The organism is Pseudomonas sp. HY13-MNA-CIBAN-0226, from assembly GCF_040310305.1.
GTDB classification, from domain to species: Bacteria; Pseudomonadota; Gammaproteobacteria; order Pseudomonadales; family Pseudomonadaceae; genus Aquipseudomonas; species Aquipseudomonas gregormendelii.
Genome location: NZ_JBEOPS010000004.1, coordinates 226159 through 281297, shown reverse-complemented (window position 1 = coordinate 281297; position 55139 = coordinate 226159). Strand labels below are relative to the sequence as shown.

General features: G+C 61.4%; 43 protein-coding genes, 1 pseudogene and 2 riboswitches (1 of these 46 running past the window's edge). Of the genes and pseudogenes, 15 read left to right on the top strand and 29 right to left on the bottom strand.

Annotated elements, in window-relative coordinates:
* Nucleotides 1-128 precede the first annotated feature (128 nt).
* Entirely contained in the window at nt 129-650 is a 522-nt protein-coding gene (locus AAEZ05_RS06660; protein WP_350646842.1) for a DUF4142 domain-containing protein, read from the bottom strand.
* Nucleotides 651-856: 206 nt separating this feature from the next.
* Between AAEZ05_RS06660 and AAEZ05_RS06655 the strand changes: the two genes are divergently transcribed.
* Nucleotides 857-1096 (top strand): DUF465 domain-containing protein, encoded by a 240-nt coding sequence (locus tag AAEZ05_RS06655; RefSeq protein WP_045057592.1) that lies wholly within the window; start codon nt 857-859, stop codon nt 1094-1096.
* 49 nt (nt 1097-1145) lie between these two features.
* Here the strand turns inward: AAEZ05_RS06655 and AAEZ05_RS06650 are convergent, their stop codons facing one another.
* From AAEZ05_RS06650 to AAEZ05_RS06625, 6 genes are all read right to left on the bottom strand, one after another.
* Nucleotides 1146-2234: an SMP-30/gluconolactonase/LRE family protein gene (locus AAEZ05_RS06650; protein WP_045057591.1), complete on the bottom strand. Its 1089-nt coding sequence runs from the start codon at nt 2232-2234 to the stop codon at nt 1146-1148.
* Nucleotides 2231-3376 (bottom strand): sterol desaturase/SRPBCC family protein, encoded by a 1146-nt coding sequence (locus AAEZ05_RS06645; RefSeq protein ID WP_350646841.1) that lies wholly within the window; start codon nt 3374-3376, stop codon nt 2231-2233. Before AAEZ05_RS06645 ends, AAEZ05_RS06650 begins: the two co-directional genes overlap by 4 nt.
* A gap of 105 nt (nt 3377-3481) precedes the next feature.
* Nucleotides 3482-4345: a LysR family transcriptional regulator gene (locus tag AAEZ05_RS06640; protein ID WP_350646840.1), complete on the bottom strand. Its 864-nt coding sequence runs from the start codon at nt 4343-4345 to the stop codon at nt 3482-3484.
* 100 nt (nt 4346-4445) lie between these two features.
* Complete coding sequence (locus AAEZ05_RS06635) at nt 4446-6293, bottom strand: amidohydrolase (RefSeq protein ID WP_205892873.1); 1848 nt, start codon at nt 6291-6293, stop codon at nt 4446-4448.
* 303 nt (nt 6294-6596) lie between these two features.
* A complete protein-coding gene (locus AAEZ05_RS06630) occupies nt 6597-6911 on the bottom strand; it encodes an SCP2 sterol-binding domain-containing protein (protein WP_008154977.1) in 315 nt (104 codons plus the stop codon).
* A gap of 64 nt (nt 6912-6975) precedes the next feature.
* On the bottom strand, nt 6976-7686 hold the full coding sequence (locus tag AAEZ05_RS06625) for a histidine phosphatase family protein (protein ID WP_045057588.1): 711 nt from the start codon (nt 7684-7686) through the stop codon (nt 6976-6978).
* Nucleotides 7687-7893: 207 nt separating this feature from the next.
* Between AAEZ05_RS06625 and sohB the strand changes: the two genes are divergently transcribed.
* A complete protein-coding gene (gene sohB / locus AAEZ05_RS06620; RefSeq protein WP_045057587.1) occupies nt 7894-8916 on the top strand; it encodes a protease SohB in 1023 nt (340 codons plus the stop codon).
* 96 nt (nt 8917-9012) lie between these two features.
* On the opposite strand, the gene AAEZ05_RS06615 is transcribed toward sohB, so the two are convergent.
* Together AAEZ05_RS06615 and AAEZ05_RS06610 are read right to left on the bottom strand one after the other, a co-directional pair.
* Nucleotides 9013-9507: a DUF934 domain-containing protein gene (locus tag AAEZ05_RS06615; protein ID WP_045057586.1), complete on the bottom strand. Its 495-nt coding sequence runs from the start codon at nt 9505-9507 to the stop codon at nt 9013-9015.
* Nucleotides 9491-11149 (bottom strand): nitrite/sulfite reductase, encoded by a 1659-nt coding sequence (locus AAEZ05_RS06610; RefSeq protein ID WP_122840645.1) that lies wholly within the window; start codon nt 11147-11149, stop codon nt 9491-9493. Before AAEZ05_RS06610 ends, AAEZ05_RS06615 begins: the two co-directional genes overlap by 17 nt.
* Nucleotides 11150-11669: 520 nt before the next feature.
* Here AAEZ05_RS06610 and AAEZ05_RS06605 point away from each other — a divergent pair.
* Nucleotides 11670-12743, top strand: coding sequence for an ABC transporter substrate-binding protein (locus AAEZ05_RS06605; protein ID WP_350646839.1), 1074 nt, complete (start codon nt 11670-11672; stop codon nt 12741-12743).
* Between the two features lie 8 nt (nt 12744-12751).
* Here AAEZ05_RS06605 and AAEZ05_RS06600 read toward each other — a convergent pair whose 3' ends face one another.
* Both AAEZ05_RS06600 and metH read right to left on the bottom strand, forming a co-directional pair.
* Nucleotides 12752-12970 carry a DUF2970 domain-containing protein gene (locus tag AAEZ05_RS06600; RefSeq protein WP_045057583.1) on the bottom strand — a complete coding sequence of 73 codons (219 nt, stop codon included), beginning with the start codon at nt 12968-12970 and terminating at the stop codon, nt 12752-12754.
* A 192-nt stretch (nt 12971-13162) separates the two neighbouring features.
* On the bottom strand, nt 13163-16873 hold the full coding sequence (gene metH / locus AAEZ05_RS06595) for a methionine synthase (RefSeq protein WP_350646838.1): 3711 nt from the start codon (nt 16871-16873) through the stop codon (nt 13163-13165).
* A gap of 155 nt (nt 16874-17028) precedes the next feature.
* Between metH and AAEZ05_RS06590 the strand changes: the two genes are divergently transcribed.
* From AAEZ05_RS06590 to nfuA, 3 genes are all read left to right on the top strand, one after another.
* Nucleotides 17029-19314 carry a fatty acid cis/trans isomerase gene (locus tag AAEZ05_RS06590; protein WP_350646837.1) on the top strand — a complete coding sequence of 762 codons (2286 nt, stop codon included), beginning with the start codon at nt 17029-17031 and terminating at the stop codon, nt 19312-19314.
* A gap of 123 nt (nt 19315-19437) precedes the next feature.
* Nucleotides 19438-20472 carry an acyltransferase family protein gene (locus AAEZ05_RS06585; RefSeq protein WP_350646836.1) on the top strand — a complete coding sequence of 345 codons (1035 nt, stop codon included), beginning with the start codon at nt 19438-19440 and terminating at the stop codon, nt 20470-20472.
* Nucleotides 20473-20529: 57 nt separating this feature from the next.
* On the top strand, nt 20530-21114 hold the full coding sequence (gene nfuA / locus AAEZ05_RS06580) for a Fe-S biogenesis protein NfuA (protein WP_045057579.1): 585 nt from the start codon (nt 20530-20532) through the stop codon (nt 21112-21114).
* Nucleotides 21115-21190: 76 nt separating this feature from the next.
* Here nfuA and cobM read toward each other — a convergent pair whose 3' ends face one another.
* The 4 genes from cobM to AAEZ05_RS06560 form a co-directional block, all read right to left on the bottom strand.
* On the bottom strand, nt 21191-21943 hold the full coding sequence (gene cobM / locus AAEZ05_RS06575) for a precorrin-4 C(11)-methyltransferase (protein ID WP_350646835.1): 753 nt from the start codon (nt 21941-21943) through the stop codon (nt 21191-21193).
* An 80-nt stretch (nt 21944-22023) separates the two neighbouring features.
* On the bottom strand, nt 22024-22437 hold the full coding sequence (locus AAEZ05_RS06570; RefSeq protein ID WP_045057577.1) for a cobalamin biosynthesis protein: 414 nt from the start codon (nt 22435-22437) through the stop codon (nt 22024-22026).
* Nucleotides 22434-23141 (bottom strand): CbtA family protein, encoded by a 708-nt coding sequence (locus AAEZ05_RS06565; RefSeq protein ID WP_045057576.1) that lies wholly within the window; start codon nt 23139-23141, stop codon nt 22434-22436. The genes AAEZ05_RS06570 and AAEZ05_RS06565 overlap by 4 nt, the downstream gene beginning before the upstream one ends.
* An 11-nt stretch (nt 23142-23152) precedes the next feature.
* Nucleotides 23153-23344, bottom strand: a complete 192-nt coding sequence (locus AAEZ05_RS06560) for a CbtB domain-containing protein (protein ID WP_045057575.1) — start codon at nt 23342-23344, stop codon at nt 23153-23155.
* Between the two features lie 119 nt (nt 23345-23463).
* Nucleotides 23464-23692, bottom strand: a riboswitch (cobalamin riboswitch).
* 192 nt (nt 23693-23884) lie between these two features.
* A riboswitch (cobalamin riboswitch) is annotated at nt 23885-24098 on the top strand.
* 100 nt (nt 24099-24198) lie between these two features.
* Between AAEZ05_RS06560 and cobW the strand changes: the two genes are divergently transcribed.
* The 4 genes from cobW to AAEZ05_RS06540 all read left to right on the top strand — a co-directional run bounded on the left by cobW (nt 24199) and on the right by AAEZ05_RS06540 (nt 30810).
* On the top strand, nt 24199-25260 hold the full coding sequence (cobW, locus tag AAEZ05_RS06555; RefSeq protein ID WP_045057574.1) for a cobalamin biosynthesis protein CobW: 1062 nt from the start codon (nt 24199-24201) through the stop codon (nt 25258-25260).
* Nucleotides 25261-25263: 3 nt separating this feature from the next.
* The gene (gene cobN, locus AAEZ05_RS06550; protein WP_350646834.1) at nt 25264-29073 is read left to right on the top strand and encodes a cobaltochelatase subunit CobN; all 3810 of its coding nucleotides are present in this window, start codon (nt 25264-25266) and stop codon (nt 29071-29073) included.
* 73 nt (nt 29074-29146) lie between these two features.
* Nucleotides 29147-30145: a magnesium chelatase ATPase subunit I gene (locus tag AAEZ05_RS06545; protein WP_045057572.1), complete on the top strand. Its 999-nt coding sequence runs from the start codon at nt 29147-29149 to the stop codon at nt 30143-30145.
* On the top strand, nt 30070-30810 hold the full coding sequence (locus tag AAEZ05_RS06540) for a vWA domain-containing protein (protein ID WP_205892845.1): 741 nt from the start codon (nt 30070-30072) through the stop codon (nt 30808-30810). The genes AAEZ05_RS06545 and AAEZ05_RS06540 overlap by 76 nt, the downstream gene beginning before the upstream one ends.
* A gap of 126 nt (nt 30811-30936) precedes the next feature.
* Here the strand turns inward: AAEZ05_RS06540 and poxB are convergent, their stop codons facing one another.
* Both poxB and AAEZ05_RS06530 read right to left on the bottom strand, forming a co-directional pair.
* Nucleotides 30937-32661 (bottom strand): ubiquinone-dependent pyruvate dehydrogenase, encoded by a 1725-nt coding sequence (gene poxB / locus AAEZ05_RS06535; RefSeq protein ID WP_045057571.1) that lies wholly within the window; start codon nt 32659-32661, stop codon nt 30937-30939.
* Between the two features lie 85 nt (nt 32662-32746).
* Nucleotides 32747-34294, bottom strand: a complete 1548-nt coding sequence (locus AAEZ05_RS06530) for an MFS transporter (RefSeq protein ID WP_045057570.1) — start codon at nt 34292-34294, stop codon at nt 32747-32749.
* A 103-nt stretch (nt 34295-34397) separates the two neighbouring features.
* Here AAEZ05_RS06530 and AAEZ05_RS06525 point away from each other — a divergent pair, with 103 nt between their 5' ends.
* The 4 genes from AAEZ05_RS06525 to AAEZ05_RS06505 all read left to right on the top strand — a co-directional run bounded on the left by AAEZ05_RS06525 (nt 34398) and on the right by AAEZ05_RS06505 (nt 39014).
* On the top strand, nt 34398-35294 hold the full coding sequence (locus AAEZ05_RS06525; protein WP_045057569.1) for a LysR family transcriptional regulator: 897 nt from the start codon (nt 34398-34400) through the stop codon (nt 35292-35294).
* A gap of 324 nt (nt 35295-35618) precedes the next feature.
* Nucleotides 35619-37178, top strand: a complete 1560-nt coding sequence (locus AAEZ05_RS06515) for a TerC family protein (protein ID WP_045057568.1) — start codon at nt 35619-35621, stop codon at nt 37176-37178.
* A 169-nt stretch (nt 37179-37347) separates the two neighbouring features.
* Nucleotides 37348-37737, top strand: a complete 390-nt coding sequence (locus AAEZ05_RS06510) for a RidA family protein (RefSeq protein ID WP_045057567.1) — start codon at nt 37348-37350, stop codon at nt 37735-37737.
* Nucleotides 37738-37796: 59 nt separating this feature from the next.
* The gene (locus tag AAEZ05_RS06505) at nt 37797-39014 is read left to right on the top strand and encodes an amino acid deaminase (RefSeq protein ID WP_045057566.1); all 1218 of its coding nucleotides are present in this window, start codon (nt 37797-37799) and stop codon (nt 39012-39014) included.
* A gap of 59 nt (nt 39015-39073) precedes the next feature.
* Here the strand turns inward: AAEZ05_RS06505 and AAEZ05_RS06500 are convergent, their stop codons facing one another.
* Together AAEZ05_RS06500 and AAEZ05_RS06495 are read right to left on the bottom strand one after the other, a co-directional pair.
* Nucleotides 39074-39349 (bottom strand): peptidylprolyl isomerase, encoded by a 276-nt coding sequence (locus AAEZ05_RS06500; protein ID WP_007898282.1) that lies wholly within the window; start codon nt 39347-39349, stop codon nt 39074-39076.
* A gap of 66 nt (nt 39350-39415) precedes the next feature.
* Nucleotides 39416-41953 (bottom strand): PAS domain-containing hybrid sensor histidine kinase/response regulator, encoded by a 2538-nt coding sequence (locus tag AAEZ05_RS06495; RefSeq protein WP_045057565.1) that lies wholly within the window; start codon nt 41951-41953, stop codon nt 39416-39418.
* Nucleotides 41954-42072: 119 nt separating this feature from the next.
* On the opposite strand from AAEZ05_RS06495, the gene AAEZ05_RS06490 reads away from it, so the two are divergent.
* A complete protein-coding gene (locus AAEZ05_RS06490) occupies nt 42073-43182 on the top strand; it encodes a PilT/PilU family type 4a pilus ATPase (RefSeq protein WP_045057628.1) in 1110 nt (369 codons plus the stop codon).
* 63 nt (nt 43183-43245) lie between these two features.
* On the opposite strand, the pseudogene AAEZ05_RS06485 reads toward AAEZ05_RS06490, so the two are convergent.
* The 10 genes and pseudogenes from AAEZ05_RS06485 to AAEZ05_RS06440 form a co-directional block, all read right to left on the bottom strand.
* Nucleotides 43246-43323: pseudogene (locus AAEZ05_RS06485) on the bottom strand (outer membrane lipoprotein carrier protein LolA); the annotation flags it as partial.
* A 29-nt stretch (nt 43324-43352) separates the two neighbouring features.
* A complete protein-coding gene (locus AAEZ05_RS06480) occupies nt 43353-45308 on the bottom strand; it encodes an acetoacetate--CoA ligase (RefSeq protein ID WP_205892840.1) in 1956 nt (651 codons plus the stop codon).
* A gap of 100 nt (nt 45309-45408) precedes the next feature.
* On the bottom strand, nt 45409-46182 hold the full coding sequence (locus AAEZ05_RS06475) for a 3-hydroxybutyrate dehydrogenase (RefSeq protein WP_045057563.1): 774 nt from the start codon (nt 46180-46182) through the stop codon (nt 45409-45411).
* A gap of 7 nt (nt 46183-46189) precedes the next feature.
* Nucleotides 46190-47581: a GntP family permease gene (locus AAEZ05_RS06470; protein WP_350646833.1), complete on the bottom strand. Its 1392-nt coding sequence runs from the start codon at nt 47579-47581 to the stop codon at nt 46190-46192.
* Between the two features lie 291 nt (nt 47582-47872).
* Nucleotides 47873-49291: a sigma-54 interaction domain-containing protein gene (locus AAEZ05_RS06465; protein ID WP_045057561.1), complete on the bottom strand. Its 1419-nt coding sequence runs from the start codon at nt 49289-49291 to the stop codon at nt 47873-47875.
* Nucleotides 49288-50871, bottom strand: coding sequence for an ABC transporter ATP-binding protein (locus AAEZ05_RS06460; RefSeq protein WP_350646832.1), 1584 nt, complete (start codon nt 50869-50871; stop codon nt 49288-49290). Before AAEZ05_RS06460 ends, AAEZ05_RS06465 begins: the two co-directional genes overlap by 4 nt.
* Before the next feature lie 16 nt (nt 50872-50887).
* Nucleotides 50888-51910, bottom strand: coding sequence for an ABC transporter permease (locus AAEZ05_RS06455; RefSeq protein ID WP_205892838.1), 1023 nt, complete (start codon nt 51908-51910; stop codon nt 50888-50890).
* The gene (locus AAEZ05_RS06450; protein ID WP_350646831.1) at nt 51910-52971 is read right to left on the bottom strand and encodes a microcin C ABC transporter permease YejB; all 1062 of its coding nucleotides are present in this window, start codon (nt 52969-52971) and stop codon (nt 51910-51912) included. The genes AAEZ05_RS06455 and AAEZ05_RS06450 overlap by 1 nt, the downstream gene beginning before the upstream one ends.
* The gene (locus AAEZ05_RS06445) at nt 52971-54839 is read right to left on the bottom strand and encodes an extracellular solute-binding protein (protein ID WP_350646830.1); all 1869 of its coding nucleotides are present in this window, start codon (nt 54837-54839) and stop codon (nt 52971-52973) included. Before AAEZ05_RS06445 ends, AAEZ05_RS06450 begins: the two co-directional genes overlap by 1 nt.
* Before the next feature lie 136 nt (nt 54840-54975).
* Nucleotides 54976-55139, bottom strand: the 3' portion of a protein-coding gene (locus AAEZ05_RS06440) for a peptidylprolyl isomerase (RefSeq protein WP_045058291.1). 118 nt of this gene lie beyond the right edge of the window; 164 of the gene's 282 nt are visible here — the last part of the coding sequence; its start codon lies off the right edge, out of view; the stop codon is at nt 54976-54978.

The following is a 55139-nucleotide window of genomic DNA, read 5'->3' as shown; positions in this document are numbered from 1 at the left end:
GCTACGTTTTTCGCCCGTATTCATTGCACCTTCCTGATAAGAAGCCAGAAGGTGTAAACCTTATTCAGGACGAGACAGCCACATGAAAAAGGCCGCATCGATTGATGCGGCCTTTTTGTTGGAGCGCCTTACTTGTCTGGATGCGCAGCTTGCAGTTTTTTCGCCTCTGCCAAGTGTTTTTCCAGCGCTGGCAGCATTTTTTGCGCGAACGCCTTGAGCTCGGTGGCGCCTTTTAATTTGTCGTCGGTCACGGTATTGGCTTCTTTCTTGAACAACTCGATGGTTTCCTCGTGTGCCTTGACCTGATTGTTGGCGTAGGCGGCGTCGAAGGACTCATCACGCACTTCCAGGATCTTTTCCTTGGCCTGCTTCACCAAGGTCGTGGTGTCCGGCACTTCGATGTCGTTCTTGCGCGCCAGCGCTGCAAGTTCATCGTTGGCTTTGGAATGATCAGTGATCATCATGTTGGCAAACGCCTTGATATCGGCCGATGAGCTCTTTTCCAGGGCCAGTCGGCTGGTCTCGATTTCGGCGATCCCGCCAGCGGCGGCATTGTCGACGAAGTCGTTGGAAGTGGCGGCAAACGCTGTGCCCATACCGGTGCTCAAGGCTACGGCCAGGGCGAGGTTACGTAAGGTGAATCCGTCCATTGATCATTCTCCACACAGTTTTTATGAGCGATCCGTTGATCGTTAGTAAATGGAGGGGGATGAATGGCCAAAGGTTTGATCGCGTTTGCGCCAGGACGACGAACGGACACTCCCGGTATCGACAGAACCTGCCAACCAAGGCCATTCTGGCAATTGGTGAACGCAATTGATCGCGTTCACCGCCGATCAACAAACGGAGGTGTTCCATGCCGGTGACCCACGATCTGTATCAGGACCTGAAACTGTCAAAGGAAGAGATCCAGCAAAAACGCACCAAGGATCCATTACTGGATTCACTGATCAACAAGTATTCGCAGGCCGATGCGGAGGTGGTGAAGGCAGAGACCGCCCAGTCGGATGCGCCCAGTGATGATGCGCTGAAGAAGCTCAAGGAGAAGCGCTTGCAGGTCAAGGACAAGATCGTCCAGCAACTCCAGGCCAGGTAACTAACCTGACAGCAGGGGCCTGCACCTGGCCGGCTCCTGCATAGTCCGATTATTGGAGCGCCTTCGCCAGGGGCAACCGCACCATGTGATTAGCCTTCAGCGACCCAAAATACAACCACTCGCCATACTCGCGCACGGTGGTGATGGGCGAATAATTGTCGCGACTCCCGTCTTGTAGATTGGCAATCACCTGTCCTTGCAAATCCATGCCCAGCGCAAACCCACGCTTTTCCACCGGCTTGGGCAGCACGCTCATGGCCCGGGCGATCATTTTGCGCACGAAGGGGTGCGGCGCCGAGGCATCCAGCAGGGCGTTGCGCGGGGCGTAGAGCGCCACCCAGAAACGGTTCTCGCCGTTGAACGACAGGTTGTCTGGCATACCTGGCAGGTTGTCGATAAACACATCATGAGTGCCGGCTTTCGGACCGCTCAACCAATAGCGGCTGATGCGATAGGCGCCGGTTTCGTTGACCAGCACAAAGCTGTCGTCCGGGCCCAGTGTGACGCCGTTGGCGAACTCCAGCTTGTCCAGCAGCACGGCTGTCTTGCCGGTCTGGAAGTCGTAGCGTAGCAAGCGCCCGTCACCGCCATGCTCGATGATGGCATCACCATCGCTGCCATAGCCGAACCGGCTGGAAGCGTCACTGAAATAGGCGTAGTGCCCGGACTTGTCGATGGCCACGTCGTCGGTAAAACCCAAGGGCACTCCCTTGGCCTCTGTGACCAATGGAATCAGGCGGCCCTGGGCATCCAGGGATAACAAGCCCTTGACCCCGTCGGCAATCACCAGCAAGCCGTTTGGATGTCGCGCCAGGCCCAACGGTCGGCCTCCGGTGTCGGCCAGGACCTGGGTGGTCTTGCCGTCGAGGCTGGTACGGATCAACCGACCGTCGTGCAGCCCGGTGATCAGCGCATTGTCTTCGAGCAGCAATGCCTCCGGGCCTTCGAGGTTGCCGGCGCCCACTTGCTCGACGTCGTTGAGGCGCTGATTGTCTACGTAGACGCCACTGGTGAGCGAAGGCGCCGGTGGCGGGTTCCAGGCCACCGGTCGGACCTTGGTGGGCATCAACAACAGGAACGCCGCAATAGCCACCAGCACCAGCAATACGACATGACGAAACCTTATGGATCGACTCACGCAGTGGCTCCTGTGGGGGCCAGGTGCTGTTGCGCCATTGCGCGCAAGGCCAGCATGGATTGCGTAGACTCGCGGTCAATGCGGTGCTTGAGCAGAAGGTGATTGGCCAGGCGCATCGCCAGGCTCTCGAACTGATAGTCCAGGGTGCGGATAAACCGTGTGCCATTGCCCTGGGCCGCGCACTCATAGGTCAGCACCAGCGACAGGCCGTTATCGCCCTGGGCGCGGGCAATCCAGCGCCGTCCCGGCAAGTATTCCTCGACCACCCAGCTCAGGTGACCTTCACGGCCTCCGGCGCGAATGTCTTCTTCGAAGCGTGACCCTGCATGCAGCGGGCCGGCCTGTCCGTCGACTGTCAGGGACGACGGGTGCCACTCCGGCCAGCGGGTTGCGGCGCTGGCGTAGGCGAGCACCTCAATCGGGTTTGCGGCGATGTCGACTTGATGCTGCATGCGGGTCATGGGCCTACTCGTCGGGGGGGTGGTGAGGTGTTCCGGTTCCCAGTAGAGGGTGCCGAACAGGTAATCCATCAAGGGCAAGACAATGTTGAAATTGCGTTCCTGCATCAGTTCGCGGCGGTGATGCAATTCGTGCAGGCGACGCATCTGGCGGATCCACGGCAGCCGGGTCAGACGGTTGCTCGGCGGCAAGTGTTCGCAGGCATGGAACACTTCATAGGTGAGGTAACCAAGCACCAGGCAGCCACCGAACAAACCGGCAACGTTGGTATTGATCAGCGACAGCAGCCACCACAGGGGCAAGGTAATCACCAGGGTGTGCAGCACGATCAACCACGCCGGAAACAGGATCACCCGCCAATCCCGGGCGCTGTCATAGCTCATGTGCCCGGGGGTGAAGAAACTGTGGTGATCGCCGGCGTGTCGGGCGTAGAACATTCGCGCAAAGCTTTTTTTGTGGTGCCCGAGGTGACGGTGCACCAGGTAGACGCCGGCGTTGAACAGCAGCAGGGTCAGCGGCACGGCCAGCCATTCCCCTGGCTGGACCTGTTGCACAGTACTCCAGAATGCGCCACAGGCCAGCAGTCCGAATACCAGTACAAAAACGCCGTGCAGCCAGGGGTTGTAGCGCGGGTGCACGGCAGCGCGGTAGCGGCTGCGGAATAGATCGGTGGTCTGCCTCACTGCATTCACCCCGGATGATGGTCACCCCAGCAGATTAGCCGATTCCAGGCGTCTGCCCGGATTGATCTCGACGGCACAAATGCCATGCTCCGGTGCAGCGCGTGCTCAGATCAGCGGGTCCCAGCGCTGTGACCAGTCACCATCGCGCTTGATGACTTCGCGTAGCAGATCGAATGCCTGCTGCAGCGTCGCCGAATCGCGGTCGCGGGAGTAGACCAGATAGGTCGGGTAGTTGAACTCCGGGGCCTTGGGCACTATTTCCATGACGCCACTTTCCAGGTAGCTCTGGACCACTCGAGTGCGGAAATAGCCGCTGCCACCGTGTTCGAGAATGTATTGCAGGCCAAGCGGGCCAAGGTTGAAGCTCAAGGCGGCCCGGGCATTTTCTGGCAGCGCCGCATCGTGCTGGCGGCGGAAGTCCGGACCCCAATCGATATAGACGTAAGGGGCGGGTTTGGCCACCAGGCGAACCAGAATCAGCTTTTCTTCCAGTACCTGCTCAACTTGCAGGCGCGGCCAGTACTCGGGGTGATACACCAGGGCTGCGTCCAGTAGCCCGAGCTCCAGCTGGCGCAACAAATGTTCGCCATCGCGGACTTCCATGCGCAGCGCATGGCCGGGAATCTTCTCCCGCAGTTCGCCGGCCCAGCCGAGCATCAGCGGGTTACACAGGCTGACTTCGCCACCAATGTGCAGGACATTGTGATAACCCTCGGGCAGCGGCAAATCCCGGCGCGCCGCTTCCCAGGTTTGCACCAGCTGGTTGGCGTACACCACAAAGGCCTCGCCGTTGGGCGTCAGGCGGGCGCCGGCGCGATTGCGCACAAACAGCGTACTGCCGAGCTGGCTTTCGAGTTTTTGTACCCGTGCAGTGATGGCGGTCTGGGTAACATGCAGCTTCTGCGCTGCGGCGGCGAGGCTGCCGTGACGAACAATTTCGAGGAAGGTGCGGGCGAGATCGATGTCCATGGGGCGGCCGGTGCGGGAGGTGCAGGCATTGTAGCAACTGTGTTCTCAAGCCAGGCGCCCCCAGTGCACGTCACACATGCACGGGGACCTGGAACGTCGCTTAGAATGCAAAACACGAACACCCGAACGCTCCCCAGAAGCCCTGGAAATCACTGACCGGAGCCGAGGACAGCCGCGCCCGCTCATGGCTGTGGGCGTGCACCGCGCAGGCGCCCACACATTGATGAACCTGTGCGGTTAGCGGCGCCAGGGGTTTCCAGTGGCCGGGCACTGTGACCACCGGGGACCATTCAGGCACCACTGGCACTGGCGGGGGGCCGAGTTTGCCGAACTCGGCAGTGCCGTAGACGATTTTGCCATCGACAATCGTCAACACCGATTCGATCCATTTGACCGCCTCGTCTTCGATGTGGAAATAGTCGGCTGAAAGGGCGATAAGGTCCGCCAGTTGTCCCACCTTGATCTGACCTTTCTTGCCTTGTTCGGAAGAAAACCAGGCGCTGCCATGGGTGAACAGTTCCAGCGCGGTGTCGCGGCTCAGGCCCTGGGGATACAGCTCCAGACCCCCGACGGTGCGACCGCTGACGAGCCAGTAGAGCGAAGTCCAGGGGTTATAGCTCGACACCCGCGTGGCATCAGTGCCGGCCCCGACGGGCAGGCCTTCGGCGAGCATGCGCGCGATGGGCGGGGTGTGTTCGGCCGCCTTGGCGCCGTAGCGCTCGACAAAATACTCACCCTGGAACGCCATGCGATCCTGAATCGCGATACCGCCGCCGAGCGCTTTGACCCGTTCGATATTCTGCGGGGTAATGGTTTCGGCATGATCGAAAAACCAGGGCAGCCCATCGAAAGGGATATCGCGATTGACCTTCTCGAACACATCGAGCATGCGGCTGATGGATTCGTTGTAGGTGGCATGCAGGCGGAATGGCCAGCGTTGTTCCACCAGGTGCCGAACCACGGGTTCAAGTTCCTGTTCCATGGTTTGCGGCAGGTCGGGACGAGGCTCGAGGAAGTCCTCGAAGTCGGCTGCGGAAAACACCAGCATCTCGCCGGCGCCGTTATGCCGTAGAAAGTCATCGCCCTGGCCGTAGCGAGAGGTGCTCGTCCAGTTCTTGAAATCGGCAAGCTCTTCCTTCGGCTTCTGTGTGAACAGGTTGTAGGCAATGCGGACCGTGAGTTGCTTGTCCCGAGCCAACTGCTGGATGACCTGGTAATCATCAGGATAATTCTGGTAGCCGCCACCGGCATCGATGGCGCTGGTAACGCCCAGGCGATTAAGTTCGCGCATGAACTGGCGGGTCGAGTTGACCTGGTATTCCAGCGGGAGCTTGGGCCCCTTCGCCAGGGTCGAGTAGAGGATCATCGCGTTGGGTCGAGCAATCAACATTCCGGTTGGATCGCCATTGGCGTCGCGCTGGATCTCGCCACCGGGAGGGTTGGGCGTGTTCCGGGTGTATCCGACGACCTTCAACGCTGCGCGGTTGAGAAGGGCGCGGTCGTAAAGGTGCAGGACAAATACCGGGGTGTCCGGGGCGGCCTTGTTCAGTTCGTCAATGCTGGGCAGGCGTTTCTCGGCGAACTGGAACTCATTCCAGCCACCGACCACACGTACCCATTGTGGCGTTGGCGTGCGATCGGCCTGGTCCTTGAGCATGCGCAAGGCATCGACCAGGGATGGGACGCCTTCCCAGCGCAGTTCGAGGTTGTAGTTCAAACCGCCGCGAATCAGGTGCAGGTGCGAGTCATTGAGGCCGGGGATGACGGTGCGTCCGTGCAGGTCGACGATTTGCGTACCGGGACCTTGCAACGCCATGGCCTGAGCATCGCTGCCAACCACCACGAAACGCCCGTCCTTGATCGCCACGGCACTGGCCTGGGGCTTCTTGCGATCGACTGTGTGCAGGCGTCCATTGTACAAGATGAGGTCGGCGGGGGCGTCGGGCATGGTTTTACTCCCTGCAAACAGCGGGCTGATCCAGGCACCGACGGCACCTGCCGAAAGGCCTTGCAGTACACGGCGGCGGTTAAATCCGTCTTGATCGTCAGGTGGGCTCATGGCAGTGCTCTCCACAGGACTGGGTTCATCGCAAGTTAGCGTTGGCAGCCAGATTCTGAAGCAGGCGGCCAGAAGGAATATAGCCGGCAAATCCACGCACGGCCTTTTACCGGGGCGAAAAACGACAAATCCCGCCTTGAAGGGCGGGATTCGTTTGCAGCCAGCGCGGCCCCGAAGTTCGGGGCCCATCGCTTAGGCCGGGAACAGCTCGGACAGTTTCATCGCCAGCATCATGTCGCCTTCAGCGCGCAATTTGCCGCCCATGAACGCTTGCATGCCGTCGGTTTCGCCGCTGACGATGCCTTCCAGGGTTTCGCCGTCCATCACCAGGGTCACCTGGGCGTCCGGGTTTTCGCCTTCCTGCAGCTCGCAGGTGCTGTCCTTGACGATCAGCGAGAAGTTCTTGGTGTCGTCGATGCGAAAACCGAAGACCAGGTCCAGACCGGCAGCAGCGGCTGGGTTGAACTTGGCTTTCATTGCTTGTACGGCGTCAGCTACGGAGGTCATGGTTTGATCCTTTCTTGGGTAATTAGAGCTGGGTGATTACAGCCAGGGTCACAATAGTCCGGACTCAGCGAAATGTGATGAGTTCCGGGGCCTTCAGCAGTTGCAGGTGCGCATGGCTGTTGAAGGAAGCCAGTGCCACCTCGCGCCCACGAAACTTCAGGTGGTTGAGCGAGGTGTTGACGATTTGCCAGTTCAGTTCAAAAGCCTGCCGGGCAGGCATTTGGGTGATCAGGTGGAGCAGGGCAGTGATGGTCCCGCCGGAGGTGAACACGGCGATTTTCTGGGTGTTGTCGGCGCTTTCGAGGATGCGGTGCAGGCCGGCCCGGACGCGCTCGACAAATCCCAGCCAGCTTTCCAGGCCCGGCGTGTCATAGGTGCCGGCGAGCCAGCGCTCGATGATCAGCGCGAAGATGCGCTGGAACTCGCCGCGGTTCTGCGCGGCGTTGCGCAGGATGTGCAGGGCTTGGGGTTCTTGCGGCAGCATTTCAGGCAGCAATGCGCGGATGACCGCATCGGCGTCGAATTCGTTGAACGCCGCATCGGTTTCCAGAATCGGCACGGGCAGCCCGAAGGCGGCGAACTGGTCGAGGGCGCCGGTGGCAGTATCCTGTTGCCGGCGCAGGTCGCCTGCCAGGCAGCGATCGAAGCTGATACCCAGTTCGGCCAGGTGCTGGCCGAGGATTTGCGCCTGGCGCACGCCGGTCGGCGACAGGACGTCGTAATCGTCTGCACCAAAGGAGGCTTGGCCATGTCGAATCAGATAGATGCTGCCCACGTCCGCTTCATCCCGGTACGTTGAAGGTCTGGCGAGGTTATGGGGGATGACGGTGTGCTGTCAATGAAAAAACATACGCTTGTTTGAAATGCTCGTTCCAGGCCTGTTACCACAGGTTTCGCGGCTGGCCGACAGGCCGGCGCATGGGTATGCTGGTAACCACCCCGCGTGCGTTTTCATGCCGCGCTTAGTAATGAAGGAGTTGCTGTGGAGTTTTTTGCAGAGTACGCCAGTTTCCTGGCCAAGACCGTGACACTGGTGGTCGCCATTCTGGTGGTCATGGCCAGTTTTGCGGCATTGCGCAGCAAGGGTCGCCGCAAATCCGCCGGCCAGTTGCAGGTCAGCAAGCTGAATGATTTCTACAAGGGCCTGCGCGAACGCCTGGAGCACACCTTGCTCGACAAGGACCAGCTCAAGGCCCTGCGCAAGTCCCAGGCCAAGACCGAGAAAAAGCAAAAGAACAAGCCCGAGGCCAAGCCACGGGTTTTCGTGCTGGATTTCGATGGCGACATCAAGGCCTCCGCCACTGAAAGCCTGCGCCATGAGATCACCGCATTGCTGACCCTGGCGACCCCCAAGGATGAAGTGGTGCTGCGCCTGGAAAGCGGCGGGGGCATGGTGCACAGCTACGGCCTGGCGTCGTCGCAACTGGCGCGCATCCGTGATGCGGGCGTGCCCTTGACCGTGTGCATCGACAAGGTGGCGGCGAGCGGCGGCTACATGATGGCGTGCATTGGCGAGAAGATCATCAGCGCACCCTTTGCCATCCTCGGTTCCATCGGGGTGGTTGCGCAACTGCCCAACGTCAACCGCCTGCTGAAGAAACATGATATCGATTTCGAGGTGCTGACTGCCGGGGAATACAAGCGCACCTTGACCGTGTTCGGCGAAAACACCGAGAAGGGCCGGGAAAAATTCCAGGAAGACCTGGACATCACCCATCAGCTGTTCAAGAACTTCGTCTCGCGTTACCGCCCACAACTGGCCATCGATGAGGTCGCCACCGGCGAAATCTGGCTGGGCATGGCTGCGTTGGACCTGCAACTGGTCGACGAACTCAAGACCAGCGACGAGTACCTGGCAGAACGGGCGAAGAAATCCGAGCTGTACCACCTGCACTATGCCGAACGTAAAAGCTTGCAGGAACGCATCGGCATGGCGGCCAGCGGTTCAGTCGACCGGGTACTGCTGACCTGGTGGAGCCGGTTGACTCAACAACGCTTCTGGTAAGTAACCCTGTCGCCACTGAGCCCTTTCACTTGTTGAAGGTGAAAGGGCTCAGTCTTAATGAGGCATGGTCCCGGGCGGGGTCATGCCTTTGCAGCATCAGCGACGACGGAACAGCGGCAGCGGTTCGTCAGTGGCGGCCTGATAGGTCACCGAGAAATCCTTGAGGCTTTCCAGCGCTTCGTACGGGTCTTTGTCAGCGCGCAATGCGAAGGCATCGAAGCCGCAGCGACGCAGATAGAACAGCTGGTCGCGCAGCACATCGCCGATTGCCCGCAACTCGCCTTTGAAGCCGTAGCGGTCACGCAGCAGGCGGGCGTTGGAGTAGTTGCGACCATCGGTGAAGGCGGGAAAGTTCAGGGCGATGACCTGGAACTGGTCCACGTCGTCACCGATTTCTTCCGCTTCTTCATCCGCATCCAGCCACACGCCAAGGCCGCCATCGCGGGCCTTGAGCATGCGGCTGTGTTCACGCCACAGCTGCAGCGGGACGATCAGGTCGTCGCAGTTGCTGATCTCGTCGATGTTGAAGTCCTTGGGCAGCAGGTGCCAGGTTTCGTCGACGACTTCGTTGTTCTTAATGATTCGCTGCATAGACGCGCTCCTTGAAGAGGTCGATGCCGATACGCTGGTAAGTGTCGATGAAGCGCTCGTCTTCGGTACGTTGTTCGACGTACACGTTGATCAGCTTCTCGATCACATCAGGCATGGCTTCCTGGGCGAAGGACGGGCCGAGGATCTTGCCCAGGCTCGCATCGCGACTGGCGCTGCCACCCAGGGAGACCTGGTAAAACTCTTCGCCTTTCTTGTCCACCCCGAGAATGCCGATGTGGCCAACGTGGTGGTGACCGCAGGCGTTCATGCAACCGGAAATGTTCAGGTCCAGTTCGCCGATGTCGAACAGGTAGTCCAGGTTATCGAAACGACGCTGGATCGATTCGGCAATCGGGATCGACTTGGCGTTGGCCAGGGAGCAGAAATCACCGCCCGGGCAGCAGATGATGTCGGTCAGCAGGCCGATGTTCGGCGTGGCGAACCCTTGCTCGCGCAGTTCACCCCACAGGGTAAACAGTTGGCTCTGCTCGACGTCCGCCAGAATGATGTTCTGTTCATGGGATGTGCGCAGTTGACCGAACGAGTAACGCTCGGCCAAATCAGCCACGGCATCCAGCTGTTTGTCGGTGATGTCCCCCGGCGCCACGCCGGTAGGTTTCAGCGATAATGTCACGGCAACGTAACCCGGCTTCTTGTGCGCCAGGGTGTTGCGCGTGCGCCAGCGTGCGAAGCCCGGGTGCTGCTGGTCAAGCTCGGCCAAGGCCGCGCTCTGGTTGTCCAGCGCCTGGTACTCGGGGTCCACGAAGTGTTTGGCCACCCGATGCACTTCGGCTTCGGTCAGCGTGGTCTGGCCACCGCGCAGGTGCTCCATTTCCGCGTCGACTTTCTGGGCGAAGACTTCGGGGGTCAGCGCCTTGACCAGGATCTTGATCCGCGCCTTGTATTTGTTGTCACGACGGCCATAGCGGTTGTAGACACGCAGGATGGCGTCGAGATAGCTCAACAGGTCCTGCCACGGCAGGAATTCGTTGATGAAAGCGCCCACCACCGGGGTACGGCCCAGGCCGCCACCCACCAGCACGCGGAAACCCAGCTCGCCGGCCGCGTTGTGCACTGGCTCAAGGCCAATATCATGCACTTCAATGGCGGCACGGTCGGAGGTCGAACCGTTGATCGCGATCTTGAACTTGCGCGGCAGGTAGGCGAACTCAGGGTGGAAGGTGGTCCACTGGCGAACAATCTCGCACCATGGGCGCGGATCAATCAGCTCATCGAACGCGACACCGGCGAACTGGTCGGTGGTGACATTGCGCAGGCAGTTGCCGCTGGTCTGGATCGCGTGCATCTGCACGGTGGCCAGCTCTGCCAGGATATCCGGGATGTCTTCCAGCGCCGGCCAGTTGAACTGTACGTTCTGCCGGGTGCTGATGTGGGCATAGCCCTTGTCATAGTCACGGGCGATCTTGGCCATCATTCGCGTTTGGCGCGAAGTCAGTTGGCCGTAAGGCACCGCGACCCGCAACATCGGCGCGAAACGCTGGATGTAAAGGCCATTTTGCAGGCGCAGGGGGCGGAATTCTTCTTCGCTCAGCTCGCCTGCCAGATAGCGTCGGGTCTGATCACGGAACTGCTTGACGCGGTCCTCGATGATCCGCTGATCGTACTCGTCGTATACGTACATATAAGTCCTGTTCTCAGGCTTGGGCCGGTCGGTTCCAGCTGCATGTGGGGCTTGCTGAAGTCCGATACTGCCTCGGCAATTCTGCGCGCACGGCCGCGCACTCCCAACGGAGCCGGGGCAAGATACCAGTTTGTAGTTATGCGCAAAAGTGATGTTTGAGTATATGTAAAGAACCAAAACGACTAACGAGAATCGTTGTTAGCAAACCCGCGTTTGTGGTGTGGGCAATCATCGTCTTAACTGTGAGCGAGTCTTCGTGCAATCACCGATAAAACCGACAAGAGGCGATGCAATGAGCAACCCTACCAAAGCTTCAAAACCCGACAGTACGGTTGATGCCTGGGCGATTTTGTTCCTGATCATCCTGGTCGTGGGCACTGCCGTGTTCTGGGTCAGTCATCAATAAACCGCCTCGTCCGGGCCTGATTCCGACGATTGTCGGACAAAACATGCGGTAAAGACCGATTTTCCGGGCTTCGCTGGCTATAATGCGCGGCGATTTTCGGGGCCCGGACGACCAATGCTCAAGTACTGCTTCACTCTATTGCTGGCACTCAGCGCTGCCTGGGGCTCAGCCGCGCGCGCCGAGTCGGTGCTGTTCCTCAGTCCCGGTGGCACCAACGAAACCTTCTGGGTGACCTACGCACAGTTCATGCGAGCGGCGGCGGATGACTTGGGCATCGACCTGCAGGTGCGCTATAGCGAACGCATGCCGGAATTGACCGTGGTGCAAGCCCGTGAGGCATTGCAGGGGCCCCAGCGTCCGGATTACCTGATCTTCGTCAACGAGCAATACGTTGCTCCGCAAATCATGCGCCTGGCCCAGGGTAGCGGCGTCAAGCTGTTCATGGTCAACGCGTCCCTGACCGACAATCAGAAAAGCCTGCTGGGCGAGCGGCCGGACTTGCTGGGTAGCCTGGTGCCCAACGACGAGGAGGGCGGCTACCTGATGCTCAAGGAGTTGATCCGCCAGCATCCGCCCGCCGCACCCGGCCAGGTGATCGAGTTACTGGCCTTTTCCGGCTTGAAAATTACGCCCTCTGCCCATTTGCGCGAGCAAGGCATGTATCGCGCCCTGGCCGAACATCCGCAGGTACGCTTGCGCCAGTTGGTGTACAGCGGGTGGACCCGGCAGCGGGCGTACGAGCAAGCCCGAATGTTGTTCCAGCGCTACCCCAAAGTGAGCCTGGTGTGGTCAGCCAATGACGAAATGGCATTCGGCGCGATGCAGGCGTATTCGGAGACCGGCGGGGTCCCCGGCAAGGACGCACTGTTCAGCGCGGTCAATACCTCGCCTTCGGCGTTGCAAGCCAAGGTTGACGGACGCCTGAGCGTGTTGATGGGCGGGCACTTTACCCTTGGGGGTTGGGCGCTGGTGCAGTTGCATGACCATGAGCTCGGTGTAGACCTGAACCGGCAAGGTGGACGGGACCAGATGCTTGCCCTGTTGCAAGTGGTCGATCAGGCACAGGCCCGGCGTCTGCTGGCCATGCAGACGTCGACCGATTACCGGGTGAACTTCCGCCGCCTGTCGGCAAAAGGCCGCCCGGCGTCTTACCGGTACCCCTTCAGCATGCACACCCTGATGCACTGACAGCTATCTCAGATGCCGGCCAGGTGCAGCACCAGCTTGACGATGGCAAACAACGTCAAGGCAAACACCGCCGTGAACAGGATGCCCAGGATGACAAAATGACTGGGCTTGCCATGGGTGAAGTCGCGTGCCCGATTCTTCCCGCTTTGAACCCCGAACGCCGCAGCCATGACGCTGTGTAGCATCTGCCAGAAGCTCGGCGGTTTGTTGTCGACCGGATCGTCCATAAATCCCTCTTCACCTGTGTGAGAAAGGTAAGCATAGACAAAGCAGAACAGATCGCAGCCTGATGACCTGTAGGAGCTGCCGCAGGCTGCGATCTTTTGATCCGGGTTTGAAGATCAAAAGATCGCAGCCTCGTTTCACTTGGCAGCTCCTACGGGCTTGTGCGGGCTGCCGTGGGCTGCGATCTATAGATCTTAGTTGTCATAACCCAGGTTCGGTGCCAGCCAGCGCTCGGTCACGCTGAGCTCCTGGCCTTTGCGTGAGGTGTAACTCTGCACCTGGTCCTTGTCGATCTTGCCCACGGCAAAGTACTGCGCCTGCGGATGGGCGAAGTACCAGCCGCTGACTGCAGCAGCCGGGAACATGGCGTAGTGCTCGGTGAGAAACACGCCGCTGCGGCCGGCCTGCATTTCGCTGGCTTCAGGATCGAGCAGGCTGAACAGCGTGCTTTTCTCGGTGTGATCAGGGCACGCCGGGTAGCCCGGCGCAGGGCGGATGCCGCTGTACTGCTCCTTGATCAGTGCCTCGTTGTCGAGGGTCTCGTCCTTGGCATAACCCCAATAACCCTTGCGCACCTGCTGGTGCAGCCACTCGGCGCAGGCCTCGGCCAGGCGGTCGGCCAGGGCCTTGACCATGATCGAGTTGTAATCGTCGCCGGCGTCCTGGTAAGCCTTGGCCACTTCTTCGGCGCCGATGCCGGCAGTGGTGATGAACCCGCCGACGTAGTCGGTGATCTCACTGTCCTTGGGCGCCACGAAGTCGGCCAGGGAGAAGTTTGGTTTGCCGTCGGTCTTGATGATCTGCTGGCGCAAGTGATGCAGCTTGGCCAACGGCTTGCCGTCATCGCCGTAGACTTCGATGTCGTCGTCGCGCACCTGATTGGCCGGCCAGAAGCCGAACACCGCACGGGCACTGATCAGCTTTTCGTTGATCAGCTTGTCCAGCATCTCCCGGGCATCCGCGTAAAGCGCGGTGGCGGCTTCACCCACGACTTCGTCGGTAAGGATGCGCGGAAACTTGCCAGCCAGGTCCCAGGAAATGAAGAACGGCGTCCAGTCGATGTATTCGGCCAGCACCTTCAAATCGATATTATCCAGCACCCGGGCACCGGTGAACGTCGGCTTGACCGGCGTGTAAGTGCTCCAGTCGAACTGCGGCTTCTTGGCGATCGAGGCCGGGTAGCTAAGGCGTTCAGTGCGGGCGCTGCGATTGGCGGTGCGTTCGCGAACCTCGACGTAGTCCTGGCGAGTCTTCTCGACGAAAGCCGGTTTCAACTCCTTGGACAACAACTGGGTCGCCACGCCCACGGCGCGGGAGGCGTCGGTGACATAAATCACCGCGTCATTGCTGTACTTGGGCTCGATCTTCACCGCCGTGTGTGCCTTGGAGGTAGTGGCGCCACCGATCATCAGCGGCAGGTGGAAATCCTGGCGCTGCATTTCGCGGGCTACGTGGACCATCTCGTCCAGCGACGGGGTGATCAGGCCGGACAGGCCGATGATGTCGCACTTCTGCTCCCTGGCCACCTGGAGGATTTTCTCCGCCGGCACCATGACGCCCAGGTCGACGATGTCATAGCCGTTACAACCCAGGACCACGCCGACGATGTTCTTGCCGATGTCATGCACATCGCCCTTGACCGTGGCCATCAGGATCTTGCCCTTGGCTTCGGGCTTGTCGCCTTTTTCCAGTTCGATAAACGGAATCAGGTGGGCGACGGCCTGCTTCATCACCCGGGCGGACTTCACCACTTGCGGCAGGAACATCTTGCCGGCGCCGAACAGGTCGCCAACGATGTTCATGCCGGACATCAGCGGCCCTTCGATCACTTCGATCGGGCGGGCGAACGACAGGCGCGACTCTTCCGTGTCCTCGACGATGTGGGTGGTGATGCCCTTGACCAGTGCGTGCTCCAGGCGCTTGTTGACGTCCCAGCCGCGCCACTCTTCGGTCTCGGCTTCCTTGACGCTGCCGTCGCCCTTGTACTTGTCGGCGATGGCGAGGAGGGCGTCGGTGCCTTCCGGGGTACGGTTGAGCACGACGTCTTCCACGGCGTCACGCAGTTCGGCCGGGATCTGGTCATAGATCTCCAGCTGGCCGGCGTTGACGATGCCCATGCTCAGGCCGTTGCGGATCGCATACAACAGAAACACCGAGTGGATGGCTTCGCGCACCGGGTTGTTGCCCCGGAACGAGAACGACACGTTGGACACGCCGCCCGACGTCAGCGCATACGGCAGCTCGTCTCGGATATAGGCGCAGGCGTTGATGAAGTCCACGGCATAGTTATTGTGTTCTTCGATACCGGTAGCCACGGCGAAGATGTTCGGGTCGAAAATGATGTCTTCCGGCGGGAAGCCGACTTCGTTGACCAGAATGTCGTAGGAGCGCTTGCAGATTTCCTTCTTGCGCGCTTCGGTGTCAGCCTGGCCGGCTTCGTCGAAGGCCATCACGACCACCGCCGCACCATAGCGCTTGCACAGCTTGGCGTGATACATGAACTGCTCGACGCCTTCTTTCATGCTGATCGAGTTGACGATGCCCTTGCCCTGGATGCATTTCAGGCCGGCCTCGATCACTTCCCATTTCGAGGAGTCGATCATGATCGGGACGCGGGAGATGTCCGGTTCACCGGCAATCAGATTGAGGAAGGTCACCATCGCCTTCTTCGAATCGAGCATCCCTTCGTCCATGTTGATGTCGATCACCTGGGCGCCAGCCTCGACCTGTTGCAGGGCGACTTCCAGGGCTTCGGTGTAGTTGTCTTCACGGATCAGGCGGGCGAACTTTGCCGAGCCGGTGATATTGGTGCGCTCGCCGACGTTGACGAACAGCGAGCTGCGATCAATGGTGAACGGCTCAAGCCCGGAAAGGCGGCACGCCTTGGGAATGTCCGGAATCTGCCGCGGCGCATATCCCGCCACCGCCTTGGCGATGGCTTCGATGTGGCCCGGGGTGGTGCCGCAGCAGCCGCCGACGATGTTGAGAAACCCGCTCTGGGCGAACTCTTCGATGACCTTGGCGGTTTGCGCTGGCAGCTCGTCGTACTCGCCGAACTCGTTGGGTAGCCCGGCGTTCGGGTGCGCCGAGACGTGGGTGCCTGCCTTGTTCGACAGCTCCTCCAGGTACGGGCGCAGCTCGCTGGCACCGAGGGCGCAGTTCAGGCCAACCGATATCGGCTTGGCGTGGGCCACGGAGTTCCAGAAGGCTTCGGTGGTCTGGCCCGACAAGGTTCGGCCAGAGGCGTCGGTAATGGTGCCGGAGATCATGATCGGCAACTCGATGCCCAGCTCCTCGAACACCCCCTGCACGGCAAAGATTGCGGCCTTGGCGTTCAAGGTATCGAAGATGGTTTCGATCAGGATCAGGTCGCTGCCACCCTCGATCAGGCCTTTGGCCGCTTCGGTGTAGTTTTCCACCAGTTCATCGAAGGTCACGTTGCGGTAGCCGGGGTTGTTCACGTCCGGCGACAGCGAGCAGGTGCGACTGGTCGGCCCGATCACGCCAGCGACGAAACGCGGCTTGTCCGGAGTTTCCAGGGTCTTGGCATCAGCCACCTTGCGCGCCAGGCGTGCGCCTTCTACGTTTAACTCGTATGCCAGGCCCTGCATGCCGTAATCGGCCAGGGATACCTGGGTGGCGTTGAAGGTGTTGGTTTCGAGGATGTCGGCGCCGGCATCCAGGTAGGCTTTTTCGATCGAGCCGATCACGTCCGGGCGAGTCAGCACCAGCAGGTCATTGTTACCCTTGACGTCGCTCGGCCAGTCTGCGAAGCGTTTACCCCGGTAATCCTGCTCCTCGAGCTTGTAGCTCTGGATCATGGTGCCCATGCCGCCATCGAGAATCAGGATGCGCTCTTTGAGGGCGTGCTTGAGAGCTTGAAGGCGAACACTGCGATCGGACATGTGGACTACTCGGAAAGACCATTACGAAGGGCCGGGATCATAGCAAACCTGCGCGCTTTTAGAGCATGTACCGGTTTTGCATGAATATCGCTCATGTTGGTGATAGCCCCGTGCCGGTAGAATCGCGGCGTTTTCTCATGATCGGGACCAGGGACATGTCGTATCGCTTCGTCACCAGCATGATTGTGCTGTGTTTGAGCTGGGGCGCTGCGGCGCAGGAGCCGGCCATTTCCTATACGCGGGATATTCAACCGATCTTCACCGAAAAGTGCGTAGCCTGCCACGCCTGCAATGACGCCGCCTGTCAGTTGAACCTGGGCAGCGGCGAGGGCGCGGCGCGGGGCGCCAGCAAGACCCCGGTCTACGACGGCGAACGCACCAGCGCGGCCGCGCCAACCCGGCTGTATTACGATGCGTTCGGCAAGCAGGCCTGGCAGCAGAAGGGCTTCTATTCGGTGCTCGACGCCCAGGCGAGCCAGGCTTCCCTGATGGCGCGGATGCTGGAACTGGGCCACCGCACGCCGTTGCAGCCCAATGCCAAACTGCCCGAGGAGATCGCGCTTGGCCTGAACCGGGCCAACATGTGTGCCATGCCGGGCGAATTCGACGGCTACGCCGGTGCCCACCCCAAAGAGGGCATGCCGCTTGCAGTGACAGGCCTGACCGACCAGCAATACCAGACGCTGCAACGCTGGCTGGCCTCGGGCGCGCCCATTGATGAGCAGGGCCTGCAGCCGTCCGCCCGGGAAGCATTGCAGGTGCTGCAGTGGGAAAACCTGCTCAATGCGCCGGGTGCCCGGGAAAGCCTGGTGGGGCGCTGGTTGTTCGAACACTGGTTCCTGGCCCACCTGTACTTCAAGGACGGCGAGCCCGGGCACTTTTTCCAGTGGGTGCGCTCGCGAACACCCACCGGCCAGCCCATCGACCTGATCAAGACCCGTCGTCCCAACGACGATCCCGGGGCCCAGGTGTATTACCGCCTGCGGCCCGTGCAAGGGGTGATCGTGCACAAGACTCACATCAGCTACCCGTTGAGCGCGCCGAAGATGGCCCGGGTCAAGAGCCTTTTCTACACCGGTAACTGGCAGGTCAACGCCTTGCCCGGCTATGGCCCTGAACGGCGGGCCAATCCGTTCAGTACCTTCGAAGCGATCCCGGCCCAGGCGCGCTATCAGTTCATGCTCGATAACGCCGAGTACTTCGTGCGCACCTTTATTCGCGGTCCGGTGTGCCGTGGCCAGATTGCCACCGACGTGATCCGCGATAACTTCTGGGCACTGTTCCAGGCGCCGGAGCACGACCTCTACATCACCGACCCCAACTATCGCGGCCAGGCCACGCCGCTGCTGGCGATGCCCGGGCAGGACGATGACGTCGGCAGTGTGCTGACCCTGTGGCACGACTACCGCAATAAACGCAATGAGTACGAAGCCTTGCGCCGCGACAGTTATGCCGACGCGCCGGCGCCGAGCTGGTCGACGCTGTGGGCGGGCAATGACAATGCGCTGCTGAGTATCTTCCGCCATTTCGACAGCGCGTCGGTGACCAAGGGCTTGATTGGCGAAGTGCCGCAAACGATGTGGCTGTTCGATTATCCGCTGCTGGAACGCACCTATTACCAGCTGGCGGTCAACTTCGACGTGTTCGGCAACGTGTCGCACCAGGCGCAGACGCGGCTGTATTTCGACCTGATCCGCAATGGCGCCGAGCAGAATTTCCTGCGCCTGATGCCCGCCGATTCCCGGGAGGGCTACCTCGACGACTGGTACCAGAACAGCGGTAAAATCAAGATGTGGCTGGATTACGAGAGCATCGACGACGACAAGGACACTGCGCTCAAGCTCGATGAAAAGGACCCCAAGCGTGACTTTGCCCGGCAGTTGCTGGCCCGCTACGGCGACCTCAACGCCAGCCCCGACCCGATCAATCGCTGTGACGGTGCGTATTGCTCGCGCCCCAACATCGACCCGGACCTGCAGAATGCCGATCAAGCCTTGAGCCGCTTGACCTCGCGCCCGGCCGCCGGGCTGAGGGTCATCGACCTGTTGCCGGAAGCCACCCTGTTGCGCGTGCAGAGTGCCAGCGGTCAGCGTGAGGTCTACAGCCTGCTGCGCAATCGCGCCCACAGCAACGTCGCGTTTCTCCTGGGCGAGTCACTGCGTTATCAACCCGGCCTGGACACCCTGACCATTTTTCCAGGTGTGCTGAGCAGCTATCCGAATTTCATCTTCAACATTCCTGCCGACCAGGTGCCAGCTTTCGTTGATGCCATGGAGAATGCCAAGGACGCCAACCGCCTGGAGATAATCATCGAGCGCTGGGGCATCCGCCGCAGCCATCCGCAGTTCTGGCAGTACTTTCACGACCTGAGCCGCTATGTGCACGAGACCCAGCCGGAGGAAGAGGGCGTGCTGGACATGAACCGCTACGAGAATCTTTGATAGACCTTTGTCGGCGCGGCGTTGTCCGATCTACAGGGCACACTTATGTACCTGTGGCAGCGAGCCTGCTCGCTCCCACAGGTCGATTGCGGTGGTTTGTGGATGTTCAACGGAGGGCAATCAATGCTGATTTCTGTACAGGCATTACGCGCCCTGGCCGCCTGGACGGTGGTTTGCCACCATTTCATGCAGATATTCTTCGACTTCAAGGCCCGTGGCCCGATCGGGCAGATGTTCATCGACAAGGGCGCGGTGGGCGTTGATATTTTCTTTGTGATCAGCGGCCTGGTGATCTTTCTGTCCACCGAAGGCAAAGCACTGCCGCCCGGAAAATTCCTGTTGTATCGACTGTTTCGCATCGTTCCGGCCTACTGGTTCTACACCCTGTTGATGGCGCTACTGGTGGTGTTCGCCCAGCCGGTGCTACCAGACCAGACCGTTGACTGGTCGCACTTCCTCCTGTCCCTGCTGTTCGTTCCCAGCGAAAACCCCGGCGGCTACGGCATTTATCCGACACTCAATGTCGGCTGGACCCTCAACTACGAAATGCTCTTCTACGTGCTGTTCGCCTGGGCGCTGTTGTTCCGCCTGCAGGTCAGGCTGCTGGTGGTCGGGGCGTTGTTGTTCGCGGTGTGCCAGGCATGGACGGGTTATGGCTGGGTCAGCCAGTTCTATCGCTCGGACATCGTCTATGAGTTCCTGCTGGGTATCGCCATCGGCATGCTGTACCGCCGCGGCTGGATCCGCCCGGGCCTGTGGCTGCCACTGGTGGGCATCAGCGGCGCGTTGCTGATGATCTACCATTCGCCCCCGCAACCGCGCTTTGTGGTCTGGGGCCTGCCAAGCGCGGTGCTGGTCATGGCGTGCATGGCGCTTGAGCGTTTCTTTGAACACAATCGAACGCTCAAGCTATTGGGCGATTGTTCCTACTCGGTGTACCTGATGCATGTGCTGGTGCTGTCCGCCGGTGGTTTTATCGCACAACGGTATGGCGTGAACCCCTACGTCATGTTTGTGCTGTGCGTGCTGGCCATCGCCGTGGGCTCCTGGGCCAGCTACCACTGGGTGGAAAAATTCAGCTATCGGTGGCTTAAACAGCGTGTTGATGGCAAAACCGAGGCTCAACCGTCGCCGGCTCTTTCCCGACAAAAATACTAGGACTTTGTCCCGCGCGTTGATTGGCGTAAACTGCGCCCAAGCCTGCGAGGAGTTTCCATGACCGCTATTACCATCACTGACGCCGCCCACGATTATCTGGCTGATCTGCTCTCCAAGCAGAACACCCCGGGTATCGGCATTCGCGTCTTTATCACCCAGCCCGGCACCCAGTACGCTGAAACCTGCATTGCCTACTGCAAGCCGGGCGAAGAAAAACCTGAAGACACGGCGCTGGGGCTAAAGAGCTTCACCGCTTACATCGATTCGTTCAGCGAAGCGTTCCTGGACGACGCGGTAGTCGACTACGCCACCGACCGCATGGGTGGCCAGTTGACCATCAAGGCACCCAACGCCAAGGTGCCAATGGTCAACGCCGACAGCCCGATCAACGAGCGCATCAACTACTACCTGCAAACCGAGATCAACCCGGGCCTCGCCAGCCACGGCGGCCAGGTCAGCCTGATCGATGTAGTCGACGACGGCATCGCCGTCCTCAAGTTTGGTGGCGGTTGCCAGGGCTGCGGCCAGGCAGACGTGACCTTGCGCGAAGGCATCGAGCGCACCTTGCTCGAGCGTGTGCCGGAGCTCAAGGGCGTGCGCGATGTGACTGACCATACGCAGAAAGAAAACGCCTACTACTAAGTAAGGTGTTCGCTGCGCAAGCAAAAAAACGGCACCCGTGAGTGCCGTTTTTTTATGCCTGAAGCCAAAAGATCTTCTATTCTTGGGGCCTGTACAGATGCGCATGCCCCGCACGATACAGCGAAGACTCGCTGAACTGATCACTGCCCAACACCCGACCCACCAGAATCAGCGCTGTACGCCGGAAACCCTTGGCTTCCACCTTCCCGGCAATATCTGCCAAAGTCCCCACCACCCAATCCTGGTCCGGCCAGCTCGCCCGGTGAATCACCGCGATCGGGCAATCGGCACCGTAATGCGGGGTTAATTCGAGGACGATCTTGTGCAGGTGGCTGACCCCCAGATGGATCGCCATGGTCGCGCCATGTTGTGCCAGGCTGGCCAGTTCTTCACCGGCCGGCATCGCCGTCTTGTCGGCGTAGCGGGTCAGTATCACGCTCTGGGAAACGTCCGGCAGGGTCAATTCAGCACCCAACAGCGCGGCACAGGCTGCCGTGGCCGTCACCCCGGGAATGATCTCAAAAGGGATACCCAGCTCGCGCAGGTGGCGAATCTGCTCGCCGATGGCGCCATACAGGCTCGGATCGCCGGAATGCACCCGCGCCACATCCTGGCCCTTGGCGTGGGCAGCCTTGATCAGTTCGATGATCTGTTCCAGGTGCAATTCGGCACTGTTGACCACCTGTTCAGCATGATGGCCTTCGAGCACGGCGGCGGGCACCAGCGAGCCGGCGTAAATGATGACGGCGCAGCTGCGAATCAGGCGCTGGCCTTTGACGGTGATCAGTTCCGGGTCGCCGGGGCCGGCGCCGATGAAGTAAACGGTCATCGTCGTATCCTGTGAAAAAGCGACATGGGCAGGCTTCAGATGAAGATTGCTCATGATCAGGCATGGGATTATCGGGGATTCTAAACGGCGCGGGCCAATGCGAGGGTGGCCTGGGCGTATTTTTGTCGTGAAATCAAGAGTATTGCCGGGGTGCGGGCTAACTGTTCGGCCAGGGCGAGGGCAGCGCTTTCAGCGATTCCATAGCAGCCGGTACGTTCGAAAGCGATGTCCGAGTGATGGCTGAGCTGGCCCTGATACCTGGCCAGTGCCTCACTGCTGAAAAACTGCACCTCAAGCCCAAGCTGGACGCCGAGCTCAATCAGGCCTGGCTCTTCTCGCTTGAGGTCAATGCTCGCCAGGGCACTGATCTGCTCGAGCTCGATAGAGTGGGCCTGCAGCGCCTGGTCCAGCAGCGCCCGCAGCGTGCTGAGAGGGCAGCCACGCTGGCAGCCAAGGCCGACGACCAGCGTCGGCACTTTGCCAGCTTGGGTCATGCCGGGTATTGATCAGGATTTTTGCGCCGGAACAGCCAGGCGCTGATCAGGCCCAGTGCCAGCCAGAACGCCACGTTGGTCAACTGTGAGGCAATCTTGAACTGGGTTTCCAATGCCTCTGGCGCGAGCATCGAATGCACCTGGGGTTGTGGTGCTCCGATCACGTGTGGCACGGCCAGGATCGCCACGCCAAGGACCTTCATCAGCCAGTGACGGCTGAAGACGATCAACGCAATACCGACCGCTGTGGAAGCGGCTGTACCCATCCACCAGATCTGCCGTTGAGTCAGGTCCGCCGCTGCAGTGCCCGGCAATTCAGGGGGCAGGCCGAGGGTTGGCGCCAGGACGAAGGTCGCGTAGCCGGCCAGGCCCCAGAGCAGGCCCTGGGACGTGCGAGTTGGCGCGCGCAGGGTGTAGAGGCCGGCCAGCATCAGCGCGAAACCCACGGCGACTACCAGGTTGCCGCCAGTGGTCGACAGCAGGCGCTGCCAACCGTTTTCCGGTTCCCAGGCTTCAGCGTCGTGGCTGTGCGCTGCGGTAGCGCCGGCTGCGTGTTCGTGGATTTGAACCGTGGCAGGTTCGGATTGTTCGTAGGTTTCCGCCTGCAGAATCAGCGGAGAGACCCAGAGGCTTTGCAGCAGGGTCAGCAGCAGGGCGGCCAGCAACCCGGTAAAACCTGCGGTTTGCGCGATACGCTTGATCATCTGGGCAGGTCTCAGTGGCACGGGAACGCGGAGCTGTGACGGGTATCGTGCGCCGCGTTGTGCACCGCCTCAATGTGCGAGAAACCGGCGAAATACACCAGGCCGGCGCCCAGGATCGACGCGAAAACAGCGGCGGTCAGGCGTTGGGTCAGGGTCGTGGTACTGCTGGTGGTACGGCTACCGGTGGTGCTGATGGTCGACATGGCGCTTCCCTCTGGTCTGTCAGCGGGGTTATGGAGCGCATGGAAAACTCCTGCGAACGGGCACGCCGAAGCTCAAACAGCGCCCGCCCACCGCGGGTTTGTTGGTCAGCGAACCTGATGTTCGCCATGCGTTGCGGGCCGGTCTCCGGGCTCGCGAGGGGTGCGGGCTTGCGCCTGTACCTGCAAGAGTCGCCTTCCCATGCCGTACTGCTGGCACAGTGGATCTGACTCTTCGCTCGCTTACCGTTGCGGGGGCAGCACCGGACTGACATGAGCTTCTAGTAAAGCACATGATTCACCGGTTTCCCGTTTCACCCTGTGAAGGGCACCCGTAACAAGTTGCGTAGGAGAGCATGAGGCGGGGTTTGGCGTCAATTGGCAGAGGTTCTCAATTGGGGGTCGGCCCCGGTAGGAGCTGCCGGAGGCTGCGATCTTTTGATCTGGCTGTTTGACAGACACAATCAACTGATCGCAACCTTCGGCAGCTCCTGCAGGGGATAGCGTTTACCGCAGGAGCATTGACCCGCCCCGATACCATGCGTAGCCTTGCGCTTTCGAGGTTCTTCGGCGTTGGCCGAAGCTAAGAAGGGAACGCGGTCAATGCCGCGGCTGCCCCCGCAACTGTGAACGGTGATGTTCGCTGCCACGCCACTGCAAGCCCTGTACAACGGGTTCGCGGGAAGGCGCAGCGAATGCCAGGCTGCATGCCCGGCACGCCGTCAGCCAGGAGACCTGCCTCGATACAGATTCTCACTACAACCGGGCGGGGTGATCCGGTGGCGAACTCTCCCGCGCGCGCTTCAGTCGCAGCGATTGTCGTCCCGTATGCCCGCCACCTTGCCAAAGGGCATCCGATGAAAACACTGGCCAAACTTCCCGTCACCATCGTTACCGGCTTCCTTGGCTCGGGCAAGACCACCTTGCTGCGGCACATGCTCGACAACGCCCAGGGCCGGCGCATCGCGGTCATCGTCAACGAATTTGGCGAACTGGGTATCGATGGCGAAATCCTCAAGCAGTGCTCCATCGGTTGCACTGAAGAAGAAGCCAGCGGCCGCGTCTATGAACTGGCCAACGGATGCCTGTGCTGCACCGTCCAGGAAGAGTTCTTCCCGGTGATGCGCGAGTTGGTGGCCCGTCGCGCCGACCTCGACCACATCCTGATTGAAACCTCCGGGCTGGCCCTGCCCAAGCCCCTGGTGCAAGCCTTCCAGTGGCCGGAAATCCGCAGCGCCTGCACCGTCGACGCCGTGATCACCGTGGTCGACAGTCCGGCCGTGGCGGCGGGCACCTTTGCTGCGTTCCCTGACCAGGTTGACGCCCAGCGCAAACTCGACCCGAACCTGGATCACGAATCGCCACTGCACGAACTGTTCGCCGACCAGTTGGCCAGCGCCGACCTGGTCATCCTCAACAAGGCCGACCTGATCAGCCCGCAAGACCTGGCCCGGGTGCGCCTGGAAGTCGCCGAGGAACTGCCGCCGGCGGTCAAGGTCATCGAAGCCAGTAGCGGTCGTGTGCCCCTGGACGTGCTGATTGGCCTGGGTGCCGGTTCCGAAGAACACATCGACAGCCGTCACAGCCATCACGATCATCACCACGAAGGTGAAGACGATCACGATCACGACGCCTTCGATTCGATCTCCATCGAACTGCCCCAGGCGGATGAAAGCCTGCTGCTGGACGCCCTGACGCAACTGGTAGTCAAGCACGGCATCCTTCGGGTCAAGGGTTTCGCAGCTATTGCGAACAAACCGATGCGCCTGCTGATCCAAGGCGTGGGCACGCGTTTCGACAAGCATTTCGACCGTCAGTGGGGCGCCGATGAAGCGCGCACCACCCGCCTGGTGCTGATCGGCCAGGAGCTGGACGCCGCCCAACTCGAAGCACAACTGCGCGCCGCGCTCAGCGTATAAGCCATGCACCTGCTCAGGACCCAGCCCGGCGGTTTCGTTTCGGATGACAATATTGCCGATCTTGGACAGACCCCTGCTGAGCTGGTGATCCTGTGCAGCGGCGACTCCAGCCTGGCGTTGCTCGCCGAAGCCGCGCAACAGTTGCCCGACGACTATCCAAGCGTGCGCCTGGCCAACCCGATGCAGGTGCAGAATCATGCCTCGGTCGACCTGTATGTCGATGAAGTGCTACGCCATGCCAAGGTGATTCTGATCTCGCTGCACGGCGGCATCGCCTATTGGCGTTATGGCGTCGAGCGCCTGGTGCAATTGTCCGAACGTGGCGTGCAACTGATTCTGGTGCCAGGCGATGACCGTCCCGACCCGGAACTCAGCGACCTCAGTACCGTGGGCGCCGAAGACCGCGACCGGCTCTGGCAGTTTCTACGCCAGGGCGGTCTGGGCAATGCCCTGGATTTCTTTCGCTGCCTGGCCAGTCGTTGGCTGGAACGCGACTACCCCTGGGCGGAGCCGCAGGCTTTGCCGCGCACGGCGATCTACCATCCGCAGCGAAGCCCAGCTGTACTAGCCGATTGGCAAGCCGACTGGCAGGCCGGGCAGCCCGTGGCCGCCGTGCTGTTTTATCGCTCGCACCTGCAGGCGGCCAATACCGCCTTCATCGATATTTTCTGCCAGCGCCTGCAGGCGGCTGGGTTGAACCCGCTGCCGATTGCCGTGGCCAGCCTGAAAGAACCCGGCTGCCTGGCGGTGGTCGAGGACTGGCTGGACGAAGTCAGCGCCTCGGTAATTCTCAACACTACCGGCTTTGCCCAGTCGAGTCCCGAAGCGCCGCATATCCGGCCGTTTCGCCGCAATATTCCGGTGATCCAGGCCATTTGCGCCCAGGATAACGAGGCCGGTTGGCAAGCCAGCGACCAGGGTCTCGGCCCGCGGGACCTGGCCATGCACATTGCGCTGCCGGAACTGGACGGGCGGATCATCAGCCGACCGATCAGCTTCAAGGACCTGGCGTGGCGCAGCGAGCGCAGCCAGTCGGACGTGGTGTGCTACCGCGCGCAGCCCGAACGAATGGATTTCGTCGCTGAACTGGCGCGGAGTTGGACCGATCTGGCCCGAGTACCCAACCGCGAAAAACGCATTGCGCTGATCCTGGCCAACTACCCGACCCGCGATGGTCGCATCGGCAATGGCGTCGGGCTCGATACGCCGGCGGCGGCGCTGAATATCCTGCGCGCGCTGCGCCAGGAAGGTTATCCGCTGCCGGATCAACTGCCGGAAAGCGGCACCGCGCTGATCCAGCAACTGCTCGGCGGCGTCAGCAACGACCTCGACACTATTGATCAGCGTCCATGCCAGCAAAGCCTCGGGCTGGATGACTACCTGGCGAGTTTCAACGCGCTGCCTGAGGCCAACCGGCTGGCCGTGCTGCAGCGTTGGGGGGCGCCAGAAAAGGATCCGATGTTCCGCAGCGGCCGGATGATGATCGCCGGCCTGCGTTTTGGCCTGACCTTTGTCGGCATTCAACCGGCTCGGGGGTATCAGGTTGACCCTAGCGCGGTGTACCACGACCCGGACCTGGTGCCGCCGCACGGCTATCTCGCGTTCTATTTCTGGTTGCGCAACACCTACGGTGCCCACGGTGTGATTCACGTCGGCAAGCATGGCAACCTCGAATGGCTTCCGGGCAAGGGTGTCGGGCTGTCGCAGCATTGCTGGCCGGATGCGCTGCTCGGGCCGTTGCCGAACATCTATCCCTTCATCGTCAATGACCCGGGCGAGGGCGCCCAAGCCAAGCGGCGCACCCAGGCCGTGATCATCGATCACCTGATGCCGCCGCTGACCCGCGCCGAAACCTATGGCCCGCTGCGCAACCTGGAGCTGCTCGCCGACGAGTACTACGATGCGCAGCTGCTCGACCCCCGTCGGGCGCGGGAGCTGCAGCGCGACATCCTGCAACTGGTGCGCGACAGCCATATCGACCGAGAGCTGCAGCTGGACGAACAGCTGGACAGTGATGCCGACGCGGCCATCTGGCTGCCGCGCCTGGACACTTATCTGTGTGATCTGAAGGAGTCGCAGATCCGCGACGGCCTGCACATCTTCGGCGAGTCGCCGAGCGGTCGGCTGCGCATCGACACCTTGCTGGCGTTGCTGCGTATTCCTCGTGGCGATGGACGCGGTGCCCAGTCGAGCGTGCTGCGGGCGCTGGCGAAGGCGTTCGAATTGGGCTTTGATCCGCTGGACTGTGCATTGGCCGAGCCGTGGACCGGGCCGCGTCCCATTGAACTGCAATCCATCAATGATGATACATGGCGCACGGCGGGCGACACCCGCGAACGCCTGGAACTGTTCGCCACGCAACTGATCGAGCAAACCACCTGTGGGAGCGCAGTGTCAGCCAAACTTGATTTGCCTGACACACCGTATTCGCTCCCGCAAGGTGAGAACTGGGCGCAAGTGTCGGCCATCCTCGACCACCTGCGCGAAGCCGTCGCCCCCCGCCTGGACGCTTGCGGCCCGGCAGAGATGCGCGGTCTGCTCGATGCGTTGAACGGCCGCTTCGTCCCTGCCGGCCCAAGCGGTGCACCCAGCCGGGGACGACTGGACGTGCTGCCCACGGGCCGCAACTTCTATTCGGTGGACGTACGCAACCTGCCGACCACCACCGCCTGGCGCATCGGCTTCCAGTCGGCCAACCTGATCCTTGAACGCCATCTGCAAGACCACGGCGATCACCTGCGCCAGATCGGCCTGTCGGTTTGGGGCACCGCGACCATGCGCACCGGTGGCGACGATATCGCCCAGGCGATGGCCTTGATGGGCGTGCGGCCGGTGTGGGCCACCGGCAGTCAGCGGGTTGACGACTTTGAAATTTTGCCAGTGAGCCTGCTGGACCGCCCACGGGTGGACGTCACGTTGCGGGTGTCCGGGTTCTTCCGCGACGCGTTCGCCAATCTGATCCGGCTGTTCGATGCCGCCGTGCAAGCGGTTGCCGAACTCGACGAGCCCGACGACCTCAATCCACTGGCTGCCAAGGTGCGTGCCGAGCGGGAAACCCTGTTGCTGGCGGGGCTTGACCAGGAGGCTGCGCGCCGCCAGGCCGGGTGGCGGATTTTCGGGGCGAAACCGGGGGCCTATGGTGCTGGCGTGCAGGGCGCGGTTGAGGGTCGCTTGTGGCAGAGCCGCGAAGACCTGGCCGAGGTTTACCTCAACTGGGGCGGCTACGCCTATGGCGGTTCAGACGAAGGAACGGCTGCCCGGGAACAGTTCGCCCAGCGCCTGAGTCAGGTCCAGGCCGTGGTGCAAAACCAGGACAACCGTGAGCACGATTTGCTCGATTCCAACGACTACTATCAGTTCCAGGGCGGTATGCTCGCTGCCGTCGAAAGCCTGAGCGGGGAAGCGGCGGCCAGTTATCACGGCGATCACAGCCAGCCCGACCTGCCGAAAATCCGCACCCTCAAGGAAGAACTCAACCGGGTTATTCGCTCCCGCGCAGCCAATCCCAAGTGGATCGACGGGGTGAAGCGCCACGGTTATAAAGGCGCGTTCGAAATGGCGGCGACGGTCGACAACCTGTTCGCCTTCGACGCCACCACGCAGTTGATTGACGATCACCAGTACGCGTTGCTCGCCGATGCTTACCTGCTGGACCCGGCGACCCGCGAGTTTGTGCGCGAGCACAATCCCCATGCCCTGCGCGACATGACCGAGCGCATGCTCGAGGCGCAGCAGCGCGGCATGTGGAAAGAGCCCGGCGAGTACCAGGAGGCGCTGGAGAATCTGCTGCTGGACATTGAAGAAGATACTTGAGACTGCAATTACCCCCCTGTAGGAGTGAGCCTGCTCGCGATACTGCGACCATGACCATGACCGAGACTGACTAATGACTGAAACACCGCATTTTCCTTTATCCGCCGTGGTCGGCGCCGACGATCTGAAGCTCGCCCTGTGCCTCACCGCCATCGACCCGAAGATCGGCGGCGTGTTGATCGAAGGCCCCCGAGGTATGGCCAAGTCCACCCTGGCCCGGGGCCTGGCGGACCTGCTCGCCAGCGGCCTGTTCGTCACGCTGCCGCTGGGTGCGACAGAAGAGCGCCTGGTCGGTACCCTCGATCTTGATGCGGCACTGAATGAAGGCCGCGCGCGATTTTCGCCAGGCGTCCTGGCCAAGGCCGACGGCGGCGTATTGTATGTCGATGAAGTCAACCTGCTGCCCGATCACCTGGTGGACCTGTTGCTCGACGTGGCGGCCAGCGGCATCAACCTGATAGAACGCGATGGCATCTCCCATCGGCATTCGGCGAAATTCGTCCTGATCGGCACCATGAACCCTGAAGAAGGTGAGCTGCGTCCGCAGTTGCTCGATCGCTTCGGCCTGAACGTTGCGCTCGGTGGCCACACTGTACCCACCGAACGCGGCGAAATCATTCGCCGGCGCCTGGCGTTTGATCATGATCCCGCGGCGTTTTGCGCCGAATGGGAAGCCGCCCAGCACGCCTTGCGCGAGCGTTGTGAGCAGGCCCGGAGTGTACTGGCCAGCATTCCTCTGGATGACCAGGCCTTGGGCAAAATCACTGAGCGCTGCTTCGCTGCCGGCGTCGATGGCTTGCGCGCTGATCTCGTCTGGTTGCGTGCCGCCCGGGCCCACGCGGCCTGGCGCGGTGCACAAGGGATAGGCGAAGAAGATATTGAAGCGGTTGCCGAGTTCGCCTTGCGCCATCGTCGGCGCGAACACACACCACCCGCGCCGCAAGCCAGCCAGCCACCCACAAGCCAAGGTTCGCAGCCAGGGGAAGGGCAGGGCCAATGGGGCGAAATGCCCGCCCAGGCACTGCCGACTGGCGCTCGCCGCGAAGTGCCGAGCTGGCCAAAAAAGCCCTAGGCATTCGCCCTCGATCTGCAGCGGGGGCGAATGCCAAAGCCCGCGCCGGACATCTCGACAGCGGCAAGCAAGGCCCGCAGCGGGTGACGCGCGAAGGTTCGGTCAACTGGCCAGGCACCTTGCTCAATGGGCGACCGCGCCAGCGTGATGACTTGCAATTTCAGGCACGCACTCGCTCGCCCCATGAACTGTGGCTGGTGATCGTCGACGCCTCTGCGTCCACTCGTCGCCACCAGGCACTGAGTGATGCCAAGGGTTTGCTCGCGCAGGTGTTCGATGACGCCTATCGCCAGCGTGCGCGGCTGGCGTTGCTGACCGCCAGCGGTACGACCCCGAGCTGGCAGGTACAAGGTTTAAAGGCGTCCAGCGGTTTGCACGCCTGGCTGGATCAATTGGGTGCCGGAGGCGGCACACCTTTGCTGGCAGCACTGTCCGAGGCGGAACAATGGCTGGCTACGCGGCAAAAGCGCTTGCCCGCCGAGCAACAGCGGCTATTGCTAGTCACCGATGGGCGGTTGAAGGAGTGGCCGATACTGTCGTCGCTCAAGTGCCCCGGGCTGCTGATCGACATAGAGCGCGGCCCGATTCGCTTGGCACGAGCGAAGCAATTGGCCGCAGAGTTAACCATCGACTACCGCCACATCGACGAACTTGTCCCCCTGTAGGAGCTGCCGAGAGAAACGAGGCTGCGATCTTTTAATCTCGTGGCCTTTACCGGTTCATCCCGCAACCCCGTGTCATCGTTTACGACCATCGCTGGCAAGCCAGCTCCTACAGGACGTAACCGGCCCTCAACGAAACAGATTAGTCCGCGCCAACTCGATCACCTCATCCCCACGCCCGCTCATCACCGCCTTGAGCATGTACAAACTGAAACCCTTGGCCTGCTCCAGTTTGATGGTCGGCGGCATGGCCAGTTCCTGGGTTGCGGTCACCACGTCCACCAGTACCGGCCCGTCATGCGCCAGCGCCCGACGCAATGCCGCGTCCAGATCTTCGCTGGCCTCGACGCGAATCCCGAGGATGCCCATCGCGTTGGCCATCGCCGCGAAATCCGGATTGTGCAGGTCGGTGCCCGTATCCAGCAGCCCGCTGGACTTCATTTCCATCGCGACAAAGCCCAGGGAGGCGTTGTCATAGACGATGATTTTCACTGGCAACCTGAGTTGCGCCAGGGAAATGAAATCCCCCATCAGCATGCTGAAACCACCGTCACCCGACAGGGAAATCACCTGGCGGTCAGGGAAGGCTGCCTGTGCGCCGATCGCTTGCGGCATCGCGTTGGCCATAGAACCGTGGTTGAAGGAGCCGAGCAGGCGCCGTTGGCCATTCATCTTCAGGTAGCGTGCAGCCCACACCGTTGGCGTGCCGACGTCAGCCGTGAAGATCGCGTCTTCATCCGCCAGTTCACTGAGCAGGCGGGTCAGGTACTGCGGGTGGATCGGACGCCCTGGCGCCGACGGCTGGGCCAGGTCATCCAGGCCCTGACGGGCTTTTGCGTAGTGCTTGAGTGATGACTCCAGGAAGCTTCGATCAGCCCGATAGGGCAGGCGTGGCAACAGGGCCGCGAGCGTCTCGCTGACGTCGGCGACTATGCCCAGGTCCAGGGCCGTGCGCCGCCCGAGGGCCTGCGGGTCGTGGTCGATCTGGATGATGGTTGCGTCGGTGGGATAGAACTGGCGATAGGGAAAGTCGGTGCCGAGCATCACCAGGGTGTCGCAGTTGAGCATGGCGTGGTAACCGGAGCTGAAACCGATCAGGCCGGTCATGCCTACGTCGAACGGGTTGTCCCACTCCACGTGTTCCTTGCCGCGCAAGGCATGCACCACTGGCGCGCCAAGGGCGTCGGCCAAGGCCACCACCTGATCATGGGCGCCCGCGCAGCCGGCTCCGCACATCAGGGTAACGGCCTTGCTTTGGCTCAATAGCTCGACCAGTCGATCGAGGTCATGGGGCGCCGGCAGGATGCGGGGTTGGGCGAGCGCGGGCCAGGGCTTGAAGGCGTCGTCAACTTCCTGCAACGCCACGTCACCGGGAATCACCACCACCGCCACGCCGCGGTTGAGGATTGCGCTGCGCATCGCCCGGTGCAGCACCTGGGGCATCTGCGCCGGGTTGCTCACCAGTTCGACGAAATGGCTGCACTCCTTGAACAGTTCCTGGGGATGGGTTTCCTGAAAGTAATTAAGGCCGACCTCCGACGATGGGATCTGGGCGGCAATTGCCAGCACTGGCACGTGGTTCCTGTGGCAGTCGAACAACCCGTTGATCAAATGCAGATTACCCGGCCCGCAACTGCCGGCGCACACCGCCAGTTCGCCAGTGACCGCCGCGTCGGCACCGGCGGCGAAGGCGGCGACCTCCTCATGGCGCACGTGCATCCACTCGATACTGTCCATGGTGCGCAGCGCTTCGGTCAGGCCGTTGAGGCTGTCGCCCGTCAGGCCCCAGATGCGCTTGACGCCGGCCTGTTCAAGGGTGGTTGCCAGTAGCTGGGCAAGGGTGATTTTCGCCATGGGGTACTCCGTTTTCCAAAAATCGAGCGATGAATTGTTCTCGGGTTAAAAGAGGACAACTCAATGCCGGTCATGACTCCCCTGTTTATTTCGCGCTCAGGGACAAGCCGCTCTGCACCGGAATCGGATGACGCATCAAGGTGCCGACTGCCAGCGCGCCCAATCCCGCCAACAGCCCGGCAACCAGCAGTAACAAGCTGAAGCCACTGATGAATGCTTGCCGGGCCAGAGGCTCCACCAACGTGCGAGCGGCCTCGGGCAGCAGGCTCATGGCTGCGGGCATGTCCCCGGCGACCACTCGCGAGCTGATACCTTGAGTGTGCTCCAGCCATTGCGGACCCTGGTTCGTCAGTTCGGCGTGCAACACCTGCGAGGAGTGGCTCGTCAGCAGGGCACCGTACACGCCGATTGCCAGGACGATGGCGCTGAAGCGCATGGTGGTGCTCATGCCCGATGCCATCCCCGTGCGTTCGCGGGGCACGCACGCCATGATGTTTTTCTGGGTGTCGCCATTGAGTAATCCGGCCCCGGCGCCGGTGACTGCAATCGCCAGGGCGAAGGGCAGGTAGCTGGCGCTGCTGACCGCCAACGCACTCAACAGGTTGCCGCTGGCGACCAGGGCCAGCCCGGTCGCCATCAACGTGCCTGGCGTAAATTTAGTGGCCAGGCGTGCACCGACCTTCGGGAAAATCAGCATGGTCGCAGCAAACGGCAACATGCCCAGGCCCGAACTTATGGCAGATAAGCCGAGGCCGTTTTGCAGATAGAACGGTAGCAGCGTCATCATTACCTGGGCGCAACCAGCGTAGGCGAACATGCCGAGCAGGGCGCCGATAAACCGCGGATGGCGGAGCAGCTGCAGGTCGACCATCGGCCTTTGCTGCATGCGCTCGATGAGCACAAACGCCCCCATCAATAAAGCGCCGCCGATGAGCCGGGCGTAGGTCAGCGGATTGCTCCAGCCAATGCGGTTGGCCTCGATCAGCCCCCAGATCAGGCACAGCAGGCTGGCACTGAAGGCCAGGCTCCCCCAAGGGTCCAGACGAGCGGACTGCGGGTCGCGCGATTCGGGAACAGCGCGCCACACCATCACCATCAGGAACGCTCCCACCGGCAGATTGAGGTAGAAAATCCAGCGCCAGCCAATGGTTTCCGTGATCAGCCCGCCGAGGGTCGGTGCGGCTGTCATCGCCACGCCCATGCAGGCACCCCAGAACGCCCAGGCCTTGGCCCGTTCGACCTCATCGTGAAATGTATGGCCGATGGACGCCAGGGCCGAGGTCAGCAGCAGCGCTGCGCCAACGCCCTTGATCGCCCGCGCGATGTCCAGGACCAAAGCGCTGGGTGCGGCCCCGCAACCGATAGAGGCCAGGATAAAAATGCCCAGGCCCCACAGGAGGGTTTTCTGTCGGCCGAATCGGTCGGCAATACTGCCCGCCGGCAGCAACAAGGCGGCGAACGCCAGCATGTAGGCGCTGACTACCCATTCGATGTCGGCAAAATTGGCACCCAGGTCGCGGGCAATGGTGGGCAAGGTGACGGCGACGATGTTGGTGTCGAGGACGATCAGTGAGCAAACGCCTGAGGCTGTAAGTAACGTCAGGCGTGGGCTGACCCGGGGTTTGACGAGCATGGCGGTTGTTCTCTAGGGTGGGAGTCGTTCAAGCTTATGGCTGCCAGCTACTGTCCGCGTTAGGCGAGCACCATGACTTCGTTACCTTTGAGCTAATACGCCTATGGATATCCGTCATTTTCGTTATTTCCTGGCCGTCGCCCGTCAGCGCAACTTCACCCGCGCCGCCGAGCAACTGGGTATCGCACCGCCGACTCTGAGCCGGCAGATCCAGGACATGGAAAGCGAACTCGGCACCCGGCTGTTTAACCGCCATCAACGTGACGTCAGCCTGACCGAGGCCGGCGTCGCGCTGATGCCCGAGGCGGACGCTGCCGTGCGCCAGTTTGAGGCGGCGCAGAATAATGCCCGGCGTGCCGGCCGCGGGGACATCGGCCACATTGAATTGGGATATGTGGCCTCGGCAGTCTATTCCGGGCTCCTGCAAAAACAGGTGCAGGCCTTCACTCGCGAGTATCCGGACGTCAGCGTGAGTGTGTGCGAAAGCCCGATGGCCGCCCTACCGGCGATGGTCCTGGATGGACGATATGACGTCGGTTACGTGCGCTCGCCCATGACGTTGCCGGACGGCCTGGAAGCTGTACGCCTGGATGCCGAAGGTTTTGTCCTGGCGGTGTCGGGCGAGTCATGGCTAAGCCGGTTGCCGATGATCAGCCCGAGGCAACTGCAGGATGAGACCTTTATTCTGCCCGAGCAGATCAGCGGTACGTTGCAGGTGGCTGCCGAGGGCGGCTTTGCGCCAAAACTGGGGGCCCAACCGGGTGGATTGGTGGCGGTGCTGGCGCTGGTGTCCCTGGGGCAGGGCGTGGCCGTAGTGCCGGAATCGGTGGTCGGCCATGTGGGTTTGCCCGGTGTCTGGTATCGGCAGATTGACGGCTGTGAGGCGAGTTCGTGGTTGTCCTTGATCTATCGGCGGTTTGAAAAGTCTGCGGCGGTGGGCCGGTACATCGAGCAGATTCGTTGCAGGAGCGAGCTTGCTCGCGATGGTCGTCAACGATAGCGCGGCAAGCCTGTCACCCTGCAGCGCCCTCAGGTTTTTCGCGAGCAAGCTCGCTCCTACAGATTTTGTAATGATTTCCATGTGTAGGAAAAATAGGATTCCGCTGTACGCTTGGAATCCTTATTTTCCCGCAGGAATTGCATGAACACCCTCTCGGAGCCTCCCAGTTACCCGATCGCCCGGCGCCGCCGCGCAGTCTTGATGCACGCGAAGCACCCAGTCTTCCGCCCCCAGATATCCATTTCCCAAGTATTTTCACGGCCTGTGCGGCGCGCTTTGCCGTGCCTGGCATTCTGAATCAACTGAAGAGGTAGAGAGATTTTCATGGAATGGATTGCTGATCCCACCGCGTGGCTGGGCCTGTTGACCCTGATTGTGCTGGAACTGGTACTGGGTATCGATAACCTGGTGTTTATCGCGATTCTGGCGGACAAACTGCCCCCCGAGCAGCGCGACCGCGCCCGGCTCATCGGTTTGTCCCTGGCGTTGTTGATGCGCCTGGGCCTGCTGGCCAGTATTTCCTGGCTGGTGACCCTGACGCAGCCGCTGTTCGAGGTGTTCGACAAGAGCTTCTCCGGCCGCGACCTGATCATGTTGTTCGGTGGTGTATTCCTGCTGTTCAAGGCCACCATGGAACTGCACGAGCGGCTCGAGGGCCATGTCGGCGAGCGCACGTCCAATACGGCGTACGCGATGTTCTGGCCAATCGTGGCGCAGATCGTCGTGCTCGACGCGGTGTTCTCCCTGGACGCGGTGATCACCGCCGTGGGTATGGTTGATGAACTGGCGGTGATGATGATCGCCGTGATCATTTCCATTGGCCTGATGATCGTCGCCAGCAAGCCGCTGACCCGCTTCGTCAACGCGCACCCGACAGTGATCATGCTGTGCCTGGGCTTCCTGATGATGATCGGCTTCGCGCTGACCGCCGAAGGCTTGGGCTTCCATATTCCGAAAGGCTACCTGTACGCGGCCATCGGCTTCTCGATCCTGATCGAGGTCTTTAACCAGATCGCACGCGCTCGTCGCAAACGCTCGGTGCAGGGCGTGCGGCCGATTCGCGAACGCACCGCGCATGCCGTGATGCGTTTGCTGGGCGGGCGCACGCTGGCAGCGGAGGAGGTCGACGACGAGATCGCCGACCTGCTGGACAATGGCGAGGCACCGAGTGAAGCGCTATTCGACCGGCGCGAGCGGGTGATGATCAGCGGTGTATTGCAGTTGGCCGAGCGGCCGATCCGCACCTTGATGACGGTCCGTGCCGACATCGATCACATCGACCTGGCGGATGACGCCGAAGCCATTCGCGCGCGGCTGATGCACTCGTCCTATTCGCGCCTGCCGCTGATTCGCGACGGCGCGGTGGACGAGCCCCTGGGCTTTGTGCACAAGAAGGAATTGCTCAAGGAATACCTGGCCGGCAACGAGCCGGACCTTGAACACCTGGCGCGCAAGACTATCAACCTGCTGGACAGCTATTCGATCCTCAATGCCCTGGAGCAGATGCGCAAGGCCTCGACTCACATTGCCTTCGTGGTCAATGAGTTCGGTGACTTCGTCGGTTTGCTGACCATGACCGACATCCTGGAATCGATTGCCGGTGAGTTGCCTGACGCCAGTGAAATCGAAGGCCCGGACGTGATTGAGGACAATGGCGGGTTCATCGTCAGCGGCGCCTTGAACCTGATGCGGGTGCGCCAGCGCACTGGTTTCGCGGCAGAACCCACCGAGGACTATCAGACCCTGGCCGGCCTGGTGGTGAGTGTGCTGGATCGCCTGCCGGTCATCGGTGACAGTCATGAGTGGGACGGCTGGCGGATGACCGTGATGGCCGTTGAGGAGCGCCGGGTGACGCGCGTGTTGCTGGTGCCTCGCAGCGTTTAATCTTGCCGGGCCCTTGAAGGCCTCATTGCAAGCAGGCTCGCTCCCGCAGATTTTGTGATCGATCACAATTTCCTGTAGGAGCGAGCCTGCTTGCGATTTAATCTCTCAGCTGGCGCACGTTCAGAATCGGCGCACCCAGCACCCAGCATCCAGACCAGGAGAAATACCCATGAGCATCACTCGATACGGCACCGGCAGCACTGCAGGCGGCGGCCAGCCGCGGCCCTTCGCCCGCGCCGTGGAGGCCGATGGCTGGCTGTACGTGTCTGGCCAGGTCCCGGCGCTGGATGGCGAGATCATCGTCGGCGGTATCGTCGAGCAGACTCACCAGACCATGAGGAATCTGGTCGCGATCCTCGAAGAGGCCGGTTATGGCCTGAAGGACGTGGTTCGTACCGGTGTGTGGCTGGAAGACCCGCGGGATTTCTGGAGCTTCAACAAGGTGTTTTCCGAGTACTTCAGCCCTGAGCATGCCCCGGCCCGGGCGTGTGTGCAGGCGAACATGATGGTCGACTGCAAGGTTGAGATTGATTGCGTGGCCTACAGGAAAAAAGCCTGAATCGTCACCGAATGCAGGACAGCGGCTGTGTGACGTCGCGAAATCCGAGGAGTTCGACCATGACTACTGCCCCAATCAACGTCGCCGTGGAAAAAGGTGCGGCCTCCACCGGCGCCAGCCTGGTGCGCGACGTCAGCCTGCCGGCCCTGGTTTTGCACCGGGAAGCGCTGGAACACAACATTCGCTGGATGCAGGATTTTGTGCGCAACAGCGGCGCCGAGCTCGCCCCCCATGGCAAAACCAGCATGACGCCGGCTTTGTTTCGCCGCCAACTGGATGCCGGCGCCTGGGGCATTACCCTGGCCAGCGCAACCCAGGCCCGTGCCGGCTACGCCCATGGCGTGCGGCGGATACTCATGGCCAATCAACTGGTCGGCACGCCGAACATGGCGTTGATCGCGGATCTGCTGGCAGACCCGGGCTTTGATTTTCACTGCATGGTCGATCATCCGGATAACGTCGCCGACCTCGGTGGCTACTTCGCCTCGCGCGGTGTGCGCCTGAACGTGATGATCGAATATGGTGTGGTCGGCGGCCGGTGTGGCTGCCGCACGGAACAGGAAGTGCTTGATCTGGCCAAAGCCATCTGTGCGCAACCGGCACTGGCACTGACCGGTATCGAAGGCTACGAAGGTGTGATCCACGGTGATCATGCCGAGAGCGGAATTCGCGCGTTCGCCACCTCCCTGGTGCGCCTGGCGGTCCAGTTGCAGGACAGCGGCGCATTCGCCATCGCCAAGCCGATCATCACGGCCTCGGGGTCGGCCTGGTACGACCTGATTGCCGAATCGTTCGAGGCGCAGAATGCCGCCGGACGCTTTCTCAGTGTGCTGCGTCCTGGCAGCTATGTGGCCCACGACCACGGCATCTACAAAGAGGCGCAGTGCTGCGTGCTCGAGCGTCGCAGCGACTTGCACGAAGGCCTGCGCCCGGCACTGGAAGTCTGGGCCCACGTGCAGTCGCTGCCGGAGCCGGGGTTTGCGGTGATTGCCCTGGGCAAGCGCGACGTCGCCTATGACGCCGGACTGCCGGTCCCGTTGCGGCGTTACCGGCCGGGGGTGGTGCCTGCAGTGGGCGACGACGTGGGTGCCTGCAAAGTGACTGCGGTCATGGACCAGCATGCGTTCATGACCGTGGCGCCCGGGGTTGAACTGCGGGTGGGGGACATCATTTCCTTCGGCACTTCCCATCCATGCCTGACGTTCGACAAGTGGCGGGTAGGGTGTCTGGTGGATGAGCAGTTGAATGTCATCGAGACCATGGAAACCTGTTTTTAACAGTCAAGACCGAGGTGCGGCAATCGCGAGCACGCTTTGCTCCCACAGTGGCCGCAGGATCAATCGCGGTAGAATACCTGCACCAGGTGATAACCGAACTTGCTCTTGATCGGCCCGTGCACCACCCGCAATGGCTTCTTGAAAATCACTGCGTCTATCACCCCGACCATCTGTCCGGGCCGCACTTCACCCAGGTCACCACCGCGTTTGCCGGACGGGCAGGTGGAGTATTTTTTGGCCAGCACATCGAAGGCTTCGCCCTTGGCGATACGCTGTTTGAGCTGCTCGGCTTCTTCCGAGGTTTTCACCAGGATATGGCGGGCTTGAGCTTTCATTGGAAGTACCTTGCAACGGTGGTGGCTGGGCGGGTGCCAGCGCGGGGCGGGCGATTATGCCTCAACTTACCCCGGTTGACCGAGCATCGCGCGAATCTTGTTGGCTAGCAGGTCGATCGAAAACGGCTTGGCCACCATGTCCATCCCTTGCTCGAGAAAACCCTGGCGTTCGGCAGCTTTTTCCGCGTAACCGGTCATGAACAGCACCTTCAGGCCGGGCCGGCGCTGACGGGCGATTTCCGCCAGTTGCCGTCCGTTCATGCCCGGCAGGCCGACATCGGTCACCAGCAGGTCGACCCGCGCGTCCGACTCCAGCAAGGGCAGGGCCTCGATCGCATCCCGAGCCTCATGGGCCTGGTAACCGAGCTCCTTGAGCAGGTTCAGCACCAGCATGCGCACCGCCGGATCATCCTCGACCAGTACCACGGTCTCACCGGCATTGGCCGCCGGCGCTTCGCCTGTGAAGGGCAGCAGGGTGTCTGGCTGCTCCATGTCTTGCAGGCGAGGCAGGTACAGGCGCACGCAGGTGCCCTGGCCCGGCACGCTGTCGATATGGACATGCCCGCCGGACTGCTGGGCAAACCCGTAGATCATCGACAGGCCCAGGCCTGTGCCCTGGCCAATCGGCTTGGTGGTGAAGAACGGGTCGAAGGCCTTGGCCAGTACCGAAGGTGTCATCCCGGTGCCGTTATCGCTGACGGCAATCATCAGGTAATCCCCGGCCTTGAGCGGTTCCAGGGTGTTAATGTCGCTGTCTTCCAGGTAGACATTGGCCGTCTCGATCAGCAGCTCACCGCCGTCCGGCATGGCATCGCGGGCGTTGATCACCAGGTTTAAGAGGGCATTTTCCAGCTGGCTGACGTCGGTGCTGACCGGCCATGCGTCTTCAGTCAGCTGCAGGCGCAGCTCGATGTGATCGCCTTTGGTGCGGCGCAGCAGATCTTCCAGGGAGTGGACCAGGTCGTTGGCGTTCAACGGCTTGCGATCCAGCGACTGGCGTCGGGAGAAGGCCAGCAGGCGGTGGGTCAGGGCGGCGGCGCGGTTGGCCGACGACACGGCCGCTTCGGTGAACCGGCCGATCTCGGCGGCACGCCCGTCAGCGATGTAGCGTTGCATGAGGTCGAGGCTGCCGATGATCCCGGTCAACATGTTGTTGAAGTCATGGGCAATGCCGCCGGTGAGCTGACCCACCGCTTCCATCTTCTGTGCATGGCGCAAGGCGTCTTCGGCGCGTTCGCGTTCAAACATTTCGTTTTGCAGGCGCTGGTTGGTTTCGGCCAGTTGTCGGGTACGGGCGGCCACGCGCTCTTCCAGGGTTTCATTGAGGTTGCGCAGCGCCTCCTCGGTGTTTTTGCGCTCGGTTTCGTCAATCACGAAAATGTAGAAACCGTTCACCGCACCGTCCGCACCATGGCGCGGCAGGTAGTTCATCAGGGCATGCCGGTAGCTGCCGTCACGGTGGCGAGTGTCGATGCCGAAGCAGCAGGTCTTGCCGTTCAGGGCGTCGGCAATGTGCGTGGCGCGCAATGCGTAGGCTTCCTCGCCGAGTACTTCGCGGATCGTGCGCCCGTAAAGTTCCTGGGGCGTGCGGCCGTACCAGTCGAGGTAGGCGGCATTGTTCAGGCGAAAGCGCTCCTCGCGATCCACGTAGCTGATCAGGATCGGCATGGCGTTGATGATCAGCTGCAACTCGGTCTGGCTCTGGCGCAAGGCCTGCTCGGTGTGTTTGCGTTCGGTCAGGTCCAGGGCGGCGCCGAGGAAGCGGATCGGCCGCCCGTGGTGATCCTTGTAACACCGCCCGCGGGCGAACACCCAGCGCACCTGGGCGTCAGCCTGCAGCAGGCGGTATTCCTCGGCGTATTCAGTACCGTGGGTGATAGCGTGCTTGATGCCCCGCGCGACGGTGGCCCGGTCTTCAGGGTGTACGCCTTGCAGATAGGCGGTGATGGGTAACTGGCTGGACAGCAGCGGGTCGATCCCGTGCAGCTGGGCGAAGTGGGTGTCGGCTATGAAGTGGTCTTCGTTGATGTCCCAGTCCCAGGTGCCAACCGCATCTGTCGCGGCGAGTGCCAGCTGCAGGCGCTCTTCGGTTTCGCGCTGGGCCTTGAGGCTGGCTGCCGAGCGCTGCTCGAGCTCCACGGCAATGCGCCGGCGCTCGTTGGTTTCAATGGCTGTGACCAGGATGCCGGCGACCTGCGCGGCTTCGTCGCGGATCGGGCTGTAGGTCAGGTCCAGCCAGAATTCCGCATCAACGCCGTCACGCTGCAAGATAAAGCGCTGTTCGCTGTAGGTGCGCACCTGGCCTTGCAGCACTGCACTATAGATCGGATTGGTGAAGTCCTTGAGTTCGGGCCAGACCTGATGTGCCGGTTGGCCAAACGCATGGGGATGTTTGCTGCCCGCCAGCAGGGCAAACCCGTCGTTGTAGATCTGCGTGAGGTCTGGCCCCCACATCAACAGCATGGGCATGGGCGAATGAAGCACGATGTCCACGGCGGTTCGCAGGCTTTGCGGCCAGGTGCTGGCAGCGCCCAGCGCACTGCGGCTCCAGTCGGTGCGGGCGATCAAGGCCTGGGCATCGCTGCCGGTCGGTGATGCGTTCATCAAATTGTCCTGCAGTAATGTCGGTCTGGCGGCGTCTATTATGCTTGCAAGGTGGTAGACGCTGGGTGGCCTGTTGGGGTCATACTGTCCAATTGAATGCTTCGCGGGTGTTTTTTGCCATGGAAATCGTTGCACTGTTAACGCTGCTGGCCCGCCGTAACGGCTCCGATCTGTACCTCTCCACAGGCGCGCCGCCCAGCGCCCGGTTCGATGGGATATTGCAGGCACTGGCCGAGCAACCGTTCAAGGCGGGAGAGATCGCCGCCATTGCCGCGTCCATCATGGACGCCGAACAGCGCCTGGAGTTCGATCGGGAGCTGGAGATGAACCTGGCGATCTCGTTGCCGGGGGTGGGGCGCTTTCGCGTCAATATTTTCAAACAGCGTAACGACGTGTCCATCGTCGCGCGCAATATCAAGCTCGACATTCCTCGCTTCGAAGACCTCAACCTGCCAGCGGTGCTACTCGATACCATCATGCTCAAGCAAGGCCTGATGCTGTTCGTAGGCGCCACCGGGTCGGGCAAGTCGACTTCCCTGGCCGCGTTGATCGACTACCGCAATCGCCACAGCAGCGGGCACATCATCACGATCGAGGACCCGGTCGAATATATCCATCGGCACAAGCGTTCTATCATCAACCAGCGCGAAGTGGGGGTCGATACCCGCAGCTTTCACGCCGCGCTGAAGAATACCTTGCGCCAGGCCCCGGACGTGGTACTGATCGGCGAGATCCGCGACCGCGAAACCATGGAGCATGCCCTGGCATTTGCCGACACCGGGCACCTGGTGATTTCCACGCTGCATGCCCACAACGCCAATCAGGCACTGGACCGCATCGTCAATTTCTTCCCGGACGAACGCCGCCCCCAGTTGCTGCATGACCTGGGCAACAACCTCAAGGCGTTTGTTTCCCAGCGCCTGGTGCGCAGCCGTAGTGGCCAGCGTCGGGCCGCGGTAGAAGTGATGCTGGGCACGCCGACCATCGCCGACCTGATCCGGCGCAATGAGCTGGATGAGCTCAAAGGCATCATGGAAAAATCGGCCGAGCAGGGGATGCAGACGTTTGATGGCGCGCTGTTCGGGCTGGTGGTCGAAGGGGCGATCGATGAGGAGGAGGCGTTGAAGCATGCGGATTCAGTGAACAATCTGCGCTTGCGACTGAAGTTGCATGGGGAGGTGACGCCGGGGGCGGCGCCGGCCTCTGGCGAATGGGGGCTGATGGATTGACCTGGGCTAGACGGGCTCATGGACCGATATGGTGTATGTCGGGCTTATGGGTGACATTTTTCATGTAGGAGCGAGCTTGCTCGCGAAAAACCTGAGAACGCTGCGGGGTGTCAGTTTTCCCGTGTCATCGTTGACCACCATCGCGAGCGAGCTCGCTCCTACAACGGCTATCAGTTGTGCAATTCGGGGCGGTTGCGGTATTGCTCCAGCGCCTCGGGATTGGCCAGTGCATCGGTGTTTTTGACCTGCTGCCCATGCACCACATTCCTCACCGCCAACTCCACCACTTTGCCGCTGATGGTGCGAGGAATGTCGGTGACCGCGACAATCTTCTCCGGAACATGCCGTGGCGTGGTATTGGCGCGGATGATCTGGCGGATCTGTTGTTGCAGGCCTTCATCCAGCGACACTCCCTCGCGCAGTTTCACGAACAGCACCACCCGCACATCATCCTGCCACTGTTGACCGATGGCCACGCTGTCCACGACCTGCGGGACTTTTTCGACCTGGCGATAGATCTCTGACGTTCCGATGCGTACACCGCCCGGGTTGAGCACCGCGTCCGACCGGCCGTGGATCATCATTGCGCCATGCACCAGTTGCTCGGCGTAGTCGCCTTGGGCCCACACGCCGGGAAACTGGCTGAAATAGGAGGCCCGCAGTTTCTCGCCATCGGCGTCATGCCACAATCCGATCGGCATCGCCGGAAAATGCCGGGTACACACCAGCTCGCCTTTCTCGCCGATGACCGGATGGCCTTCGTCGTTCCACACTTCAATGGCCATACCCAGGCTCTTGCCCTGCATTTCGCCACGGCGCACCGGCAATAGCGGGTTGCCGATGACGAAGCACGAGACGATGTCGGTGCCCCCAGACATTGAGGCCAGGCACAGGTCGCTCTTGATGTCGCGGTAGACGTAGTCGTAGCTTTGCGGCGACAAGGCCGAGCCCGTGGACAGGAGGGTTTTCAGGCTGCCCAGGTCGTGGCTGTGCCGGGGCTTCAGGCCGCTGCTTTCCAGGGTCGCGAGAAACTTCGGGCTGGTGCCAAAGACGCTGATGCGTTCATCGTCGATCAGGTCGACCAGGCGTTCCGGACCAGGATGGAACGGCGAACCGTCGTACAGCACCACCGCGCTGCCGACCGCCAGGGCCGAGACCAGCCAATTCCACATCATCCAGCCGCAGGTGGTGTAGTAGAACAACCGGTCGCCGACTCCCAGGTCGGCGTGCAGGCCATGTTCTTTCACATGCTGCAGCAGCACGCCACCGGTGCTGTGGATGATGCACTTGGGTACGCCGGTGGTGCCGCTGGAGTAGAGGATGTAGAGCGGGTGCGCGAAAGGCACGGCAATAAAATCAGGCTCGCCACCGACTTCGTAGAAGTCTTCCCACAGGCTGACATTGGCCGGAGTATGGAAGTCGTCGATACGCGCCTGTGGCCGAGCGTAAGGAACAACGATCAGCTGTTGCAAGGACGGCAGCCGTACGAGGATTTCATTGACCTTGACGGTTTGCTCGATGTCCTTGCCGGCGTAGCGGTATCCGGCGCAGGTGATCAGCACTTTTGGTTCGATCTGGCCAAAGCGGTCGATCACGCCCTGGGTGCCAAAGTCAGGTGAGGAGCAGGACCAGATGGCCCCCAGGCTGGTGGTGGCGAGCATCGCCACCAGGGTTTGCCAGGTATTGGGCATGCATGCGGCCACCCGGTCACCCAGGCCGACGCCGGCAGCCTTGAGGCTGTTCTGCAATCCGGCGACGTGTTCACTGAGTTGCGCCCAGGTCAGCTGTTCGCGCTGACCGTTTTCTGCGATGGCGACCACGGCCACCGCATCGTCGCGGCGCCGCAACAGGTGCTCGGCGAAGTTCAGCGTGGCGCCGGGGAACCACTGGGCGCTGGGCATCTGTGCGCCTTCGAGCAGAACGCAGTCCGGTTGCTGGTGAAAGCGGATGTCGAAAAAGTCGACAATGGCTTGCCAGAAGTCCGCGCGCTGATCGATGGACCATTGGTGCAGGGCAGGGTAGTCATCGACATGCAGGTGATGGCGTTGATTGATAAAGCGCCGAAACGCTTCCATGCGTGTCTTGCCAATGCGGTCGGCATCGGGTTGCCAAAGGATGGTGGACATGGCTTGGCCTCTTTTTTTATTTTGAAATCCAATCGCGGGCAAGCCTTGCTCCCACAGGTCTTGCATATAGCCTGAGGGAGCAGACTTTGGCCCTACCTGGCTACTGAGCCAACCACCCACCATCGATATTCCAAGCGGCCCCCCGCACCTGGCTGCCCGCGTCACTGCACAGGAACAGCACCAGTTCACCCAGTTGCGGCGGCGTGACGAACTCCAGGGACGGCTGTTTCTCCGCCAGCAAATCATGCTGCGCCTGCTGCGGGTCAACGCCTTTGGCAATGCGATCATCGATCTGTTTCTGCACCAGCGGCGTCAGCACCCAGCCTGGGCAGATCGCGTTGCAGGTCACCCCGGTGGTCGCGGTTTCGAGGCCGACCACCTTGGTCAAGCCAATGACCCCATGCTTGGCAGCCACATACGCAGCCTTGCCAGTGGAACCCACCTGGCCATGCACCGAGGCGATGTTGATGATCCGCCCCCAGTTCTTCGCGCGCATGCCGGGCAGGCTCAGGCGCGTACTGTGGAACACCGACGAAAGATTGATCGCGATGATCGAATCCCAGCGCTCCACGGGAAAATCCTCCACGGCCGCGACGTGCTGGATGCCGGCATTGTTCACCAGAATGTCGATGCCGCCGAACTCGCGCCCGGCGTAGGCGATCATCTCGGCGATCTGCGATGGATCGCTCACATCAGCCGGATGATGGCCTACCTTGCCGCCAAATTGCTCTACCTGGGTGATCACTGCCGTGGCATCGCCAAAGCCGTTGAGCACCACGTTGGCGCCGGCCTTGGCCAGGCTCAGGGCAATGCCCAGGCCAATGCCGCTGGTGGAACCGGTAACCAGTGCGGTCTTGCCCGAAAGAGTGGTCATGAATACCTCACACAATGCCAGTGGCGTAGAAAGTGCCGATGACCACGAAAACCGCCAGGGTCTTGATCAGCGTAATACAGAAAATGTCTTTGTAAGCTTCCCGGTGCGTCAGGCCGGTAACGGCCAGCAAGGTGATCACCGCGCCGTTGTGCGGCAAGGTGTCCATGCCGCCACTGGCCATGGCGGCCACCCGGTGCAGCACTTCCAGGGGAATGTTGGCGGCATTGGCTGCGCTGATGAATTGTTCTGACATGGCCGCCAGGGCAATGCTCATGCCCCCGGACGCCGAGCCGGTAATCCCCGCGAGCAAGGTCACGGTAACCGCCTCATTGACCAGTGGGTTGGGGATGTTCTTGAGCCAGTCGGCCAATACCAGAAAGCCCGGCAGCGAGGCGATCACTGCGCCAAAACCGTACTCCGATGCAGTGTTCATGGCTGCCAGCAGCGCGCCGCTTACAGCACTTTTACTGCCTTCGGCGAGCTTGCTGCGAATCGCCTTGAAGCCAAATGCCAGAACCATGAGGATGCCGATCAGCAGGGCAGCCTGTACCGCCCAGATCGCCGTGAGCTTGGCGATTTCGGTGGTGACCGGTGCGCTCATGCCCGGCAGGGCGAGGCTATGAGTCTTGCCGTACCACTGGGGAATCCATTGAGTGAACAGCAGGTTCATGACGCCCGCGGCCAAAAGTGGCGACAGGGCGATCCAGGGGTTTGGCAGCTTGATGTCTTCGGCTGTCTCCGGCTCGTTGCGCAGCTCGGTGCCATAGCCTTCGCCCGCGCGCTGGGCCTTGTTGCGCTGGCGCTGCAGGAACAGCATGCCGGCGCACACCACGAATATGGAACCGATCAATCCCAGCCAGGGCGCTGCCCATGCGGTGGTGTTGAAGAAGGTGCTGGGGATGATGTTCTGGATTTGCGGAGTGCCGGGCAGGGCGTCCATGGTGAACGAAAAGGCACCTAGGGCGATGGTTGCCGGGATCAGGCGCTTGGGGATATTGCTCTGGCGGAACATTTCGGCGGCGAACGGGTAGACCGCGAACACCACGACAAACAGCGACACGCCGCCATACGTCAGCAGCCCGCACACCATCACAATCACCAGCATCGCCTGGCGGGTGCCGAGCATGCGGATCGCTGCGGCGACGATAGAGCGCGAAAAGCCGGACAGCTCGATCAGCTTGCCGAACACCGCACCGAGCAGGAATACCGGAAAGTACAGTTTGATGAAACCGACCATTTTTTCCATGAACACGCCGGTGAAGGCAGGTGCAACGGCGGAAGGGTCGGTGAGCAGGACGGCGCCGAGGGCGGCGATAGGGGCGAAGAGGATGACGCTGTAGCCGCGGTAGGCGGCCAGCATTAGCAGCGCCAGGGCTGCCAAGGCGATGATCACACTCATGGTGTGTCTCCTGAATTGTTATTTTTTTGGGTGAGGCTTGGTAGGAGACGCTTTAGCGAGTTTCGTGCCAGTGGTACAACTCATTGAAATATAAGGAAAATGTTGTTTCATTGAGATTGGCGTGAAGGTTTTTGTCTCGGATTGGAGAATTGCTTCGGCTGGGGGGAGCCATCCAGGGGAAGCCTTGCTCCTGCAGAACCCTGAAGACTGCAACAGTTGTGCTAGGCCTCGCACCTGTTGGAGCAAGGCGTGCCCGCGATGAGGGTCTATCTACCAATAGAGACCCATGTCTCATATTGGAGACTCGGCAATCCCCAAAGCGACCATCTTCTTGTACAACGTCGACCGCCCCAACCCCAGCAGCACTGCCGCATCAATGACCTTGCCGCTACATTGCGCCAGGGCTGATTCAATCAGTTGTCGATCAAAACGCTCCCGCGCCTGGCTGAACGTCTCATGCGCAGCTGTCACGATCACCGGTGGCGCCGCACGCTCCACTGGAGTCAACGTGCCGATTGCCGCCCGTATTTCCTGGGCGTCGAGGATCAGATCATCACTGAGCAATGCCGCCCGCTCCAGCACATTGCGCAATTCACGAATGTTGCCCGGCCAGGCGTGTTGCGCCAACAGCGCCAGGGCCTCTTGGTTGAGTTCATGCTGGCTGCGCAGCTCTTCAAGGATCGCCTCGCTCAAGGCTGGCAGGTCGCCTGGGCGATCACGCAACGGCGGCACATGGATCGGCAAGACATTGAGGCGGTAATACAGGTCGGCACGAAACTCGCCGCGCTTGATCGCCGCTTCCAGGTCCGTGGAAGTCGCCGCGATGACGCGCACATCGCTCTGGATCATTTCGTTGGAGCCCACTGGCTCGAACTCCTTCTCCTGAAGCACGCGCAGCAACTTGCTCTGCAAGGGCAGGGGCATGTCGCCTATCTCGTCGAGGAACAGCGTGCCTCCTTGCGCCAATTGCAGCTTGCCGATGCGACCCTTGCGGTCTGCGCCGGTAAACGCACCGGGAGCGGTGCCGAAGAATTCGGCTTCCAACAGTGCTTCGGGGATGGCCGCGCTGTTGATGCTAACAAAGGCTTTGTGGGCCCGGGGTGACGCGCCGTGGATCGCCTGGGCGAGCAGTTCCTTGCCGGTGCCGGTTTCGCCGAGCAGCAACACCGGAGAATCGGCGCTGGCACCGCGTCGGGCACGGCGCTTGACTTCGAGGGTCGCGGTGCTGGTGCCAATAAAGTGGGCAAAGTTGTACTTGCTCTGGCGTGCCCGCAGCAACGAGCGGGTCGAGGCCAGTTCCTCTTGCATGCTCATGTAGCGCTTGAGCATGGGCGAGAGGCTGCGTAACTCGTCGAACAGCGCAAAGCCGATGGCGCCGATCACCACACCGGTATCGTCATGGATAGGCAGGCGCATGACCACCAGCGGCTCCTTGGGGGTGTCCTGCATGTCGAGCAGGATCGGCCGGCCGGTGCGCACCACCTCGCGCAGCAGACTGCCGGGGATCACGCTTTCGCATGGCTTGCCGATAGCCACTTCAGCCGATTCCAGGCCAAAGCGGCGGGCGTAGCGCTCGTTCATCCAGACGATGTTGGCATCGCGGTCGACGATGACCGTGCCTTCGCTCGATTGCTCGATGATCTCGAACAGCGAGCGGATCGCCAGCAGGCGCACGCGCTGGTAGTCCTTGAGGCTTTCGGTGGTGTTCATGATGGGGGCCCGCCAAGCAGCGCCGCGGCCAGCAACTCCTTGGTATACGGATGCTGCGGTGAATCGAACACCTCATGGCTGGCCCCGCGTTCCACCACCTTGCCGTCCTTGATCACGATCATATCGTGGGCCAGCGCGCGAACCACGGCCAGGTCGTGGCTGATGAACAGGTACGTCAGGCCATGTTTTTCCTGGAGCTGACGCAGCAGGGCGACCACTTGTTTTTGCACGGTACGATCCAGTGCCGAGGTAGGCTCGTCAAGCAGGATCAGCGCCGGTTTCAGCACCAGCGCCCGGGCAATGGCGATGCGTTGGCGCTGGCCGCCTGAGAACTCGTGGGGATAACGATGGCGACTTTGCGGGTCCAGGCCGACTTCTTCCAGCGCCCGGATCACCTCGGCCTGGCATTCATCAGCGCTCAGTTGGCTGTGCACTTCGAGACCTTCGCTGATGATCTGCGCCACCGACATGCGAGGGCTCAGGCTGCCGAAGGGGTCCTGGAACACCACCTGCATTTTCTTGCGCCACGGCCTTAGCTGTTTTTGCGTTAGACCGTCCAGCGCCGCGCCCTGAAAGCGGATACTGCCTTCGGAGTCGAGCAGGCGCAGGATCGCCTGGCCCAATGTCGACTTGCCCGAACCGGACTCGCCGACTATGCCAAGGGTCTTGCCGCGCTGGATGTTCAAGCTGATGCCATCGACGGCGTGCAGGTAGGTCTTGCGCTGGAACAGCCGGCTACCGAGCAGGAACTTGACGCTCAAGTCATCGACTTCCAGCACATTCTCGCGCTCGTCCCGGGGCAATGCTTCGCCTGCCGGCTCGGCATTCAACAAGACGCAGCTGTAGGGGTGTTTCGGTTCGTTGAACAGGGTTTCGCAGGGTGCCTGTTCGACGATCTCCCCGGCCTTCATCACGCACACGCGCTGGGCGATGCTGCGCACCAGGTTCAAATCGTGGCTGATCAGCAACAGGGACATGCCCAGGCGCTGCTGCAGGGATTTGAGCAGTAGCAGAATCTTGCGCTGCACCGTGACGTCGAGCGCGGTGGTGGGCTCGTCAGCGATCAGCAGCTGCGGTTCGCAGGCCAGGGCCATGGCGATCATGACCCGTTGCCGTTGCCCCCCGGACAGTTGATGCGGGTAGGCCTTGAGCCGCTCCGCAGGTTTTTGAATGCCCACCAGGTGCAGCAACTCGAGGATACGTGCCTGGGCCGGTTTGCCGGTCAGGCCCTTGTGCAGCAGGAGCGCTTCGCCGATCTGCTTCTCGATGCTGTGCAGGGGGTTGAGCGACGTCATCGGCTCCTGGAAGATCATCGCTATCCGGTTGCCGCGCAATTCGCGCAGCACCTTGGGGTCGGCGCCGAGCAGCTCTTTGCCATGATAGCGGATGCTGCCGGTGGTCTCGGTGCCGGTCTCGGGCAGCAGTTGCAGGATCGAATGCGCGGTCACCGATTTGCCGGAGCCGGACTCGCCTACCAGTGCCAGGCATTCGCCGGGGCGAATGTCCAGGCACAGATTGCGCACCACGGTCTGGCCGCTGAAGGCCACGCAGAGGTCACGGATTTCGATCAGGTTACTCATATCAACGGTCCGTCATTCAAGATCGCGGATCAAAAGCATCGCGCAATGCCTCACCGATAAAAACCAGCAAGGAAAGAATCAGTGCCAGGGTGAAAAACGCCGTCAGCCCAAGCCAGGGTGCCTGCAGGTTCTGTTTGCCCTGGCCAATCAGTTCGCCCAGGGATGCACTCCCGGCGGGCATGCCAAAACCGAGGAAGTCCAGGGCCGTCAGCGTGGAAATCGCGCCGGTCAGGATAAACGGCAGATAGCTCAAAGTCGCATTCATGGCGTTAGGCAAGATGTGCCGCACGATCACCTTTCGATCGGTCAGCCCCAGCGCTCGCGCAGCCTTGACGTATTCGAGGTTGCGCCCGCGCAGGAACTCGGCACGCACCACGTCCACCAGGGCCAGCCAGGAGAACAGCGCCATGATCCCCAGCAGCCACCAGAAATTGGGCTCGACGAACCCCGAGAGAATGATCAGCAGGTACAGCACCGGCAACCCGGACCACACCTCCAGCAAGCGCTGACCGAGCAAGTCTACCCAACCGCCGTAATAACCTTGCAAGGCGCCGGCGGCAATGCCGATGAGCGCACTGACCACGGTCAACATCAGGGCGAACAGAATCGACACCCGCGCACCGAAAATCACCCGGGCCAACACATCGCGAGCCTGGTCGTCAGTGCCCAGCCAGTTCTCGCTCGAAGGCGGGCTGGGGGCGGGTTTGCTCAGGTCGTAATTAGGGGTGTCCGCGCTGAAGGGAATGGGCGGGAACAGCATCCAGCCGCCATCTTTTTTAATCAGTTTCTGCACATATTCGCTGCGGTAATCGGCCTGAAACGGCAGCTGCCCACCGAACTCCTGCTCGGTGTGGCGCTTGAAGGCCGGGAAATACAGTTCGCCCTGGTAACTGACCACCAGTGGTTTGTCATTGGCGATCAGTTCGCCGCCCAGGGTCAGCAGGAACAGACCGATGAACAGCCATAACGACCACCAGCCGCGACGATTTTTGCGAAAGCGTTCGAAGCGCCGACGACCCAGCGGCGAGAGCTTGAACATCAGGCGTTCCTCGCGGCGAAGTCGATACGGGGGTCGACCAGGGTGTAGCAGAGGTCGCCAATCAGTTTAATCAGCAGGCCAAACAGCGTGAAGATGAACAGGGAGCCGAAGACCACCGGGTAGTCCCGCGAGACGGCGGCTTCGTAACTCATGCGGCCCAGGCCATCGAGGGAGAAGATCACCTCGATCAGCAATGAGCCGGCGAAGAACACGCTGATGAACGCCTGGGGAATGCCCGAAACCACCAGCAGCATGGCGTTGCGAAACACATGGCCGTACAGCACCCGGCGTTCGCTCATGCCCTTGGCGCGTGCGGTGACCACGTATTGGCGGGTGATTTCGTTGAGAAAGGAGTTTTTGGTCAGGATGGTCAGGGTGGCGAACCCGCCAATGACCAGCGCCGTGACCGGTAGCACCAGGTGCCAGAAGTAGTCGGCGATCTTGCCCACGGTGGACAGCGATTCGAAGTTGTCCGAGACCAGGCCCCGCACCGGAAACCAGTTCAGTGAGGTGCCACCGGCGAACATGACGATCAGGAACATCGCGAACAGGAACGCCGGCATCGCATAGCCAACGATGATCGCGGTGCTGCTCCAGATATCGAATGGGCTGCCGTGGTGCACCGCCTTGCGTATGCCCAGCGGGATTGACACCAGGTAGGTGATCAGCGTGGCCCAAAGGCCCAGGGAGATGGTGACCGGCATCTTCTCCAGGATCAGGTCGGTGACCGTGGCGCCGCGGAAAAAGCTTTTGCCGAAGTCCAGTCGCGCATAGCTGGTGAGCATCAGCCACAGCCGCTCATGGGCCGGTTTGTCGAAACCGTACTGTTTTTCAATTTCCTTGATCAATTGCGGGTCTAACCCGCGACTGGCCCGGGAACTGCCCGACGGTGCATCGCCGGAACCGCCGCCCACACTCGCGCCGCCGATGCCTTGCAGGTGCGCAATGGCCTGTTCGACCGGGCCGCCAGGTGCGGCCTGAACGATGACGAAGTTGACCAGCAGAATGATCACCAGGGTTGGAATGATCAGCAGCAGACGCCGTAACGTATAAGCCCACATCAATGCGGCCCTCCGGGTTTGCTGCGGCTGATGCGCTCGGCGGTCATCTGTTGGTTGGTCAGGGGCGTGGTGCTCATTTCCCACCAGCTTTCGATGGCTTCGTCATTGCTCGCCTGCTCGTTGGGCATGCCGAAACGGTTCCACCAGACGGTGGAAGTGCCCGGCGGATAGTAGTTGGGGATCCAGTAGTAGTTCCACTGCAGTACCCGGTCCAGGGCGTGGGCGTAGCGCAGCATGTCGGCCTGGGTCGAGGCGCGGATCAGGCCGTTCACCAAACTGTCCACCGCAGGGTTCTTGAGCACCATGTAGTTGTTGGCGCCCGGGTCGTTGGCCGAGGCCGAGCCGAAATAGTTGAGCAGCTCGCCACCGGGTGACGTAGTGACCGGGTAACCGGTGACGATCATGTCGTAGTCACGGCTCATGAGGCGGTTGACGTACTGGGAGGCATCGATGCGGCGGATGTTCAAGTCGATGCCGATCTGCTTCAGCGTGCGCTTGTAAGGCAGCAGCAAGCGGTCAATGCCGTTCTGGCTGACAAGGAAGGTGAAGCTCAGCGGCTTGCCTTCAGCATTCACCAATTGATCGCCCTCGGGTTTCCAGCCGGCCTGTTCAAGCAACTCCAGGGCCTGCAACTGTTTGTCGCGGATGACTCCGCTGCCATCGGTTTTCGGCGCTTCGAACACCTGGGTGAACACCTCGTCGGGTATCTGCCCGCGCAACGGCTCGAGTATCGCCAGTTCCGCAGCGTCCGGCAGATGCCGGGCGGCGAGTTCGGTGTTGGAAAAGAAGCTCTGCTGGCGTATGTACAGGTTGCGCATCATCTGCCGGTTGCTCCATTCGAAATCCCAGAGCATGGCCAATGCCTGGCGCGTGCGCCGATCCTGGAACATCGGGTTTTGCAAATTGAACACGAAACCCTGGCTCGGTTGCGGTGCCTGGGTAGCCAGGTGGGCTTTTTGCAATCGGCCGTCGCGCAGGGCGGGGCTGTCATAACCAATGGAGTAACCCGTGGCGGAGAACTCGCGGTTGTAGTCATAGGCGCCGCCGCGCAGCACCTGCCGCGCCACGTCGGTATCACCAAAATACTCGATGCTGAAATGGTCGAAATTGTACAGCCCACGGCTCACCGGCAAGTCCTTGCCCCACCAGTCGGGGTTGCGCTCGAACGTGATGCTGCGCCCGGAATCGACTTTGCCGACCCTGTAGGGGCCGCTGCCCAGGGGTGCCTCGTAGCCGCCACCAGCAGCGAAGTCGCGAGTCTTCCACCAGTGCTCGGGGAATACCGGCAGGGTAGCGATGTCCAGGGGCAGGGTGCGGTTCTCGTTACTCTTGAAATCGAACCGAACCGTCAGCGGCGATTCGATCTCCACCCCTTTGACGTCGGCGAACTGGCTGCGATAGCGCAGGCTGCCCTGGGTCATCAGCAGTTCGAAGGTATAGCGCACGTCTTCGGCAGTGATTGGCGTGCTATCGGCGAAACGCGCTTTCGGGTTCAGGTAGAAACGCAGGGACAGGCCGTCATCAGAGCGTTCCATTTGTTGCGCTACCAGGCCATACACGGTGTAGGGCTCGTCCATCGAGCGCTGGGCCAGGGGCGAGTAGAGCATGCCGTCGATCTGCGTGACACCGATGCCTTTGTCGATGTACGGCAGCATGTGGTCGAAGTGACCGATCTCGACCGCCGAGCGGCGCAAGGTGCCGCCCTTTGGGGCCAGGGGATTGGTGTAGGCAAAGTGGCTGAAGCCGGCAGGATACTTGGCGGGTTCGCCGTACACGGTCAGTGCATGTTGCGGTGCTGCATTCACACCGGCGGCGCCAAACAACAGGGCCACGGCAGTGAATAGCACAGTAGGGAAAGCCAGTCGCATTGTCAGCCTTAGAGCCGGGCGGTCGATAACCGTAATTTGTACGCTAGCGGCGCATCCCTCGCCAGCCGAATTGATCGTCCCATACACAACGGCCCACCAAAGGGCGGGCCGTCGTGGTGAAAGCTGCGCGGACTGATCAGTCCTGGCGGCTGGTCACTTCCAGCAGGTGATAGCCAAACTGGGTCTTGACCGGGCCTTGCACCGTGTTGATCGGCGCGCTGAACACTACAGTGTCAAATTCCTTGACCATCTGGCCCGGGCCGAACGAACCGAGGTCGCCACCCTGGCGGCTGGAAGGGC

Bases quoted from the DNA above. Each gene is read 5' to 3' on its own strand.
- AAEZ05_RS06660 (WP_350646842.1), bottom strand. From the start codon at position 650: ATGGACGGATTCACCTTACGTAACCTCGCCCTGGCCGTAGCCTTGAGC.
- AAEZ05_RS06655 (WP_045057592.1), top strand. From the start codon at position 857: ATGCCGGTGACCCACGATCTGTATCAGGACCTGAAACTGTCAAAGGAA.
- AAEZ05_RS06640 (WP_350646840.1), bottom strand. From the start codon at position 4,345: ATGGACATCGATCTCGCCCGCACCTTCCTCGAAATTGTTCGTCACGGC.
- AAEZ05_RS06635 (WP_205892873.1), bottom strand. From the start codon at position 6,293: ATGCCCGACGCCCCCGCCGACCTCATCTTGTACAATGGACGCCTGCAC.
- AAEZ05_RS06630 (WP_008154977.1), bottom strand. From the start codon at position 6,911: ATGACCTCCGTAGCTGACGCCGTACAAGCAATGAAAGCCAAGTTCAAC.
- AAEZ05_RS06615 (WP_045057586.1), bottom strand. From the start codon at position 9,507: ATGCAGCGAATCATTAAGAACAACGAAGTCGTCGACGAAACCTGGCAC.
- AAEZ05_RS06610 (WP_122840645.1), bottom strand. From the start codon at position 11,149: ATGTACGTATACGACGAGTACGATCAGCGGATCATCGAGGACCGCGTC.
- AAEZ05_RS06605 (WP_350646839.1), top strand. From the start codon at position 11,670: ATGCTCAAGTACTGCTTCACTCTATTGCTGGCACTCAGCGCTGCCTGG.
- AAEZ05_RS06600 (WP_045057583.1), bottom strand. From the start codon at position 12,970: ATGGACGATCCGGTCGACAACAAACCGCCGAGCTTCTGGCAGATGCTA.
- metH (WP_350646838.1), bottom strand. From the start codon at position 16,873: ATGTCCGATCGCAGTGTTCGCCTTCAAGCTCTCAAGCACGCCCTCAAA.
- AAEZ05_RS06590 (WP_350646837.1), top strand. From the start codon at position 17,029: ATGTCGTATCGCTTCGTCACCAGCATGATTGTGCTGTGTTTGAGCTGG.
- AAEZ05_RS06585 (WP_350646836.1), top strand. From the start codon at position 19,438: ATGCTGATTTCTGTACAGGCATTACGCGCCCTGGCCGCCTGGACGGTG.
- nfuA (WP_045057579.1), top strand. From the start codon at position 20,530: ATGACCGCTATTACCATCACTGACGCCGCCCACGATTATCTGGCTGAT.
- cobM (WP_350646835.1), bottom strand. From the start codon at position 21,943: ATGACCGTTTACTTCATCGGCGCCGGCCCCGGCGACCCGGAACTGATC.
- AAEZ05_RS06570 (WP_045057577.1), bottom strand. From the start codon at position 22,437: ATGACCCAAGCTGGCAAAGTGCCGACGCTGGTCGTCGGCCTTGGCTGC.
- AAEZ05_RS06565 (WP_045057576.1), bottom strand. From the start codon at position 23,141: ATGATCAAGCGTATCGCGCAAACCGCAGGTTTTACCGGGTTGCTGGCC.
- AAEZ05_RS06560 (WP_045057575.1), bottom strand. From the start codon at position 23,344: ATGTCGACCATCAGCACCACCGGTAGCCGTACCACCAGCAGTACCACG.
- cobW (WP_045057574.1), top strand. From the start codon at position 24,199: ATGAAAACACTGGCCAAACTTCCCGTCACCATCGTTACCGGCTTCCTT.
- cobN (WP_350646834.1), top strand. From the start codon at position 25,264: ATGCACCTGCTCAGGACCCAGCCCGGCGGTTTCGTTTCGGATGACAAT.
- AAEZ05_RS06545 (WP_045057572.1), top strand. From the start codon at position 29,147: ATGACTGAAACACCGCATTTTCCTTTATCCGCCGTGGTCGGCGCCGAC.
- AAEZ05_RS06540 (WP_205892845.1), top strand. From the start codon at position 30,070: ATGGGGCGAAATGCCCGCCCAGGCACTGCCGACTGGCGCTCGCCGCGA.
- poxB (WP_045057571.1), bottom strand. From the start codon at position 32,661: ATGGCGAAAATCACCCTTGCCCAGCTACTGGCAACCACCCTTGAACAG.
- AAEZ05_RS06530 (WP_045057570.1), bottom strand. From the start codon at position 34,294: ATGCTCGTCAAACCCCGGGTCAGCCCACGCCTGACGTTACTTACAGCC.
- AAEZ05_RS06525 (WP_045057569.1), top strand. From the start codon at position 34,398: ATGGATATCCGTCATTTTCGTTATTTCCTGGCCGTCGCCCGTCAGCGC.
- AAEZ05_RS06515 (WP_045057568.1), top strand. From the start codon at position 35,619: ATGGAATGGATTGCTGATCCCACCGCGTGGCTGGGCCTGTTGACCCTG.
- AAEZ05_RS06510 (WP_045057567.1), top strand. From the start codon at position 37,348: ATGAGCATCACTCGATACGGCACCGGCAGCACTGCAGGCGGCGGCCAG.
- AAEZ05_RS06505 (WP_045057566.1), top strand. From the start codon at position 37,797: ATGACTACTGCCCCAATCAACGTCGCCGTGGAAAAAGGTGCGGCCTCC.
- AAEZ05_RS06500 (WP_007898282.1), bottom strand. From the start codon at position 39,349: ATGAAAGCTCAAGCCCGCCATATCCTGGTGAAAACCTCGGAAGAAGCC.
- AAEZ05_RS06495 (WP_045057565.1), bottom strand. From the start codon at position 41,953: ATGAACGCATCACCGACCGGCAGCGATGCCCAGGCCTTGATCGCCCGC.
- AAEZ05_RS06490 (WP_045057628.1), top strand. From the start codon at position 42,073: ATGGAAATCGTTGCACTGTTAACGCTGCTGGCCCGCCGTAACGGCTCC.
- AAEZ05_RS06480 (WP_205892840.1), bottom strand. From the start codon at position 45,308: ATGTCCACCATCCTTTGGCAACCCGATGCCGACCGCATTGGCAAGACA.
- AAEZ05_RS06475 (WP_045057563.1), bottom strand. From the start codon at position 46,182: ATGACCACTCTTTCGGGCAAGACCGCACTGGTTACCGGTTCCACCAGC.
- AAEZ05_RS06470 (WP_350646833.1), bottom strand. From the start codon at position 47,581: ATGAGTGTGATCATCGCCTTGGCAGCCCTGGCGCTGCTAATGCTGGCC.
- AAEZ05_RS06465 (WP_045057561.1), bottom strand. From the start codon at position 49,291: ATGAACACCACCGAAAGCCTCAAGGACTACCAGCGCGTGCGCCTGCTG.
- AAEZ05_RS06460 (WP_350646832.1), bottom strand. From the start codon at position 50,871: ATGAGTAACCTGATCGAAATCCGTGACCTCTGCGTGGCCTTCAGCGGC.
- AAEZ05_RS06455 (WP_205892838.1), bottom strand. From the start codon at position 51,910: ATGTTCAAGCTCTCGCCGCTGGGTCGTCGGCGCTTCGAACGCTTTCGC.
- AAEZ05_RS06450 (WP_350646831.1), bottom strand. From the start codon at position 52,971: ATGTGGGCTTATACGTTACGGCGTCTGCTGCTGATCATTCCAACCCTG.
- AAEZ05_RS06445 (WP_350646830.1), bottom strand. From the start codon at position 54,839: ATGCGACTGGCTTTCCCTACTGTGCTATTCACTGCCGTGGCCCTGTTG.